Origin of the sequence: Hymenobacter sp. IS2118 (genome assembly GCF_000715495.1) — a bacterium.
Lineage (GTDB): Bacteria > Bacteroidota > Bacteroidia > Cytophagales > Hymenobacteraceae > Hymenobacter.
In genome coordinates this window covers 1-56,220 of sequence record NZ_JNLX01000128.1, presented here as the reverse complement: position 1 = coordinate 56,220, position 56,220 = coordinate 1, and the positions used below count along the sequence as shown (strand labels likewise).

55 protein-coding genes and 1 pseudogene (1 of these 56 only partly in view) are annotated in these 56,220 nt (G+C 59.9%); 30 read left to right on the top strand and 26 right to left on the bottom strand.

Annotated features, from left to right (window positions below; all coding sequences use genetic code 11):
- Both GM79_RS11320 and GM79_RS11315 read left to right on the top strand, forming a co-directional pair.
- On the top strand, positions 1-186 hold the 3' portion of the coding sequence (locus GM79_RS11320; protein WP_035563800.1) for a sensor histidine kinase. 870 nt of this gene lie to the left of the window's left edge; only the last 186 of its 1,056 coding nucleotides appear in the window; its start codon lies off the left edge, out of view; it ends in the stop codon at positions 184-186.
- A gap of 77 nt (positions 187-263) precedes the next feature.
- Positions 264-977 (top strand): RluA family pseudouridine synthase, encoded by a 714-nt coding sequence (locus GM79_RS11315; RefSeq protein WP_035563797.1) that lies wholly within the window; start codon positions 264-266, stop codon positions 975-977.
- A gap of 7 nt (positions 978-984) precedes the next feature.
- Here the strand turns inward: GM79_RS11315 and GM79_RS11310 are convergent, their stop codons facing one another.
- On the bottom strand, positions 985-2,448 hold the full coding sequence (locus GM79_RS11310) for a hypothetical protein (protein ID WP_035563794.1): 1,464 nt from the start codon (positions 2,446-2,448) through the stop codon (positions 985-987).
- 214 nt (positions 2,449-2,662) lie between these two features.
- Between GM79_RS11310 and rplM the strand changes: the two genes are divergently transcribed.
- The 4 genes from rplM to tsf all read left to right on the top strand — a co-directional run bounded on the left by rplM (position 2,663) and on the right by tsf (position 5,361).
- Positions 2,663-3,115: a 50S ribosomal protein L13 gene (gene rplM / locus GM79_RS11305; protein WP_035563792.1), complete on the top strand. Its 453-nt coding sequence runs from the start codon at positions 2,663-2,665 to the stop codon at positions 3,113-3,115.
- Positions 3,116-3,215: 100 nt separating this feature from the next.
- Entirely contained in the window at positions 3,216-3,602 is a 387-nt protein-coding gene (gene rpsI, locus GM79_RS11300) for a 30S ribosomal protein S9 (RefSeq protein WP_035563789.1), read from the top strand.
- A gap of 18 nt (positions 3,603-3,620) precedes the next feature.
- Entirely contained in the window at positions 3,621-4,388 is a 768-nt protein-coding gene (gene rpsB, locus GM79_RS11295; RefSeq protein ID WP_035563786.1) for a 30S ribosomal protein S2, read from the top strand.
- 136 nt (positions 4,389-4,524) lie between these two features.
- Positions 4,525-5,361 carry a translation elongation factor Ts gene (gene tsf / locus GM79_RS11290; protein WP_035563784.1) on the top strand — a complete coding sequence of 279 codons (837 nt, stop codon included), beginning with the start codon at positions 4,525-4,527 and terminating at the stop codon, positions 5,359-5,361.
- A gap of 55 nt (positions 5,362-5,416) precedes the next feature.
- Here tsf and GM79_RS24920 read toward each other — a convergent pair whose 3' ends face one another.
- From GM79_RS24920 to GM79_RS11270, 4 genes are all read right to left on the bottom strand, one after another.
- On the bottom strand, positions 5,417-5,890 hold the full coding sequence (locus tag GM79_RS24920; protein ID WP_152559958.1) for a hypothetical protein: 474 nt from the start codon (positions 5,888-5,890) through the stop codon (positions 5,417-5,419).
- 108 nt (positions 5,891-5,998) lie between these two features.
- Complete coding sequence (locus GM79_RS11280; RefSeq protein ID WP_051718794.1) at positions 5,999-7,039, bottom strand: DUF3089 domain-containing protein; 1,041 nt, start codon at positions 7,037-7,039, stop codon at positions 5,999-6,001.
- 285 nt (positions 7,040-7,324) lie between these two features.
- Positions 7,325-8,341: a hypothetical protein gene (locus tag GM79_RS11275; RefSeq protein ID WP_035563876.1), complete on the bottom strand. Its 1,017-nt coding sequence runs from the start codon at positions 8,339-8,341 to the stop codon at positions 7,325-7,327.
- 120 nt (positions 8,342-8,461) lie between these two features.
- Positions 8,462-8,863, bottom strand: a complete 402-nt coding sequence (locus tag GM79_RS11270; RefSeq protein WP_035563778.1) for a hypothetical protein — start codon at positions 8,861-8,863, stop codon at positions 8,462-8,464.
- A 166-nt stretch (positions 8,864-9,029) separates the two neighbouring features.
- On the opposite strand from GM79_RS11270, the gene GM79_RS11265 reads away from it, so the two are divergent.
- The gene (locus tag GM79_RS11265; protein ID WP_035563776.1) at positions 9,030-9,452 is read left to right on the top strand and encodes a hypothetical protein; all 423 of its coding nucleotides are present in this window, start codon (positions 9,030-9,032) and stop codon (positions 9,450-9,452) included.
- Positions 9,453-9,518: 66 nt separating this feature from the next.
- Here GM79_RS11265 and GM79_RS11260 read toward each other — a convergent pair whose 3' ends face one another.
- Positions 9,519-11,084: a hypothetical protein gene (locus GM79_RS11260; protein ID WP_035563774.1), complete on the bottom strand. Its 1,566-nt coding sequence runs from the start codon at positions 11,082-11,084 to the stop codon at positions 9,519-9,521.
- A 221-nt stretch (positions 11,085-11,305) separates the two neighbouring features.
- Between GM79_RS11260 and GM79_RS11255 the strand changes: the two genes are divergently transcribed.
- From GM79_RS11255 to GM79_RS11240, 4 genes are all read left to right on the top strand, one after another.
- On the top strand, positions 11,306-11,572 hold the full coding sequence (locus GM79_RS11255) for a hypothetical protein (RefSeq protein ID WP_035563771.1): 267 nt from the start codon (positions 11,306-11,308) through the stop codon (positions 11,570-11,572).
- A 236-nt stretch (positions 11,573-11,808) separates the two neighbouring features.
- Complete coding sequence (locus GM79_RS11250) at positions 11,809-12,567, top strand: hypothetical protein (protein ID WP_035563767.1); 759 nt, start codon at positions 11,809-11,811, stop codon at positions 12,565-12,567.
- 226 nt (positions 12,568-12,793) lie between these two features.
- Positions 12,794-13,012, top strand: coding sequence for a CsbD family protein (locus GM79_RS11245; protein ID WP_051718793.1), 219 nt, complete (start codon positions 12,794-12,796; stop codon positions 13,010-13,012).
- Positions 13,013-13,185: 173 nt separating this feature from the next.
- Positions 13,186-14,016: a DUF1206 domain-containing protein gene (locus GM79_RS11240; protein ID WP_051718792.1), complete on the top strand. Its 831-nt coding sequence runs from the start codon at positions 13,186-13,188 to the stop codon at positions 14,014-14,016.
- A 53-nt stretch (positions 14,017-14,069) separates the two neighbouring features.
- Here the strand turns inward: GM79_RS11240 and GM79_RS26525 are convergent, their stop codons facing one another.
- The 3 genes from GM79_RS26525 to GM79_RS11230 are packed head-to-tail and all read right to left on the bottom strand — an operon-like array spanning position 14,070 to position 15,967.
- Complete coding sequence (locus GM79_RS26525) at positions 14,070-14,336, bottom strand: Uma2 family endonuclease (protein ID WP_410471182.1); 267 nt, start codon at positions 14,334-14,336, stop codon at positions 14,070-14,072.
- A complete protein-coding gene (locus tag GM79_RS25785; RefSeq protein WP_051718791.1) occupies positions 14,252-14,698 on the bottom strand; it encodes a Uma2 family endonuclease in 447 nt (148 codons plus the stop codon). Before GM79_RS25785 ends, GM79_RS26525 begins: the two co-directional genes overlap by 85 nt.
- 36 nt (positions 14,699-14,734) lie before the next feature.
- Complete coding sequence (locus GM79_RS11230; RefSeq protein ID WP_035563764.1) at positions 14,735-15,967, bottom strand: NAD(P)-dependent oxidoreductase; 1,233 nt, start codon at positions 15,965-15,967, stop codon at positions 14,735-14,737.
- Between the two features lie 155 nt (positions 15,968-16,122).
- Between GM79_RS11230 and gcvP the strand changes: the two genes are divergently transcribed.
- The gene (gcvP, locus tag GM79_RS11225) at positions 16,123-19,041 is read left to right on the top strand and encodes an aminomethyl-transferring glycine dehydrogenase (RefSeq protein ID WP_035563762.1); all 2,919 of its coding nucleotides are present in this window, start codon (positions 16,123-16,125) and stop codon (positions 19,039-19,041) included.
- 131 nt (positions 19,042-19,172) lie between these two features.
- On the opposite strand, the gene GM79_RS11220 is transcribed toward gcvP, so the two are convergent.
- Positions 19,173-19,502, bottom strand: coding sequence for a hypothetical protein (locus GM79_RS11220; RefSeq protein ID WP_152559957.1), 330 nt, complete (start codon positions 19,500-19,502; stop codon positions 19,173-19,175).
- 238 nt (positions 19,503-19,740) lie between these two features.
- Here GM79_RS11220 and GM79_RS11215 point away from each other — a divergent pair, with 238 nt between their 5' ends.
- Complete coding sequence (locus GM79_RS11215) at positions 19,741-20,331, top strand: DUF4136 domain-containing protein (RefSeq protein WP_035563756.1); 591 nt, start codon at positions 19,741-19,743, stop codon at positions 20,329-20,331.
- A gap of 83 nt (positions 20,332-20,414) precedes the next feature.
- On the opposite strand, the gene lipA is transcribed toward GM79_RS11215, so the two are convergent.
- The 4 genes from lipA to GM79_RS11195 form a co-directional block, all read right to left on the bottom strand.
- Entirely contained in the window at positions 20,415-21,308 is an 894-nt protein-coding gene (lipA, locus tag GM79_RS11210) for a lipoyl synthase (protein WP_035563753.1), read from the bottom strand.
- Between the two features lie 164 nt (positions 21,309-21,472).
- Positions 21,473-22,621, bottom strand: a complete 1,149-nt coding sequence (locus GM79_RS11205) for a hypothetical protein (RefSeq protein WP_152559956.1) — start codon at positions 22,619-22,621, stop codon at positions 21,473-21,475.
- A gap of 279 nt (positions 22,622-22,900) precedes the next feature.
- Positions 22,901-24,052, bottom strand: coding sequence for a hypothetical protein (locus tag GM79_RS11200; protein ID WP_035563745.1), 1,152 nt, complete (start codon positions 24,050-24,052; stop codon positions 22,901-22,903).
- Between the two features lie 61 nt (positions 24,053-24,113).
- Entirely contained in the window at positions 24,114-24,932 is an 819-nt protein-coding gene (locus tag GM79_RS11195) for a hypothetical protein (RefSeq protein WP_152559955.1), read from the bottom strand.
- A 106-nt stretch (positions 24,933-25,038) separates the two neighbouring features.
- Between GM79_RS11195 and GM79_RS11190 the strand changes: the two genes are divergently transcribed.
- On the top strand, positions 25,039-25,446 hold the full coding sequence (locus GM79_RS11190; protein ID WP_035563743.1) for an OsmC family protein: 408 nt from the start codon (positions 25,039-25,041) through the stop codon (positions 25,444-25,446).
- 57 nt (positions 25,447-25,503) lie between these two features.
- Here the strand turns inward: GM79_RS11190 and ytxJ are convergent, their stop codons facing one another.
- The 3 genes from ytxJ to GM79_RS11175 form a co-directional block, all read right to left on the bottom strand.
- Positions 25,504-25,851, bottom strand: coding sequence for a bacillithiol system redox-active protein YtxJ (gene ytxJ, locus GM79_RS11185; protein ID WP_035563739.1), 348 nt, complete (start codon positions 25,849-25,851; stop codon positions 25,504-25,506).
- A gap of 144 nt (positions 25,852-25,995) precedes the next feature.
- The gene (locus GM79_RS11180) at positions 25,996-26,358 is read right to left on the bottom strand and encodes a hypothetical protein (RefSeq protein WP_035563735.1); all 363 of its coding nucleotides are present in this window, start codon (positions 26,356-26,358) and stop codon (positions 25,996-25,998) included.
- Between the two features lie 7 nt (positions 26,359-26,365).
- Complete coding sequence (locus tag GM79_RS11175) at positions 26,366-26,920, bottom strand: hypothetical protein (RefSeq protein WP_152559954.1); 555 nt, start codon at positions 26,918-26,920, stop codon at positions 26,366-26,368.
- Between the two features lie 839 nt (positions 26,921-27,759).
- On the opposite strand from GM79_RS11175, the gene GM79_RS25445 reads away from it, so the two are divergent.
- Together GM79_RS25445 and GM79_RS11170 are read left to right on the top strand one after the other, a co-directional pair.
- On the top strand, positions 27,760-27,909 hold the full coding sequence (locus GM79_RS25445) for a hypothetical protein (protein WP_161787163.1): 150 nt from the start codon (positions 27,760-27,762) through the stop codon (positions 27,907-27,909).
- Between the two features lie 46 nt (positions 27,910-27,955).
- Positions 27,956-29,482: a TSUP family transporter gene (locus GM79_RS11170; RefSeq protein ID WP_081867697.1), complete on the top strand. Its 1,527-nt coding sequence runs from the start codon at positions 27,956-27,958 to the stop codon at positions 29,480-29,482.
- A gap of 164 nt (positions 29,483-29,646) precedes the next feature.
- Here the strand turns inward: GM79_RS11170 and GM79_RS11165 are convergent, their stop codons facing one another.
- A complete protein-coding gene (locus tag GM79_RS11165) occupies positions 29,647-31,647 on the bottom strand; it encodes a thiamine pyrophosphate-dependent enzyme (RefSeq protein WP_035563728.1) in 2,001 nt (666 codons plus the stop codon).
- A 59-nt stretch (positions 31,648-31,706) separates the two neighbouring features.
- A complete protein-coding gene (locus GM79_RS11160) occupies positions 31,707-32,303 on the bottom strand; it encodes a DUF6252 family protein (RefSeq protein WP_035563725.1) in 597 nt (198 codons plus the stop codon).
- Between the two features lie 196 nt (positions 32,304-32,499).
- On the opposite strand from GM79_RS11160, the gene GM79_RS11155 reads away from it, so the two are divergent.
- Together GM79_RS11155 and GM79_RS11150 are read left to right on the top strand one after the other, a co-directional pair.
- A complete protein-coding gene (locus GM79_RS11155) occupies positions 32,500-35,145 on the top strand; it encodes a TonB-dependent receptor plug domain-containing protein (RefSeq protein ID WP_161787162.1) in 2,646 nt (881 codons plus the stop codon).
- A gap of 194 nt (positions 35,146-35,339) precedes the next feature.
- Positions 35,340-36,575: a M16 family metallopeptidase gene (locus tag GM79_RS11150; protein ID WP_035563719.1), complete on the top strand. Its 1,236-nt coding sequence runs from the start codon at positions 35,340-35,342 to the stop codon at positions 36,573-36,575.
- Positions 36,576-36,725: 150 nt separating this feature from the next.
- Here the strand turns inward: GM79_RS11150 and GM79_RS11145 are convergent, their stop codons facing one another.
- The 3 genes from GM79_RS11145 to GM79_RS11135 form a co-directional block, all read right to left on the bottom strand.
- A complete protein-coding gene (locus tag GM79_RS11145; RefSeq protein ID WP_152559953.1) occupies positions 36,726-37,145 on the bottom strand; it encodes a hypothetical protein in 420 nt (139 codons plus the stop codon).
- Positions 37,146-37,322: 177 nt separating this feature from the next.
- Positions 37,323-37,670 (bottom strand): hypothetical protein, encoded by a 348-nt coding sequence (locus GM79_RS24915; protein WP_152559952.1) that lies wholly within the window; start codon positions 37,668-37,670, stop codon positions 37,323-37,325.
- 374 nt (positions 37,671-38,044) lie between these two features.
- The gene (locus GM79_RS11135; RefSeq protein WP_035563710.1) at positions 38,045-38,668 is read right to left on the bottom strand and encodes a hypothetical protein; all 624 of its coding nucleotides are present in this window, start codon (positions 38,666-38,668) and stop codon (positions 38,045-38,047) included.
- 127 nt (positions 38,669-38,795) lie between these two features.
- On the opposite strand from GM79_RS11135, the gene pheS reads away from it, so the two are divergent.
- The 11 genes from pheS (at position 38,796) to GM79_RS11080 (ending at position 51,234) form a co-directional block, all read left to right on the top strand.
- Complete coding sequence (pheS, locus tag GM79_RS11130) at positions 38,796-39,899, top strand: phenylalanine--tRNA ligase subunit alpha (RefSeq protein ID WP_081867708.1); 1,104 nt, start codon at positions 38,796-38,798, stop codon at positions 39,897-39,899.
- Between the two features lie 45 nt (positions 39,900-39,944).
- On the top strand, positions 39,945-40,568 hold the full coding sequence (locus GM79_RS11125) for a Uma2 family endonuclease (RefSeq protein ID WP_051718789.1): 624 nt from the start codon (positions 39,945-39,947) through the stop codon (positions 40,566-40,568).
- Positions 40,569-40,652: 84 nt separating this feature from the next.
- Entirely contained in the window at positions 40,653-41,966 is a 1,314-nt protein-coding gene (gene rimO, locus GM79_RS11120; protein WP_035563705.1) for a 30S ribosomal protein S12 methylthiotransferase RimO, read from the top strand.
- A gap of 658 nt (positions 41,967-42,624) precedes the next feature.
- Complete coding sequence (locus GM79_RS23005; RefSeq protein ID WP_051718788.1) at positions 42,625-43,206, top strand: helix-turn-helix domain-containing protein; 582 nt, start codon at positions 42,625-42,627, stop codon at positions 43,204-43,206.
- A gap of 28 nt (positions 43,207-43,234) precedes the next feature.
- Positions 43,235-45,859 carry an ice-binding family protein gene (locus GM79_RS23000; protein ID WP_081867695.1) on the top strand — a complete coding sequence of 875 codons (2,625 nt, stop codon included), beginning with the start codon at positions 43,235-43,237 and terminating at the stop codon, positions 45,857-45,859.
- A gap of 55 nt (positions 45,860-45,914) precedes the next feature.
- Complete coding sequence (locus tag GM79_RS11105; RefSeq protein ID WP_035563703.1) at positions 45,915-46,136, top strand: PID-CTERM protein-sorting domain-containing protein; 222 nt, start codon at positions 45,915-45,917, stop codon at positions 46,134-46,136.
- Between the two features lie 323 nt (positions 46,137-46,459).
- Positions 46,460-48,055, top strand: coding sequence for a bacillithiol biosynthesis cysteine-adding enzyme BshC (gene bshC, locus GM79_RS11100; RefSeq protein ID WP_035563701.1), 1,596 nt, complete (start codon positions 46,460-46,462; stop codon positions 48,053-48,055).
- A gap of 110 nt (positions 48,056-48,165) precedes the next feature.
- Positions 48,166-49,101 (top strand): carboxypeptidase-like regulatory domain-containing protein, encoded by a 936-nt coding sequence (locus GM79_RS11095; protein ID WP_035563698.1) that lies wholly within the window; start codon positions 48,166-48,168, stop codon positions 49,099-49,101.
- Between the two features lie 27 nt (positions 49,102-49,128).
- Positions 49,129-49,725 carry a 5-formyltetrahydrofolate cyclo-ligase gene (locus GM79_RS11090; RefSeq protein WP_051718786.1) on the top strand — a complete coding sequence of 199 codons (597 nt, stop codon included), beginning with the start codon at positions 49,129-49,131 and terminating at the stop codon, positions 49,723-49,725.
- 199 nt (positions 49,726-49,924) lie between these two features.
- Positions 49,925-50,398, top strand: coding sequence for an ExbD/TolR family protein (locus GM79_RS11085; RefSeq protein ID WP_235184043.1), 474 nt, complete (start codon positions 49,925-49,927; stop codon positions 50,396-50,398).
- On the top strand, positions 50,395-51,234 hold the full coding sequence (locus tag GM79_RS11080; RefSeq protein WP_081867694.1) for an energy transducer TonB: 840 nt from the start codon (positions 50,395-50,397) through the stop codon (positions 51,232-51,234). The genes GM79_RS11085 and GM79_RS11080 overlap by 4 nt, the downstream gene beginning before the upstream one ends.
- A 43-nt stretch (positions 51,235-51,277) precedes the next feature.
- On the opposite strand, the gene GM79_RS11075 is transcribed toward GM79_RS11080, so the two are convergent.
- Both GM79_RS11075 and GM79_RS11070 read right to left on the bottom strand, forming a co-directional pair.
- Positions 51,278-51,847 carry a GDYXXLXY domain-containing protein gene (locus GM79_RS11075; protein WP_051718785.1) on the bottom strand — a complete coding sequence of 190 codons (570 nt, stop codon included), beginning with the start codon at positions 51,845-51,847 and terminating at the stop codon, positions 51,278-51,280.
- Positions 51,840-53,126, bottom strand: a complete 1,287-nt coding sequence (locus tag GM79_RS11070) for a DUF2157 domain-containing protein (RefSeq protein ID WP_051718784.1) — start codon at positions 53,124-53,126, stop codon at positions 51,840-51,842. The genes GM79_RS11075 and GM79_RS11070 overlap by 8 nt, the downstream gene beginning before the upstream one ends.
- A 246-nt stretch (positions 53,127-53,372) precedes the next feature.
- Between GM79_RS11070 and GM79_RS11065 the strand changes: the two genes are divergently transcribed.
- Entirely contained in the window at positions 53,373-54,689 is a 1,317-nt protein-coding gene (locus GM79_RS11065; RefSeq protein WP_035563689.1) for an erythromycin esterase family protein, read from the top strand.
- Between the two features lie 336 nt (positions 54,690-55,025).
- Here the strand turns inward: GM79_RS11065 and GM79_RS11060 are convergent.
- Positions 55,026-55,508: pseudogene (locus GM79_RS11060) on the bottom strand (MnmC family methyltransferase); the annotation flags it as partial.
- 16 nt (positions 55,509-55,524) lie between these two features.
- Positions 55,525-56,220, bottom strand: a 696-nt coding sequence (locus tag GM79_RS11055) for an IS5 family transposase (RefSeq protein WP_035561153.1), incomplete at its 5' end; no start/stop codon positions are given.

The window sequence follows — 56,220 nt, the reverse complement described above, 5'->3', positions numbered from 1 at the left end:
CGCATTTTCGAGCGCTTCTATCGCATCGATAAAAGCCGCTCCCGCGACTCCGGCGGCTCCGGTCTGGGGCTCGCCATCAGCAAGCACATCGTGGAGGCGCACAAGTCCAACATTCGTGTGAAAAGCACCATCGGCGAGGGCACCACGCTCGAATTCAAGCTGGGCAAGCCCAAAGGGGCAGGCTAGCACCGGAGGAATCAGCCCGATTAAAGCACCGGCCCAGCCGCGCCCCAATCCCTTACCGGCTACCTTTGGGGCTTCCTATGAAGCTTCCCGATTTCTCCGACCTCATTATTTTTGAAAACGACGATTACCTCGTCGTCAACAAGCCGCCATTTCTGGCCACGCTCGACGAGCGGGTGGGCGGTGCGCCCAACATGCTGCGCCTGGCCCGCCAGAGCTACGATGACATTCAGGCCGCGCACCGCCTCGACCGTGAAACCAGCGGGGCCCTGGCTTTTGCCAAAACGCCGGAGGCGTATCGCCACCTCGCCATGCAATTCGAGAATCGGGAGGTGAAAAAGCAGTATCACGCCGTGGTGTGGGGCACGCCGCAGTTTAAGGATGAAGTGGTGGAACGCAGCATCGAAAACACGACGCGTGGCAAGGCCCGGCTTGCCTACAAGGGCAAGGCGGCCGAAACCCACTTCACTACGCTCGAAAACTTCACCCGCCACTCGCTCATCCTTTGCGAGCCCGTGACCGGCCGCATGCACCAGATTCGCCTGCACCTCATGTATTTGCAGGCGCCCATTGTGGGCGATACGCTGTACGGCGGCGAGGATTTTTTCCTGTCGACGCTCAAAAAGAAGTTCAACCTGAAGCAGGGCGAGGAAGAGCAGCCGTTCATTAAGCGCTTTGCTCTGCACGCCATGCAGCTCCAGTTTTCAGGCTTAAATGGCGAGGAAATTTCCGTGGAAGCCCCTTACCCCAAAGACTTCCGGGTGTTGGTGGAAGCCCTGCGCCAAAACCAATAAATAGCCCCTATCGCACCCGCTCAAACACAATAATGCGGGTGCTGTCGCCCTCGGGGCGTGAGCGATTGCGCGGCCGGGCCTCAGTCCAGCGCTCCCGAAAACGGGCATCGGACTGAAGCTGGGACAACGGTACGTTGGCTTCGGCACGGGCGTACCAATTGTCCCACACCACCAGCGTGCCCACGGGCAGCATCGCCACTTGGCTAACGTTACGAATGTTCAGGACCGGACGGGCCTGGGGGTCGAAAAAGTCGTGCTGCGTGGCCAAGGCCACGTAAGGAAACTCGTAGGCGAGCGGCCGGGTGCCGAGGCCGTAGGTTTTGCGTAGCCACGCGGCGGCGTTTTCCGCCACTTCCTGGTCGGGCAGACGGGTAAAATCGCGCTGCCACCGGAAACCCTGTCGCGTGCCCAGAAATGGAAAGAGCACCACGGCCGCCACCACCGCCCGCCGAACGCGGCGCTGCGTGGCGGGCAGTCGGGCACCCGCGGTTAGCCACGCCAGGCCGTTGAGGGCCACCACGGCAAAAAGCGGCGTGGTCACGGTGAGCACGCGCGTCAAACCAAACGAGTTGAACAGCCCAAGGGCCCAAAAAACAGTGTGCGCGGCAATAAAAACAGTGATGCTGCCGTAGATGAGCAGCAGCTCCGCGCTGAACAGAGGGCGCTGGCGGCGCTCCGGCCGCAGGCAGTCGCGCAGCATACGCACGCCCCCGGTCAGGGCCAGCGGCAGCAGCACCCAACCCAACAAGCCCGGCAGGCTGAAAACAAAATGGGGCCAATTGCCGTGGCCGTACCAAGATATAGTGGCGTAGGGATTGCGGCTGAACACCCAGCCCGCCTCGCCCAGCGCCAACGCGCCTACCGCGCTAAACAACACGTAGCCCAGCACCAACAGCGGCAGGTAACGCCACTGTTGTCGCCACGCTAAGTACACCACCCACAGCCCAATCAGAATAAAGCCCTCGGACCGCACAAAGGGCAGCCAGGAAATAAGCGCGGCCGACCAGCCCGGCCGGTTCGTCAGGGCCAGCGCTACCGCGCCCACCAGCACCAGCCCGAAGAGCGGCTCGGTGAGCCCGGAAAACTGAATGAGGAAATAGTCGGGCGCCGCGTAGGCAAATAGTATCACTAGCTCGGGAGCGGGCAGGCGAAGGGCCCGCGCCACCACGTAAGCCGACCATGCCGACAGTGCCACCACCCCGCATTGGAACAGCTTCATGCCCATAAACCCGGCCTGCGCTGGTCCCGATGCCAGGATTGTAAATAGCGGTTTAGCCCAGGAATCCAGGTAATTCAGCGGGTGCTGGGGGGCATAGCGGGCAAACAGATAGTGTTTGATGCTGTCGCCGGAATCATAGGTGCTCGTGGTGACGAAGGCAACTACGACGGATAAGAGCAGCAAACCGGCCAGTAGCCACCGGGCGCGGCGGTCGGTGATAGCAGAATCTGAACGGGCTTCAAGCAAGGTCATAAGTGCAGCAATAGGGCTTAAAAGTACGCTTTTGTGCGCTTGAGCACTGATTGGCCCACTTCCACTGGCTTAAGGAACAGGACGCCCCCCGGAAAAACTACTCCGCCACGCTTGGCTATTTGCCGATAAATCAGTACCTTTGTGTCCGTTTTTCCCGGAGCCGTAGCGGCTTCGAACTCTTATTCAATAGTTTAGCATACCTTTTTTTCGACTCATGGACCACCTGAGCTTCAAGACGACCCACGTCAATAAGGCCAACGCCCAGAAGAGCTGGGTTATCGTAGACGCCAGCGTAGCCCCGCTGGGCCGCGTTTGCTCGCAGATTGCCAACATTCTGCGTGGCAAGCACAAGCCTTCGTTTACGCCCAACTCGGACTGCGGTGACAACGTCATCGTGCTCAACGCCGACAACCTGCGCGTAACGGGCAAGAAAATGACCGAAAAGGTCTACATCACTCACTCGGGCTACCCCGGCGGCCAGAAGCGGCGCACCGTGCGCGAGCAGATGGACCGCGACTCGCGTCGCGTCATCGAGCACGCTGTGAAAGGCATGCTGCAAGGCAACAAGCTGGGTGCCGCTCAGTACCGCAACATGTACGTGTACTCGGGCATGGAGCACCCACACGAGGCGCAGCAGCCCGTGGCTATCGAACTCAAAAACCTGTAGGTCCACGTGCGGTAAGCTTTAGCTTGCCGTGTCGGGTACCTGCTTTTTACAACGGCTTGCTATCCGGCAAGCTAAAGCTTACCTCACAATTTTTCCACTAATGGCAATTACCAACACCTCTGGTAGAAGAAAAACCTCGGTGGCCCGCATTTACATGCAGGCCGGGCAAGGGAATATCACTATCAATGACCGGGACATGAAGGCGTATTTCAGCAACGAGTTGCTGGAGAACGTGGTCAACCAGCCCCTGGCAATTCTTGAGCAAGTCGGCCAGTACGACATCAAGGTGAACGTGAAAGGCGGCGGCATTTCGGCTCAGGCCGAGGCTATCCGTCTGGCAATCACCAAGGCGCTCGTGAGCGACAACGAAGAAACCCGTCCTGCTTTGAAGAAGGAAGGCTTCCTCACCCGCGACCCGCGCATGGTGGAACGCAAGAAATTCGGCAAGCGCAAGGCTCGTCGCTCGTTCCAGTTCTCGAAACGCTAAAACCAGGAGGATACTATCATGGCTCAGACGACTTATAAGGACCTGCTCGACGCAGGTGCCCACTTTGGTCACCTCACCCGCAAGTGGGACCCCAAAATGGCGCCGTACATCTTCATGGAGAAGAACGGCATCCACATCATCGACCTCAACAAAACGTTGGTTTCGCTTGATTATGCTGCCACTGCTATTCGCAACATCGCGAAGAGCGGCCGCAAAATCATGTTCGTGGCCACCAAAAAGCAGGCGCAGGAAATCGTAACCACCGAAGCCGAGCGTTTGAAGATGCCTTTCGTGACCGACCGGTGGTTGGGCGGCATGCTCACCAACTTCGCCACGGTTCGCAAGAGCCTGAAGAAGATGTCCACCATCGACAAGATGGTGAAAGAGAACACGGCTTACGCCGCGCTCGCCAAGCGTGAGAAGCTGATGATGACGCGTGAGCGCGCCAAGCTGGACCGGGTACTCGGTGGTATCGCCGACCTCGGCCGCCTGCCGGCTGCTTTGTTCGTTATCGACGTGAAGCGCGAGCATATCGCCGTGAAAGAAGCCCACAAACTAGGGATTCCCGTGTTTGCTATCTGCGACACGAACTCGAACCCCGAATTGGTACAGTTCCCGATTCCTGCCAACGACGATGCCTCGAAGTCCATTCAGCTCATCGTGAGCGTGATTGGCAAGGCCATCGAAGACGGCCTGTCGGAGCGCAAAGTTGACAAAGAAGACGCCGACCGCAAAGAAGCCGACGAGGCTGCTATTGCTGAAAAAACGGCTGCTGACGAAGAATAAGCCCTTCTTAGCTCTTTGAAAGAAGGGAACCTTCGCGCAGCCTAGGCTCCGAAGGTTCCCTTTTTATTTTGCTCCCCTTCTTGGTAAGGAGGGGGATTTGACCATTCAATTTCAACATTACAAAACCCTACATCCAATGGCCGCTATTACCGCCGCAGACGTAAACAAGCTCCGCACCATGACCGGTGCCGGCATGATGGATTGCAAAAAAGCCCTGGTGGAAGCCGATGGCGACTTCGAAGCTGCCCGCGACATTCTTCGCAAGCACGGCCAGAAAATCGCTGATAAGCGCGCCGAAAACGAAACCTCGGAAGGCCTCGTGCTGGTGAGCGTGAGCGAAGACGGCACCAAAGGCAAATTGGTAGCCTTAGCTTGCGAAACCGAATCAGTAGCTAAAGTGGCTAACTTCCGCGAGCTGGCTCAGCAAATTCTGGACACGGCCGTGCGCATCGACGCTGGCACGAAGGAGGACGTTATGGCTGCCAACGCCGCCGATGGCACCAGCATTCAGGAGCACGTGACCGACCTGATGGGCAAAATCGGTGAGAAGCTGGAGGTAATTTACGCCACGCTGACCGCTGAGAAAGTGGCTTCTTACATCCACTCCGACAACAAGAAGGCCGTACTCGTGGGCCTGAAGAACGTAGGCGACGCCGACGCTGCTGCCGTGGGCCGCGACGTAGCCATGCAAATCGTAGCCATGAAGCCCATTGCCGTGGACAAAGACGGTGTGGACGCTTCGGTTGCTGAGCGCGAAATTGAAGTAGGCAAAGAGCAGGCGCGTGCCGAAGGCAAGCCCGAGGCGATGCTGGAGAAAATTGCCATGGGCAAGCTCAACAAATTCTACAAGGACAACACCTTGCTGAACCAGGAGTTCGTGAAGGACACCTCGATGACCATCGCCCAGCTGCTCGACAGCAAGTCGAAAGGCATGACGGTTTCGGACTTCAAGCGGGTGGCTATCGGCGCTTAATTGCGGCTGACTGCTAAAGTTAAAGCCCTGCTGGCATTATGCCGGCGGGGCTTTTTTATTCAACTTCAGGGAATGTGAACCCTGCAACGGCATTCCTGAATTTTAGAAGTAGATATCGACTATCAATAGTTTCTACCCACAATTGTAGTGAGCTTTCATCCGACTCTATCGCGAGTACCATATCAATAATTCCCAATACACTCTCTAATGGACGCTCTTTTCCATCGCCATCTAGATTTAGATGTATGGCTGTAGCACTGGCCCAGTTTTCTACAGTGAGTGAGCAGAGCCCATCTAAATACTTTTTGCTCTCCATGCTGTAGCAACCATCAAAATCAATGGCAATGCTTTTCCCAGCCTGGTAATGGAAGCCAATGGCTACTCCATCGTCAACGGAAAATTGTTTAAGGTCTTTCATTGCTTTGATGCTTTCTGCCACACCCACGCCCGCGCCTGGGCGTTCCCATACAGGTTCAGGTAGAATAAAATGTAAGCTACAGGATGAAAAATCTTGTAGCGTATTTTCCAAAAAAACAAAATTTTGCTACACGGTTGTAGCGAAATTTTGTTTTTTTTGGAAAATACGCTACAGACCAAACGTAATCGCAACGCCCGAAAGACGAGTAGTGAAGCCGTTTCATCGGCGGGTGCGCTGCCACGCCCGCACCCGTGCTTGGGCGTTCTCGCGCAGATTCATGTAGAACAGCCCGTAGTCGGCGATGTGGAAGGAATGGCGCAGGATGAACTCGCCGGGGAGCAGGAAACGCGGGTAGCCGCCGGGCTTGGGCGGGGTGACCCAAAGCAGACCGTCGTGGATTTGGGCATCGGTTACGTGCGGGTCGATGCGCTTGAAGCGCTGGCTGACGCCGCCGCGGTTGAGGCGGGCGGGGGCCAACCGCGTGTCGGTGGTCCAGGTGAGGGGATTGGTGACGGCGTAGGACTGGAAGAGTGGGAATTCGTTGCCGGTAGCCACCGAGTTGTAGGTGACGAAGCAGCCGGTTTCGAGCGAATCCTGGCAGACGCGGATGGTTTGGTACTCGCGGGGGCGCACTTTGAAGCCGATGAGGTAGGCGGCTACAAGCTGGCGGCGCAGCTTGGGGTCATTATCGAAGAACTCGTGTAGCAGGCGGGTGGCGTGGTCGGTGCCCTGGCTGTGGCCAGCAATGATGATGGGACGGCCCTGGTTATGGTGCGCGAGGTAGTATTGGAAGGCGGCGCGCACATCGGTATATGCGAGATTCAGGGCCTGGGTCCCGCTGGTGTTGGCAGTAGAATCGAAGAAGGAATAGAGCGTGGCCTGCCGGTAGCGCGGCGCATAGATGCGGGCGGCGGCATTAAACACGCTGGCCTGCTTGCGGATGGTGCTGCGGTCGGTGAAGCGGTTGACGCGGCGGTTGCTGAGACTGGCATTCCAGGCTTTGCGCCAGTAGTAGGTGGTGGGATGGACGAAGAATACGTCGGCGGCGGCGGTAGCTTGCTGGTCGCGCAGGGCAGTTTTGCGGGGCACCTCATCCGCGGCATCCGGGCGGGTGGGCAGGGCGGCCCAGTTGCTACTATCGGCGTAACTAGGCGCGGGGCTGGGGGTATAGTGGCTGAAATCGTGCGGGGGCTTGAGGAGCTTAAGGCAGCTGCTGAGTAGCGGCGAAGCGGCCAGCGCGGCCCAACCGATTAATGTCATCCACCGGCCCCAGCCAGGCACAGCGCTCTTGCTGCGGAGTGGGAGAGACTGACGATTTTCAAAAGAATCCTTCATGTGATTACTGTAGAAATTACGCACTCAGGCGCTGGCGCGCGTCTCTGACGCGTTGCCCGCTGGTTTCGCGTCTCCAACGCGCGGGGCCAACGAGACGAGACGGTGCGACTGACGGCGTTTGGGAACGCCAAGCCAGCAAGCCACGCGTCGGAGACGCGCGCCAGCGGCTGAGGGCGTAAGTCCTGTACTAAATATGCTCACGCACGAGCCTCAGGCTTCCTTTTCAACCGATGGCCAGTGAGGGAGATGCTTGGGCTCGCCGGCCTCGTCGTACAACAGGCTCAGGGGCTCGGCGGGTTTGGCTACTACATCGGCCAGCGTGATGTGCCAGCGCTGCCACATTTCGGCCAGGGTTTGGGTGTAAGCGGAGTTTTCCCAGGGGTTGAAAATGGCACCCGTCACATCGTCGATGAGAGCGTCGAACACAATGGTGGTATCGCCGGGGCGGGGGTGGCGCGGGTAGATGTCGGGCACGACGTGCAGCAGGTGAGCGGCGTAGTACACGCGGGCCTTGAACTCGGCAACCTGCACCGGATGCAGTGGCCGCCGGGCGTCGGCGTACACTTTGCCCATGGCCTGGCCAATCAGGCCAATATCGACCAGACAGGCCACCAGCACGGTTTTATCGAGTTTGATACTAAAAACGAGGGTGTTCAGGTCGTCGTCGTATTCGAACGGCGTAACGTCCTCAGTCGAATCAGTTTCCAACACAAACACGGAACCAGGCACGAAATCGGCGTATTCGGTGGGCACGCGCAGGCCTTGCAGCAGCTGAAAAAACGCCTGGAACCGCCGCACCAAGGCCGCGTTTTCAGCCAACGGATACTTGGGTTTTATCAGGGGCTCAAATTCGTTCAGCAGCTCCGTGATGAAGATGCCGTAGAACATTTTCCCCATCCACAGGTACAGGGCATCATCGCCGAGGGCGCGCAGAGCCGCCGGGCCCTGGGCAGCGGCGGCCTCCACCCTACGCTCCAGCTCGGCAATGCGCTGGCGCACGGCGGCGCTGGCCGGCAGCCGCAAGTCGCGAAACTGCACCGTGCGCTGGTCGAGGAGCTGCATGGGGCGCTCGGCCAACTGGTAGCGGGCCTGGAGCCAGTCCGCAAAAACGGGAACGGTGTCGTCGGGCCCAACGGGCTGGCCACTGAGAAAACAGGTTTCAGGACCGAACCGCATGCCATCGAACGGGTCGTAGGGAAGGAGGTCGGCGGGGGTGAGCTGGGACATAAAAAAGAGCGCGAACTTCGTGGCCCGCACCGCCGCCCCCGTGGCACAAGCCAGACGGGTGGGGTGGTGCGGGCCACAAAGTTCGCGCTACGGCGGTTAGTGAACCCAGTCCGGCCGTATCTATCGCGAAAGCGACGACCCGGCCCGGATGAGCAGCTTGCTCAGGTTGGTGAGCGGCGCGCTGTATTCGCCGCCAGCATCCTCGGCAACTTTGGCGGTTTCGGCCCCCAGAGTAGCCAGTACTTCGGCAATGTCGTGCGCGGGGCTCTTGGCATCGCTCAGCAATTCGTCGAGCTGCTGAAGGCCCTGCTTGATTTTGGCCAGGCCCGCCCGGTCTGTAGAGGCTAACACCGCGGTCCAGCGCTCAAGCTCAACGCGGCCCTGAGGGCCGGCATTGGTGGGCGTGCTGGCCGAAAGAAACGTGAGGGTGTCGTCGAGCAGAGCGGTGTTCTGCTGGTCGGTCACGGCCATGGGCACTTCGTGCGTGACGGGCGGTTGCGGTGTAGCGGAGGTCGAATCCATGGAAAAGGGGGTAATAAGTTACAAGATAACTATACTAACGTGACGAATAAAAGTTGACCCGGCCGCTACCAGACCCCGGTGCCATTGCCCATCAACGGACGCCTGGGTTACCTTGCGGCCCCGCTTTTCATTAAACGGCATCCTGCCACCTCATCCAATTTCCCACATGAAATCGACTCTGAAAACCTTATTTGTCGCACTCGCCGTGGCCCTGGCTGCCACCGCCTGCACCGAAACCGAGCAGCGCGCCGCCGACAACACTGCCGAGAACACCGAAGCTGCCGCCAATGCCGCCGCCGACCGCGCCGAAGCCGACCTTGAACGGGCCGAAGAGAAGATGGAAGCCGCCGGCGAAAAATTCGAATCGAAAATGAACGCAGCCGGCGAAAAAATGGAAGCCGCCGGCCAGAAGCTCGAATCGAAAATGGACGCGGCGGGCGAAAAGCTCGAATCGAAAATGGACCAGGCCGGCAACAAGATGAATGCCGCCGGCCAAAAGCTCGAATCAAAGATGGAAGCCATGGGCCGGGCCGCCGAACGCTCCGCCAACCAAACCAAAGAGAACATCAAAGACGCCAACCGCGAGTAGCAGCCAGCCGGAACACTTCCTAAAAAGCCCGTTCGCACGCTGCGAACGGGCTTTTTCGGGCTGATACTAGAGTTCGGCCACTTCCAATAGCACCTCGTAGTAGGGCCGGCCGAGCAGGCGGGCGCGCAGCCAGGAATAGAAGCTCATGGCCTGCAAATCTTCGCGCTCCGAGGGTAGGAAGGCGGGGAATTCCGCTACCCGCTCGGCAAAGGCCGGCCGCTGGACCAAGGCGGGGTCGTTGATGAGGTCGCGCACCAGGCCCAGGTATTTGAGCACGAAATGGTAGGGGCCGCCGGCCAGCGCGGCGTCCAGCGTAGCGGGCGCCTCCAGTTCCGCAAGCCCACCGGGGAACTGTTCCAGCAACCGGCGCTCGATGGCCTTAATGCGCCCAAGGGCAATGTCTTCGTGCCCCAGCTCCAGTTGAATGAGCATCTCGCCCAGGTTTTTTTTCAGCAGCCATTCCAGACCCAGCTGTTCTTCGAGCCAGTGGTCGGTGCGGCCCAACCGGAGCATGGTGTAGTTGGCCTTGCTGAAGTTGCCCTCGGCAAAATAGTGGAATACCAGCTGCAGGCGGGCCGTCAGCTCTTCCATCATGGGCAGGGCCGGCGTGGTTGTGAGCGCCTGCTCCAACAGGGCAATGCTCTCGGAGTTGCGCTGGAGAAAGGCCAGATTAGCCGCCAGCAGAAACGTAAACCGCGGCCCAAACTCCGCAAATTTGCGGTTGTCGGGCCCTTGCAGCAGTGCCCGCCCCGCTTCCAGATAAGCGACCGACCGGGCAAAGTGGCGCGACCGGTACAAGGCGTGGGCCAGCATGTAGAGCAGCCGCAGCTGGTAGCTGCGCTGCGCGGGCGCAAAGCCGTGGCGCCGCTCCATAAGACGGTAGCAGCGCTCGATGAACACGGCAAAGGAGGCAAAATCGCGCCGCACGAGCATGGCACTGCGGGCAATGGACATGAGCCGGCAAAGCAGCGAGGGCGACCGGGCAAAGGCCTCCTGCAAGTCGTACTCCCCCAAAATATCGTGCATGAGGGTGTCGAGCGGTTCGCCGGCGCGGCCGCGCTTGCGGGCCTCGCCCAGACGCTGGCGCAGCAGGCTGTCGGCAATGTTGGCGCGCTCTTCTTCGTCGGCCGCTTTTTTATTGCTGTGGCGCCGGGCAATTATTTCGGGCAGCGGCTCGGCGTGCGGCGAGTTGGCGTACTGAATCTGCAGGTTGTACACGGCATTGAGCGGTTCGTACTGCTCGTTGTCGTGGGCCAGCTTTTCGGCTTTGCGCAGCGTGCTCCAGGCCAGGCGCGGAATGCCGGCTTCGAAGAGGTACTGGGCCAGCGTGAGCTGCCCGCGCACCGAAGCAGCGGCCGTGGTATCGAGCTGCCGCTGGCGAAGCAGCAGGAAATCGGTGAGGTGGCGCAGCAGGCGCTTGCGTAGCGCGTAGTAGGCCACCGGGTTGGGCGCTTCGGGGTAGAGCCGGGCAATTAGTTGGGGGCTGCTGAGCTCCTTGGCCTGCACCAGCAGCTCGTAGAGGCGCGAGTCTTGCCGGCCGGCCGCCTTGCGCCGCTGCCGCTGAATGAATACGCCGAAGTCGCGGCGTTCGTCGGGGCCAAGCGTTAGTAGCGTGGTGCGCAGGTCGTCCATGGCAGCAAATTACGCCGCGCGGGCCGGCAGTTTCTCTAAAAGCGCGGGCGGCGCTATGTGGCACGCGCTCAGCACTTATGCGGCAGTAGCCATGCTGCGCCAGCTGCACCGGCTGCCGCCATCACCTGTAACCCAAGGCTTACACACAGAGTAAAAGCCAATTAACTTTTGTCGTTATCTTCATTAACGGTAACTATTTGTCAACTTTTCTTTCCAAAACCATGAAATTCTCCCCCAAAACTCTTTTTTTCGTTGCGGCCTTCGGCGCTTTTGCCACTACTTCCTGCTCGGAGCAGAAAGCTGAAAATGCTGTCGACAACGCCGGCAATGCCATGGAAAACGCGGCCGAGAACACCGGCAACGCCATGGAAAATGCCGTGGATAACGCCAAAGAGGACATCGCCCGCGAGCCCGGCGACACCGCCGTAGTGCTCGGACAGCCTGCCAATGGCGTAGTAGAGGAAACTCCCGCCACTCCTCAGAACTAAGAGTTAACTCTCCTTTTCTAAAGACCCGCTACCATCGTAGCGGGTCTTTTCGTTTTTTATCGGGCACCGAATCATTTTTCTGATAAGTCATTTTTATACGATATAATCGCCTGTTAGCCAGTGTTTTTTAAATCAAATGTTGGCTAATTCGAAGTCGGGGATTCTCAAAACTGAATTAGCACCTGATTCGGTATTTATGCACATTTGCGCATGGTTCCACTTTAACGCCTTCCATCATGCGCGCCTTCTTACTCTTTGCATTACTGGCCTTATTGAGCGGTACCGCTCACGCCCAAGACTTACTCACAAAACGCAACGGCGAAGAACTCGCCGTGAAAGTGGTAGAAATCACTCCTTCGGAGGTAAAATACCGCCGTACCGACAACCCCGACGGTCCGCTCATCACCGTGTGGCGCACCGATGTTTTCATGATTCGCTACGCCAACGGGGCCAAAGAACTATTCGACAAAGCGGGTGCTGCTGCCACGCCCGCGGCAGTACGGGGAGGATTTCCGGCTGAGGTGCCGATTATCAGCAACGCCTCTCCGAACGATGCCATTCTGAACGAGCCCATCCGCCTCGATGGGCCACGCCTGGGCGTTACGGTGCTCTCGAATGGTGTGGTGAACAAAGCGCGGGAAAAAGGCACCGACCTCAACCCTTTCCTCACCCAGTTCGGCTGGCAGTTTGAGACGCGCTTGTTCCGGCTTCCCAATGGCCTGAGCGGGCTAGTGGAGTTTGTGCCGCTGGTGGGCGGGGTGGAGCAGGGCAAGTTTATTCCCAGCGTGAGTGGGCTGCTGGGCATACGCGGCGCCAAGGGATTCGAGTTTGGCGTAGGGCCCAACCTGACGCCACTCGGCGCCAACATTGTGCTCGCCGTAGGCACTTCCATCCAATCCAACGGGGTAAATTTTCCCATCAACCTAGCCGTGGTGCCCGGCAACGACGGCATGCGGGTGAGCTTGCTGGTTGGCTTCAATGCCCGGCACCAATAATTCGGGCGCACTCAATTCCTGGGAAGCCATGTAACCGCTTTGCTATTTGCGCGGGCAGTGGTGCGGACCATTCGGCGACCAAACCGCATTCCGGCGTCTGCAACGTAGCCCGGCTGACGCCCTGCAGCAGTACCAGAGCGGCGCCCCCCCACCTTTGCCGGTCCGCCCTCAACCATTTCGCAAGCACGCCGTACAAAGCCTACCTTTCCACATTTCCCTTCACAACATGGACCTTAACAACAACGGCATCGACGACCAATCCGAGCTGAAAGCTCGCGGCAACTGGAATCAGGTTAAAGGCGAAGCCAAGCAGAAGTGGGGCAACCTCACCGACGACGACCTCGACTACGAGGATGGCAAACAGGACGAGTGGTACGGCCGCCTTCAGGAGAAAACCGGCCACGCCGTGGAAGACATCAAAACCTGGTTCAACCGCACGTTTTAACTTACCGCATTGCCAATGAGGTGCAGCGCCTTCCAATCCACACGCTGCTGTCTCATTGTAGAAAGACCCTTTCTGTTCTCAGAAAGGGTCTTTTTAGTTTAACCAACCTCATCCCAACCTTTACCAAAGGCTAACACGTACTGAAATACCAACCGCACTTTTCACCCTTCCGCATGACTGCTTCCGATACCTTACTCTCCGCCGTTCCCCGCTCCCCTTCGTCCGGTATCAAAACGCTGGCCCGGTTGGGCTTTGCCGCCATCGGGCTGGTGTATGTATTGATGGGCGTGCTGGCCCTAATGGCCGTGACGGGCCTGGGCCGCGGCGAGCGCGCCAGCCGTGAAGAAGCCGTACAGCGACTCCAGGACCTGCCCGCCGGCAGCGTGCTGCTGGGTTTCATCGCCCTGGGCTTGCTGGGCTACATCGTGTGGCGCTTCACCCAAGCCATTATCGACACGGAGGATAAGGGCACGGACGCCAAGGGCTGGGGCACCCGCCTTTGGTACGCGGCCAGCGGCCTGCTTTATAGCGGATTGGCCCTATATGCCGCCCGCCTGGCCCTCAACGGCCGCGCCGAAAAGGGCGGCAACACGTCGAAAGACCTTGCCGCTACGGTGCTGGGTTGGCCGGGCGGCGACTGGCTGGTAATGCTGGCGGGCGTAGTGGTCATTGGTATTGCCATCTTTCAGGTTTACCGGGCTTACTCCGGCAAATTTCAGAAGGATGTGAATGCCAGTGGCCTTTCGGCAAGCCAGCAGCAGCTCGTGTACCGGGCCGGCCAAGTCGGGTTCACGGCGCGGGGCGTGGTACTGGCTGTGCTGGGCTACCTGCTGGTGCGGGCGGGCCAGCAGTCGCGGGCATCTGCCGTGGGCGGCACCGACGAAGCGTTCGACTTTCTGGCCACAATGGGGCCAGCCGTGCTGGGCATCGTAGCTGCCGGCCTGGTTGCCTACGGGCTGTTTATGCTGGTACAAGCCAAGTACCCGGTACTACGCGGGCTATAAGCCGGCTCCGCAGTTTGGGCGCAGCATACAGAGCTGCCTTTCGATGCCCTCGCTCAAGCGCTACCCATACGCGGTGCCTTAGTGCTCCGGTTCGTCGTCAAACACGTCGGCCCACTCCACGGCCAGGCCGGGCAGCGTGGCCACGGGTATGGGACCCGGCGCGGCGTACTCGGCGGCCAGTTGGTACTGGCCGCATCGGGTACGTAGATCACCACCGACCGAATGCCGGGGTATCCTATCCAGTATTCGCGCACGCCGTTTTCCTCGTAGAGGTCGAACTTGGTTTTGGTGTCGTGGCCCGCGTTGCCGGGCGAGAGGATTTTTTAATCCAATCGGGCGCACCCACGCAGCCGCGGGCATCAATTTTAGCCAGGTCGCACACCACGCAGATGTCGGGCTGCACCACAGTTTTTATCTGAAAATCGCCGTTGCCGTCACTTCGCGTCAGACGCACATCGAACGTAGCGGCGTACACCCGGCAGGGTTTACCCTTCAGAAAGCGACCTATCTCAATAACCAAATTGGTGGAGTACTGCTGGTGCCGGAAGGTCGGGGCCGACATCGGACGCAGCACCTTGCTCTTTATTAACTCCACGCATTCGGCAAACTCCCAGGTGAGGTAATCGGCGTAGGTATAGCTACCGTTGGGGTCGAGCTGCGCAAGTTGGGTGATGGGTTGCATATAAGCGGCACGCAGCGTTGCTTAAAAATACGGCCCTTAACCCACCGGGGCCGGGTGCACCTCGGCCACGTAGTCGGCCAGGTACTGGTAGCGGGAGGTGAGCGCGCCGTTTTTGGCAATGGTGGCGCGAGCAATCACGCCGTTGTCGTCGTGGCCAACCAAATGGGGCAGCACGTTGTCAATTAACTGCCGGCCAAAGTCGCGACTGGCGTTGCGGGGCAGCTCGCAGGGCAGGTTGTCCACGGCCATCACCGTGATGTTTTCGGGCCGCGCGTAGGCCGATTCCAGCTCCCCGGTCTGGGGGTTGTAATCGAAGGCCGGGTCGGCAATGGTGCTGGAGCGCTTGGTAGTGGGCACCGAGCCGTCCACGTCGCAGGTCACATCGGCAATAGTATTGATGCGGAACTCCGGGCGCAGTGTGTCGGCTTCCTCAAAGAGGTGGGGCGCGGCCGGGTGCCAGTAGGCGCAGGCAATGAGCAGGTCCGTCACCGGCAGAAACAGGCCGAAGGTGGACTCGTATTCCTGCGGGTTGGCGTGGAAATCGGCCGTGTCCCACACCCGGCCGTCGCGCCGGCGGTTGTAGTCGGAGCTGCGCAGTTGGGTGTATACCGGCTCCCGGAAGGTGAGGTAGAGGTAGTCGTACACGCTCACCCGGCGGATGCCCATGCGGTCGAGCACCTCCAGCGCCCCCTGCGCTACGCGCCCCGAGCCCGTGACGGCCATTTTGATGGGCGGCAGCTTTTTCACCTTGAAAAACTCCTCCTGCATGTCGTCCATGTCCAGGCACTCGTGGGCCGGCCTGAGGCTGAACAAGCCGTGCTTGCGGCCGTAGGTGAGCAGGCCGTTGTAGGCGCCCACAATGCCGGCGTAGCGCCCGAAGGCCACAATGCGTTCGCCCTGGGCATTGGTCAGCAGCTCGTAGTCAATCAGGGTGATGTTCTTCTTCAGCACCTCGCGCAGCAGGCCGCGGTTGGCAGGCTGCTTTTTCACGGTGTGCGAGAAAAACAGGTACGTTTTGTTGGGAATGAGCTGACTGAGGGGCACTTCCTTCACGCCCATAAGCACATCACAATCGGAAATATCGTCGCGCACTTCCAGGCCCAGGTCGCGGTATTCCTGGTCGCTGTAGCTGCGTACGGGGCTGCTTTGCACGACGATGCGCAGGTCGTCAAAATTCGACTGCGCTTCCGCGCATTTCTTGGGCGTGAGGGGCACGCGCTTGTCGGGCGGGGTTTTGCCTTCGCGGATGAGGCCAATGGTAAAAGACATGGGTGGGATTGGGTGGAGAGGTGAGCCGATGTTCGCCAAAATTACGGTTTTGTGCGCAGTCCACCGGACCTTTTGGGCCTTACCTTTGTTTAGGAATCTGAACCTGAGAATCACCACGTCAACACCGTTTCCCACCTCCCCATTTCTCGCCTTTTATGACGCTGAAACCCCAGCCTGCCGACGTTTTTGAAGACCGCCACAACGCGCCCGGCGCCGACGAGCAGGCCGCCATGCTTCGCGCCATCGGCGTGAGCAGCATCGAGCAGCTCATCGACGAAACCGTGCCGCCCGCCATTCGCCTCAAGCGTCCGCTGGACCTGCCCACGGCCCTGAGCGAGCGGGCTTTTTTGGCGAAGTTCAAGCAGATTGCCAGCCAGAACCAGGTGTTCAAAACCTACATCGGCCTGGGCTACCACGACACTACGCTGCCCCCGGTTATTCAGCGCAACATTCTGGAAAACCCCGGCTGGTACACCGCCTACACGCCCTACCAGGCCGAAATTGCCCAGGGCCGCCTCGAAGCCCTCATCAATTACCAAACGATGGTGATTGACCTCACCGGCATGGAAATCGCCAACGCCAGCCTGCTGGACGAGGGCACCGCCGCCGCTGAGGCCATGCACATGCTGCACAGCCAGACCAAGAAGAAAGGTGCCAACCAGTACTTCGTTTCCGAGCAGGTACTGCCCCAGACCATCGACCTGCTCCGCACCCGCGCCACGCCCGTGGGCATTGAGCTGGTGGTGGGCGACCACCGCGAAATCGACTTGAGCGGCGACGGCTTCTTCGGGGCGATGGTGCAGTACCCCGCCGCCGATGGCGAAATTTTCGACTACAAGGAATTCATCGGTCAGGCCCGCGCCAACAACGTGTTTGTGGTGATGGGCGCCGACCTGCTCTCCCTCACGCTGCTGACGCCTCCCGGCGAGCTGGGTGCCGACGTGTGCGTGGGCAACTCGCAGCGCTTTGGCGTGCCCATGGGCTACGGTGGCCCACACGCCGGCTTCTTCGCCACCAAAGACCAGTTCAAGCGCGTGATTCCCGGCCGCCTAATCGGCCAGAGCATTGACGCGGCCGGCAATAAGGCCTTCCGCATGGCCCTGCAAACCCGCGAGCAGCACATCCGCCGCGAAAAAGCCACCTCCAACATCTGCACCGCGCAGGTACTGCTGAGCGTGCTGGCCGGCATGTACACCGTATACCACGGCCCGAAGCGCATCCTGCAGTTTGCCGTGAACACCCACAGCCTGGCCCAAACCCTGGAAGCCGGCCTGAAAAAGCTGGGAGTGGAGCAAACCAACGAGCACTACTTCGATACCCTGAACCTGCGCCTCGAAAGCACCGAGCTGCAGCAGTCGTTGCGCCAGGAAGCCGAAGCCGCGTGCATCAACTTCCGCTATTTTGATGAAGTTCGGGTGGGCATTTCGCTGAATCAGAACACTGAGCTGAACGACGTAGCCGATATTCTGGCCGTTTTTGCCAAAGTATTGGGCAAGGAGTCGGACGCTTCGCTGCGCCTGCCCGAGGAGCTGGAGCTGACCTGGCCCCAACCCCTGGTGCGCACCAGCGACTACCTCACGCACCCCGTCTTCAACACGCACCACGCCGAGCACGAGCTGTTGCGCTACATGAAGCAGCTGGAGAACAAGGACCTCAGCCTCGCGCACAGCATGATTCCGCTGGGCTCGTGCACCATGAAGCTGAACGCCACCGCCGAGATGATTCCGGTGACGTGGCCCGAAATCGGCCAGCTCCACCCCTTCGCGCCGTTGGACCAAACCAAAGGCTACCAGCAGATTTTTGCCGACCTGCAAGCCTGGCTCTGCGAGGTGACCGGCTTTGCCGCCGTTAGCCTGCAGCCCAACTCGGGCGCCCAGGGCGAGTACGCCGGCCTGCTGGCCATTCGCGGCTACCACGAAGCCCGCGGCGACCACCACCGCAACGTGGCCCTAATCCCGGCCTCGGCCCACGGCACCAACCCCGCTTCGGCCGTGATGGCCGGCATGCAGGTGGTGGTGGTGAAGAGCACTGAAGACGGCAACATCGACGTGGCCGACCTCACGGCGCAGGCCACCAAATACGCCGACAAGCTCTCGTGCCTCATGGTGACCTACCCGAGCACGCACGGCGTGTACGAGGAAACCATTGTGGACATCTGCGACACCATTCACGCCCACGGCGGCCGCGTGTACATGGACGGCGCCAACATGAACGCCCAAGTCGGCCTCACCTCGCCCGCCATCATCGGCGCCGATGTGTGCCACCTCAACCTGCACAAAACCTTCTGCATCCCGCACGGCGGCGGTGGCCCTGGCGTGGGTCCCATTGGCGTGGTGGCCGATTTGGCTCCCTTCCTGCCCGGCCACGCCGTGGTAACGGTAGAAGGCCGCACCGATGGCGCGGTTTCGGCGGCGCCCTGGGGCTCGGCCAGCATCCTGCCCATTTCGTACGCCTACATCTCGATGATGGGCGGCGAAGGCCTACAGCGCGCCACCGAGTTGGCTATTCTCAACGCCAACTACATCAAGGCCCGCCTGGAGGAGCACTACCCCGTGCTGTATTCGGGCAGCCACGGCCGTTGCGCCCACGAGATGATTCTCGATTGCCGCCACTTCAAAAAGGCCGGCATTGAAGTAGAAGACATTGCCAAGCGTTTGATGGACTACGGTTTCCACGCCCCCACGGTGTCGTTTCCGGTAGCGGGCACGCTGATGGTGGAGCCCACCGAAAGCGAAAGCAAGCACGAGCTGGACCGGTTCTGCGACGCCATGATTTCGATTCGCAAGGAAATTGCAGAAGTGGAGTCGGGCCAGGCCGATGCCAAGGACAACGTGCTGAAGCACGCGCCCCACACCGCCGCCACCGTGCTGGTGCACGACTGGACCCGCCCCTACTCCCGCGAAAAAGCCGTGTACCCCATGGAGTACGTGCGCGCCGCCAAGTTCTGGCCCACCGTGAGCCGCATCGACTCGGCTTACGGCGACCGCAACCTGATTTGCAGTTGCACGCCCATCGAGCAGTACGTCGACCAGGAAGAAACCCTGGTGCAGGCCGACAAAGGCCCGTCGTACTAGCAGGCTGCTGAACCTGTAAATTGAAGAAACCGTTTAAAAAAACAAAGCCTCGCGTATTACGGCGAGGCTTTGTTTTTTTAAACGGTTTCTTCAGTATCAGCGAAAGTGGCGCGGCCCAGAAACCGCCGCTGCTACTTCACTTTGCGGTTGCCGCGCTCGTTGCCGCGCTCGCCAAAGCAGCGGCGGTCCATGTAACCAACTTTGGTTTCCCCACCCGTATCGAGGCGCACGCGCACAAAGTAGGCATTGATGGTATCAGTTACCTGCACCTCGTTGCCGGAGGTGGTTTGAGCCAGAACGGTAGAGGTTTTCTTCATGCCATCGTACACGGGGCAATCCACAATGGTGTTGTGAGCCACGGGGGTACGGTTGGTCCCGGCTTTGCTCATCTCGTCGCGGGCAGATGTGCAGGCAGCCAGTAGGCCCGTAACAGCCAGTAATAACAAGACGGTACTTTTCATTGACAAGGCGTGAGCATAAGTGTAAATTCGGGGGTAAGGTAGGACAAAATCTGTTTATACCAAACTAAAACCACGCATATTGCTTGCAATAAGGGCTTATCGGGCGCCGAATTATGTGGAACGCCAGGGTTCGTTTCGCCGTTATAATGACATCTCCCGAAAGCGGTTATCCCTCTCAATTTTTTCAGCCCTTTGGGACTTCCCATTAACCCGTGCATTTCTAAATTCTATGATTCGAATGACCCGTTTTCTGGCTCGCCCTGCTGCTTTGGCAGTCCTGAGCCTGGCGCTGCTGCTGGGCACTACCGGTTGCGCTACATCGTCGCGCGTGGGCGTGACAAATGACTTCGACCACTCCGTTAATTTTTCAGCCTTTAAAACATGGGCGTGGTACCCGCAGCAACCCACCGACACCGAAGGAGGACCGGCCAAAGGCTACGAGTCCTTTTTGGACAAGCGCATGCGCGCCGCAGTTTCGGCCGAAATGACCCGCAAAGGCCTTACAGAGGTCGCAACAACTCCCGATATTTACGTGGCTTACAGTGCCCGCGTGGAGCAGAAACAGCAAGTTTCGCCTTACTACAACGGCTTGGGGTATCCCTACGGCTACGGCTATGGGTATTACGGCCGCGGCATGCAGCCCATTACGCAGTACAAAGCCGGCACCGTGGTGATTGATATCATCGACGCCCGACGCAAGGAGCTGGCGTGGCGGGGCACGGGCCAGGCGCAGGTAGACCAAAACTCCATCAACGAAGCCGAAACCCTGCGCATCGTCAACGGCATCCTCGGCACCTATCCTCCTCAGGGAAATAACGTGCGGCGCTAGCCTGATGGGATTCCTGGCCAAGAAAAAGCCCCTCTTCGCAGTGTGAAGAGGGGCTCTTTCTTGTTTGGCGATTCCTGCTTTGCTTAAATCGGCACGTTCACATGACGCTCGGCGTGGTACGAGCTGCGCACGAGCGGGCCGCTTTCCACGTATTTCAGACCGCGCCGGAGGCCTTCTTCTTTGTAGTGCGCAAACTGGTCGGGCGTAATAAATTCGGCTACGTCGAGATGACGCTTCGTAGGCTGCAGGTACTGACCGAGCGTGAGAATATCCAGGCCATTGGCCACCAAGTCATCCATGGCCTGGTACAACTCGTCGGCTTTTTCTCCTAACCCGAGCATGATGCCCGATTTGGTGCGGTGGCCGGCTAGTTTGGTCCGGCGTATTTGCTCCAGGCTGCGGTCGTAGCGGGCCTGTGGGCGCACCAAGCGGTACAGGCTGCCCACCGTCTCCACGTTGTGCGAAATCACTTCCTGCCCTCCCGAAATCATTACGTCAAGGGCATCCCAGTTGGCTTTCACATCCGGAATAAGGGTTTCGATGGTGGTGCCGGGGCTGAGTTGCTTGGTGAGGACCACCGTTTCGCGCCACACGCTGGCACCCCGGTCCTTCAACTCATCCCGGTTCACGCTGGTAATCACGGCATGCTTCACCTTCATCAGGTGGATGGCTTCGGCCACGCGGCGGGGCTCGTCGAGGTCGTACTCGGTAGGGCGGCCGGTAGCTACCGCGCAAAAAGAGCAGGAACGTGTGCAGATATTGCCCAGAATCATGAACGTGGCTGTGCCCGCGCCCCAGCACTCGCCCATGTTCGGGCAGTTGCCGCTCTCGCAGATGGTATGCAGCTTGTGCTCGTCCACAAGACGCCGCACGGCCGCGTATTCTTCCCCCACGGGCAGCTTCACCCGCAGCCAATCGGGCTTGCGAAGACGGGCAGGCGCAGCCGTTTCAGGCTGGATAACAGGCAAATCAATCATTTTCGGTTAATAGATGAGCATTGCGAATTCGAATCCAAAATTCAAAAGCAAAAAAGCGGTCTAATCGTTTGAAAGAATCGGATACAGCTTTTTACATCATTTCGGCAAAGTAGCTTCCCTCACTATTCAACTCCGGCAGGGGCTCGCTGATTCCGGGGCCATCATCAGGTATTCTTAACCTGCGGCAAGTCGTAGTAAACCTTTATACTCTGAGAGCTTGAGTAATAATATAAGGTCGAGTTGTTTTTGGCGTGCTCAAGTATAGCTACTACCGCCGCCGGCGATAAATGGGCTTCGTAGTATTCAATTACATTTTGGTGCATCCGGACAATTTCAGCCTCGCTCATACCCAATGCGGTTTCTATGGCCTGACTCAAACCCTGCCGACCTGAAAAAGCGAGGCAATTGACCTTATCTATTAGCGGCGGAGATAAGTATTCCGCATGCTCCAGAATAGGAATGCACCCGATTGACATCGATTCAATAAGGTTGTGGCACATGGGGTGCGTGAAGCCGGGGCAAGCCAGAAAAAAACTGGCGCGCGCCAACTGAGCAAACCAATCCGTCTTGGCTATAATGTGGTCCTGCGATTCGGAATTCCTCCAGAAATTCGACGAATAAATGTGAATCGGTTTGCCAGCGGGCATCAAATCGGGCTGGATATTCACCTTATTCCCAAATTCAGCCATCACTGCCTGAATCATCTGGTTTCTGCTTAATTTCTTATGCAGAATATTGAGGAAAGAATCTTTGTATCCTTCGCTGGAGGTGTTGCCGGAAAAAAAGACTGCAATCGGCTTTTTAGCTGCTCTCAGTGACTGCACCTTTTGCTCCGAAAGGTTCTGATATTGCACTGGGTGCATCGAGAAGGGCAAAATATTATCCTTTCTGAAATTACCCGTTACCGAAAAAATGTTATCGCTCAGCTGTATTGTTTTCGCAGCGGGCGTGCTAGCGGTATTCGGGTTATCCGTCACCACAAAAGACACTTTGCCCAAGTCGGGAGCTTTTACAAAAAAGTAAACGCTTTTCAGGTCTAAAATAAGGTCAAAGAATTGCTCTGTGGGCTGAATAAAGCGGTAATCAATCTTGATGTAGCATTTGTAGCCAGCGGCACACAAGTGGTGGATGATGGGGTAGTAAAATCGGTAGTCCAGCTTCTTCAAAATCAGGACAACTACTTTTTCGCCATCATACGCAACCTCTGGATGAAGTTTTATCCTGTCGGTGTGAGCTAGCAGAAATCCCGCGAGCCCTTTCAAAATCGATATCCGCTGCGCAATAGATTTAAATAATGAAGGCTTTGGTTTCATATAAAGGCAATGCGCTAAAAGGCTACGGGTAATTCGAGAGAGGGCCGTCTCCGTAGGCCGCCTGCGTTGGATGAAGCAACTTTTGGCTCCGCGTTGCATAGCACCAACCGAAGCAGACAACGTGCATCAGCAAGCGCAAAAGGGGTCGGGAAAGCTCTTCTTAACCACCCGTCAAATACAAATATAAGGCTTCGCGCAATAGCTGATTTCGTAGTCGGCCGCACAAGCATACGGTCAAAACGGGTCAGATTGACGCGTGAACAGCTTTTTCTATCCTTCTTAAAGCGCTGGTTGCTGCTGTTGCTGCTTTCGTTGTTTATGCAGCCGGGCATATTCCTTCAGGCTTTGACCGCTCGAGTAATAGTAGAGGGTCGAATTATCCGGAGCCTGCTCAAACATGCTGACCACTGCTGCGCCCGAGAGGTGCTCCTCATAATAATCAACAACATTGGAACGCATCAACTCAATTTCGGCTACGGTCATTGCCAACACTTCCTCAATCGCCTGTTTCAAGCCCGATTTACCAGCAAAGGCGATACAATTTTTCTTGTTCTCCAAGGGCGGAAACAAATATTCGGGATGCTCAAGAATCGGAATGGTACCAATTGCCATGGCTTCAGTTAAGCTGTGGCACATGGGCTGAGCAAAGCCAGGACAAGCCAGAAAAAAATTGGTTTGGGCGAGCTGAGGCATCCAGTTTGCAATCGATGAATCGTAGGATTCAGCTTCGTTCTTGGGCCAGTCGTCCGGCTTATAAAGCTGAATGGGCCTATCCAGGTATTCCGGAAGAGGCTGGGTACCAACCTGATTTCCAAAATCCTCCACAACTGCTTCGATAATCTGATTTCTACTTAGCTTTTTGTGGAATATGCTAAGGTTTTCATCCCGGTATAGCGCGCGGGAAGTGTTGCCCAGAAAGAAAACCTTGAGTGACCTTTTGGTTTCTCTCAGTTTTTGAATTTTTGCACCCGACAAGTGAGGGTACTGAATTGGATGCACTGAGAACGGGATAATATTCTGCGTTTTGAAGTTTCCATCCATTGAAAAAATGGCATCGCTCAGCACGATTGTTTTCACGCCGGGAATTCTATCCGTTCTGTTGCCTTCTTCTACTACCAGGAAATCTGCTTTTTCAGCCCCTTCCAGCTTCAGCGCAAAGTACAAATTCTCAACATTCAATATTAGTTGAAAGTGAGGGTCTGTTGGCTGTAGAAACCGGCGGTCAACCTTAAGGTAGCACGTGTAGCCAGCGCCGCTCAAATGACGCAATATGGGATAGTAATAGCGGTAGTCACGGGTTACAAACGAAAATACGGCCACCTTTTCTCCGGCGTGCTTCACTTGCGGCCGACGCTTTATTCTGGCCGCGTACGTTACAAAAAATCCTAAGAGGTTTTTTAATATTACCAGACGCCGCGTAATGGATTCCATTAAAATAAACTCCTTTTGTTAACCTAAAATAACTGCACTGCCCGCAAAGATAGGCCGTCTGCTAGGAGCGTTGTCCAAAAAACAAGGTCAGGTACACCGACGGGAAGAGCTGCCGGTTGAGGCCGTCGACCTCCCGCGGGTTGTTGCTGGGGCTGAGAATGAGCAGGCGCTTGGTGTATCCTTCTACCAGAAAGCCGACTTCCATACCGGTAACGGCATCGCGGTAGCGGCCGTACTCGAAGCTAAGGCCGCCGCGCAAGTGAAAGCCGGGCACTACCTGGGTCTCGCCAATGCCGCTGAACAGCGGGCCCCGGTCCAAAATGGCGCCCACGTCGGCGTGCTTCACCGGGTCGTACTGCTCGTTCACAATTTCATCGGTAGCCAGATTAATGACGCGGGTTTGCACGGCCGTTCGGTCGAAACTAATGTAGTAGGGCATGAGCAGGCCCAGCGAAGGGCCGGCACTCAGCAGACCGTTTACCTGCACGCCGGCATCGGCGGCCTTGCGAAACAGAATGCGCTGCAGGCCCACCGATGGCCGCAGTACGAAAGCGTGATTGGTCTTGCGGTCGATGTAGCTGCCACCTACTTGGGTATTGATACGCTCTTCTTTGGTGTTCTTAAGCATGACGCCCTCCAGACTCCAAAAGCGCATCCACTGGTCGTCGAGCACGCGCGTGGAGCGCACCGAAACGCCGCCAATTAGCCCACCCTGGGTGTTGAAGTTGACCCCGTAGATAAATTCTTTGCTGTACGACTGCTCGTCGGAGGGCGCGGCGGGCACGGACGCGGAGCGCAACGGAGCCTGTGCCTGAGCAGCAACAGCCACGAACAGGCCTGCCGCCAACAAGCCCCAAAAACGGCAAGGAAAATGAAGCATAGTCAACCAAAATTAAGCCCGACAAATCGCCACAGGCGCGGCGCACCACTTAATACGTAAATTAGCTATCGAAGAAACCACTTTGTAAAGGTAACTCCCTGTCTTGATGAACACCGCCACCGCCCGCTATGCCGGCCAACTCCGCACCGAAGCCACCCACGTCGCCTCGGGCAATATTATTCAAACCGATGCGCCCACCGATAACCACGGCCGCGGTGAAGCTTTTTCGCCAACCGATTTGGTAGCCACCGCTCTCGGCTCGTGCATGATGACGGTGATGGGCATCGTGGCCGAACGCCATAAGCTGAGCCTGGTTGACAGCACTTTCTCGGTAGTAAAGCACATGAGTAGCGATGCGCCGCGCCGCATCGCGCAAATCGACGTGACGTTTAGCCTGCCCGCAGCACTATCCGGCTCCGACCGCACCCTGCTCGAACGCACCGCCCTTACTTGCCCGGTCACCCTGAGCCTGCACCCGGAGATACGCCAAAACGTGGTGTTTTTGTACGTTTAAGGAGGCCATAGATGGTGGAAGGCCCAGCCAGCTTTGGCTGAGGCCTTCCGCCGTTTGCTACTTCGCTACCTTGGCGGACACGTCGCTCAGGCGAATTCCCATGTGCGAGGCATCATACTGGCACGCACCGTCTTTGATGAGCAGCAATTGGGGTGACTCGTGCCGAATGCCGAACTGGTCCGCTATCTGAGCCGAAATTGGACGGAAACGCAACAGGTCCAGGTAGTAGATGGGCACGTTGGACAGACCACTATCGGCCCATTGGCGCTCGATTTTGCTCTTGGCGGCTGCGCTGATGGAACAGGTAGTGCTGTGTTTGAAAATGAGAACGGGCTGCTCATGAGAAGCTTGCGCCAGTTCATTTAGCTGTTCAGATTGCGTGAGGGGAAGCCAGGGAGTTGACATATTGTGTAATTAGAAATGAGGGTTTCGAAGGCAACAGTAGTACACCGAAGCCCCGAATGAGGCAAAAGGACGGTTGCCGCCTGCCAGGAAATTGTGGTACGTGTACTACAACAGTTCAACGGCACTTGATTCCCCGGGGCTCCCTCATTTTTTTTTGGGGGCCGTTGGCAAAACCGGTTTGGGCTGTTTTTTGAGCCGAATACCAAAAAAGGGGGGCGACTTCACGGGCGGGGTCGCGATGCCGTCGTAGTCCACCTCATCGCCGGTGTATACTTCCTCATCGCGCCGAATAGCTTGGGCCTGGGCCGGGTTGCTTTGGCCGCGCTTCAGCTTGGCGGGGTTCACGGCGAGGTGGCTGTCTTTGTAAGGCGAAGCGGTACGCTTGGCATCGCGCAGGGCCTGGCGGTTGGCCGCTTTCACTTTTGCGGAGTTTTCGTGCACAATTTGAGCACTCGCCGGCTGAATCCCCAGCAGCAACACGCCCAGAGCCAGCAGCAACAGGCCCAAACCCGCCCTACGGCTTGCCTGCCGGAGCGGGCTCGGGGTCGGGAGCCGCGTCGGGCTCAGCATCAGGCTCAGCGGGAGCTGCCACCCGGTGGTCGGGGCTGTAGTTGGGTTTGCCATGAGACTTGAATTTGAAAAAGTGAACAATCGACTGCCAGGGTTTGAAAGGCTTCGGGGCGGGCTTGTTGATGCGCCTCCGCATCAGCTTCGGCTTTTTCAGCAGCCCGGCTTTATCGTAGCTTACCGTGGGGCGCTCGGGCAGGGTGCGGACTTCTTCGGCCACGGCCGCTTCGGTTTTGATGGCACCTCCCGTGGGCGTGGAAACATCGGTGGCCGCTTCTTCGTCTTCGGAAGCCGTTTTTTTCTTAAAAAAACTCGTAGGCTCGTTCTTCTTACGGGCCTTGGCCGCCGCTTTTTGCTGAGCGATGAATTCGGCCGACGGCTTGGGCGTGAGGATGCGGTAGGGATGAAAAATACTGTGGTACAGGTTACAGCCATTCAGGCCTACCAGCAGCAGCACCGCCAACGCACCACGAACAACAACGGAGGATAGGCAGTATTTCACCTTGGGGCAGCCAGAGTCATATAAAGATAAAGAGAGGAAAGATACGATGCCAGCGCGCGAAAACCGCGCCAGCGCAGTGGAACGCCCCCGGTGATGAACCGGCAGCAAAGGCAGAATTCAGGCCTGTGGTGTCTCTCCGGCAGAGCATCGATGAGACAGGGAAAATCAGCGTGCTGCCCCTCTGATTTTGCTCCCTTCCGGAAGGTGCGGCCATCCTTTTTAAATTTTGGGAGCTGCTTCTCTGGTTCATCGGATTTTTGCCCGTTGCAATTGCTTCAGCAACCCTTCCTCGGGACGCTATTCCTCTGTACACAGTGGAGAGAGACAGGCTCGACGAAAAGCCAACAACCCCCATTAGTTGGCACGATGCCAAGTGCTGAAATATGAATATGCCGTTAGCATCTATCTCCCTCGCCGCTCCCAATTCGCTACCCTCGCTGTTTCGCGCCCAATGTATTGTGGCATGAGCCGTCCGCTGGTGGCTGCGCCGGGGGCAGCTGTTGTTTGTTGAGCAAGGTTTTTTTCCGGCCGCCGCTTGAAGGCCGCCCATCCACTGATTACCGGCGGGGCGACGGACTCACCGCACGTCGTGTAGCGGCATCTGGTGGTCACTCTGGCCTTTCCTTATCAGGACTTACGCACTCAGTTGCTGGCGCGCGTCTCTGACGCGTGGCTTGCTGGCTTGGCGTTTCCAAACGCCGCCGTTCGCACCGTCTGGTCTCGTTGGCCGCGCGCGTCAGAGACGCGAAACCAGTGGGCAACGCGTCGGAGACGCGCGCCAGCAACTGAGTGCGTAAGTCCTACTTATTTTATCTGCCGAGAAAAACACCTTTTCCATCATGGTATTACCTCTTGAAAGCCAGGTCGCTGCCCTGTGTCATCACCTGCCCGAACGCTCGACACTGGAAATCCTGAGCCTGCTGGCCGAGCACTTCGCCGGCAGCGTGTCGTTTTCTGCACGCGAGATGCTTCGGCTCCGCTCCGCATGACGCGCTGCCAGCAACAAACGCCAGCCCATTTGTATCTTTCTGGGCTATGAACTCCGACCTCACGACCCCAACGGCCCCGGAGGCAACCGATACCGTGCCGGGGTCGGGTCCACCGGCCAACACCCTTTTTCCCATCTTCCTGAAGCTGGAGAACCTGCGCGTGCTGCTGATTGGCGGCGGCAATGTGGGCCTGGAAAAGCTGGGCGCCATTCTGCGCAACAGCCCCGAAACGGCCGTTACCGTGGTGGCCCCGTGGCTTTTGCCCGAGCTGCGCGAGCTGGCCGTCCGCCACCCCAAAGTGCAGCTGCACCAGCGCCCTTATCAGGAATCCGACCTCAACAACGCCGACATTCTGTTTCTGGCCACCAACGACCCCGAGCTGCACCGCCACATTGGGGTAGCGGCAGCGGCCCGCCGCCTGCTGACCAACGTGGCCGATACGCCCGCGCTCTGCGATTTCCATCTCTCTGCGGTTTTGCAAAAGGGCGATTTGAAAATTGCCATCTCTACCAACGGCAAGTCGCCCACCGTGGGCAAGCGCCTGCGCGAAGCGCTGGCCGAGGTGCTGCCCGCCGAGCTGGCTTCCGTGCTGGGCCAGATGAACATCATTCGCAGCCGCCTGCAAGGGAATTTTGCCGAAAAAGTAAAGTCGCTGAATGCGGTTACTGCCGAGTTAGCTTACGGCCCGGCCTACGAAACGCCTGCTACCGCTTACTGGCGGCGCGTGGCTACTGGCGTGCTCATCACATTCGCGGGCTTCATTCTACTCAATATCTTCTCCTACTACTTCACCTGGCAGCAGGCCTGGGACCTGGCGCGCTCGTCGGACACGTTCTACAAGTTCGTGGCCGTGGGCTTTCTGGCCCAGTTGGTCGATGGCGTGCTGGGCATGGGCTACGGCGTGGTGTCGGCCATCAGCCTCACCTCGCTGGGGCTGGGGCCGGTGGCCGTGAGTGCCAGCATTCACACGGCTGAGGTGTTTGCCAGCGGGGCATCGGGCTACCACCACTACCGGTTTGGCAACGTGAACAAGCGCCTGTTTCGGGTGCTGCTGCTGCCGGGTATCGCAGGCTCCGTGAGTGGGGCGCTGCTGCTGGCGCATTTCGGCGACACCTACGCCAGCTACATCAAGCCTATCCTAGCTGTTTACCTACTGCTTTTGGGTTTGCGTATCATCGCCAAGGCGTTTCAGAAGGTGGTTGGCCGGCGCAAAAAAGTAAAGAACGCCGGTTGGCTGGCCGGCGCGGGGGGCTTCCTCGATTCGTTTGGCGGAGGCGGCTGGGGGCCGTTGGTAACCAGCACTTTGATTGCCAAGGGCCGCACGCCGCAGTACGTCATTGGCACGGTGAGCTTGGTGGAGTTCTTCGTGACGTTTGCCAGTGCCTTCACGTTTTTCACCCTGCTGGGCATCTCGCACTGGCAGATTGTGCTGGGCCTTATTGTGGGCGGGGTAGCCGCCGCGCCCATTGCCGCCCGGCTGGCCGGCCGCCTGCCCATCCGCTGGATGTTCGTGGGCGTGGGCCTCATGGTCATCGGCTGGAGCTTGTGGGCGCTGCGCAAGCTGCTGTGGTAATGCTTGGCAGGAATAAACACGCTCTGAAAACCTTATTCGGTTTGTCCTGCTGAGCTTGGCGAAGCATCTCTACCGCACAGGTAATCAAAGTCACTATTGTGGTAGAGATGTTTCGCCAAGCTCAGCAGAACGGCCTGTATTGTTCAGTTTATCAGGAAAAGGCCTTAGTAGTTGCGCAACGCTTCTACTTGCTCGCGCAGGCGCTGCTGCGGCAGAAACGCTGCTTCCAGGGGCGGCGCAAACGGAATGGCGGTATCCAGCGACGCCACGCGGCGCACGGGCGCATCCAAGTGCTCGAAGCAGTTTTCGCCAATCCAGGCCGCGATTTCGCCGCCGATGCCGCCGGTCAGCGTGTCCTCGTGCAGCACGATTACGCGGCCGTTTTTTTCTACGGTTTGGCGCACGGCTTCCTCGTCCCAGGGCAACAGGGTGCGCAGGTCCAGGATGTCGGCCGATACCTTCAGGTCTTCGCACACTTGCAGGGCCCAACGCACGCCCATGCCGTAGGTAATAATGCTCAGCTCGTTGCCCTCCGCAGCCAGGGCGGCCTTGCCGATGGGCGTGGTGTAGTAGGCTTCGGGCACAGGGCCGCTGAGGCTGCGGTAAAGCATTTTGTGCTCGAAGAACATCACCGGGTTGGGGTCCTCGAAGGCGGCGCAGAGCAGGCCCTTGGCGTCGTGCGGGTTGCTGGGGTACACCACTTTCAGGCCGGGCACGTGGGTAAACCACGCCTCGTTGCTCTGGCTATGAAACGGGCCGGCCGCGCTGCCAGCGCCGGTGGGCATGCGCACCACCACGTCGGCGTTCTGGCCCCAGCGGTAATGGCTTTTGGCGAGGTTGTTCACAATCTGGTTGAAACCGCAGGTCACGAAATCCGCGAACTGCATTTCCACCATGCTTTTCTTGCCCTTGATGCTCAGCCCCAGGCCCGCGCCCACAATGGCCGACTCGCACAACGGCGTGTTGCGCACCCGCGCCTTGCCAAACTGGGCCACGAAGCCATCTGTTATTTTAAACACGCCGCCGTAGTCAGCAATGTCCTGGCCCATGAGCACGAGGTCGGGGTAGCGCTCCATGCTCTGGCGCAGGCCCTGCTGAATGGCATCAATGAAGCGGATTTCGGGCGCGGCACCGCCTTTTGGCGCGTCCGTCACGGGCGCGTCGAAGGGTTGGTACATGTCCGCTATTTCTTCGGCGATATCTGCCACGGGCATGGGCACAGCATCAGCCTCCTGCAAGCCGGCCTCGATGGCGGCCTTGATTTTCTCGCGGATGCCGTGCTTGGCGGTTTCGGTAAGAATGCCTTCGGCAATGAGCCACCGCTCGTAGTTTTCCACCGGGTCCTTCTGGGCCCATTCTTCCATCAGCGCCTGCGGCACGTACTTGGTGCCGCTGGCTTCCTCGTGGCCGCGCATCCGGAAGGTGAGGGCTTCGACCAGCACGGGGCGCGGGTTTTGGCGCAGGTCTTCGGCCAGCTTTTTCACCGTGGTGTACACTTCCAGCACGTTGTTGCCGTCTACCTGCACGGCTTCCATGCCGTAGGCCGGGCCTTTATCCACGAAGGACTTGAAGCGAAACTGCTCGTTGCTGGGGGTACTGAGGCCGTAGCCGTTGTTTTCAATAACGAAAATGACCGGCAGCTGCCACACGGCGGCCACGTTCAGGGCCTCGTGGAAGTCGCCTTCGCTGGCCCCGCCGTCGCCGCTGTAGGTGAGGGTTACTTTGGGGTTTTTGTCGAGCACATCGGCCAGGGCAATGCCGCCGGCCACGGCCAGCTGCGGCCCCAGGTGCGAAATCATGCCCACGATGTGGTGCTCGTTGCTGCCGAAATGGAAGCTGCGGTCGCGGCCCTTGGTGAAGCCCGTGCGCTTGCCCTGCCACTGCGCAAACAGGCGCCCCAGCGGCACCTCGCGGGCCGTGAACACGCCCAGGTTGCGGTGCAGCGGCAAAATGTACTCATCCGGCTCCAGGGCCAGGGTACTGCCCACCGAAATGGCCTCCTGCCCGATGCCCGAAAACCACTTGCTCACCTTGCCCTGGCGCAGCAGAATCAGCATTTTCTCCTCAATCAGCCGGGGCCGCAGCAGGTGCTGGTAGAGATGCAGCAAGGTTTCATTGGAGTGGTCGAGGCGGTCGAAACGCAGCGAAGGGGCAACTGGAGTCATGGGTGGGATGAAGACAGGCGGGAATGCGGCAAAGGTAGTCGGGCTCCGCTTGCCCGTTCCTAGCGGCTCAGCTGAATATCGAACCGGCCCTCGGTTATTTCCAGCGCGGCCGGCAAATCCGCCGCCCGCCGGATGCCGAAGGGCGCCGTGGCCCGCAGCACAAAATGGCCCGCCACAAAGGCCCGCGCCCCGGTCGTGTCCAGCCGCGTGATGGTGAGCGTGCCCGTGTGCTGCCCGTCGGTGGCGTAGTCCTGCGCATCGCGAGTGGTTTGGAGGGTGGCGTAGCGGCCGGCCTCGGCAGTGCCCAGCGCGTACACGCCCGGCCCGGTTACGTGGGCCAGGCGGAGGTGGAAATTAGTAACCGGCCCGGTAGCCTGCAGGCGCCGAAAGGCGTCGAGCCGCAGCGTGCCATTCTGATAATGCCCGGTGGGCGTCACCACTTTGCCGTTGAGGGCGCTGGCGTTGTTGGCCTCCCATACCTGCCCGTTTACCCGGCAGCCGAAGGTGTTGGCGCCCAATTCGGTGGCGGCCGGTAGCTGCACGGGCGCCACTTTCGGATACAGGTTGTCGAGCGAGTCTTCGCAGCTCATCAGCAGCGGCAACAGGAGGAAAGCGGCCGGTTTAAGCCGGATGGCAGCGCGTAAAACGTTGTGCATGGTGGGGGTAGATGGCGGGCCGGAAACAGCTTGGGGCGAAAGTACATAGGCGCTTCCGAATACCGGCCCCCTGCGCTTTTGCCGAGCGCCGCCAGGCCCATCAACGGGACCGGAACGCGACTACTTCAGATGAATGGCTTGTGTAATAATGCCCAACCAGGCATCTACCTTCGTGTCTGACTTTTCTTCCGTTTTTATGCCCCGAATTCTACCAATTGGCTTCCTTTTTTTGGTGGGCGCGACTGCCAGTGCCCAGCAATCCGACACGCTGGTTGCCGTGGTGCCTGATAGTGCGCGTACCAGCTTGCCGCGTGCGGGAAGCATTCCCGCTTTCATCACCATTCAGCCCGCCCTGAGCCAGGTAGCCGGCGTGCAGGTTACGCCCTATTCCGGCGCGCCGGGCGCCTGGGCCACAGTGCGTATCCGGGGCGTTGTCAATGTTACCGGCAATAGCCAGCCGCTCTATGTGGTGGATGGCGTGCCCGTGTACAACACCGACGTTACCCCCGAAGAGTGGAGCGGCACTGAAGCCTTTTTCAATCCATACATCCAGCCCAGTGCCGTTATTCCGGAAAGCCCCAATGCCAACCCGCTGCTGGACCTGCCGGTAGCCGATGTGGAGCGGGTAGAAGTGCTCAAAGGGGCGGCAGCCACGGCCCGCTACGGGGCGCAAGGCGCCAATGGGGTTGTGGTCATCAGCACCAGAAGTGGCACCGACGCGGGTGTCTCGGCCCGGCCGCTGCGGGTGCGCTACACCGCCTGGGGCGGGCTGCAGCAGGTGCGGCAGCGCTACGAGCTGCTTGGCGCGCGCCAATACGCCAGCCTGGCCAATGCCGCGGCCATAACGAGAGGTTTCCAGGTGCCCTATTCGGCTACTGACCTGAACAGCATTAGTGAACAAGACTGGCAAAAACGAGTGTTGCGGGCAGCGGGCATGCAGAGCCACAACCTGAGCCTGGACGGGCAAGCCCGCAAGACCTACTACTACGTGGCCGCCGACTACCTGCGCCAAGCCGGCGTGGTAGACCAATCGAGCCTGAGCCGCTACCACCTGCGCCTCAACCTAAGGCAGCAGCTCACATCCAAACTCAGCCTGGGCCTGAACGCCAGCGCCAGCCAAATCGACCAGCGTTACGCCGGCAGCCAGCTCCACAGCGCCCGCTTGCTGCAACGTGCCCTATTCGCGAGTCCGGCGGTGCTGCCGAATGCGGCGGCCGGCCCGTTTGATATTAATCCCTTGCGGGAGTTGCAAGAATACCGTACCGCCCCGCGGACACAGCGCCTGCTCGCGCAGCTAAACGCTACCTATCGGTTCAACGAGGAGTGGCAACTTACCCTGCGCGGCAGCCGCGAACAAGCCGACGCGCGCGCCCTGGGCTACTCGCCGGTGGATATGGGGCAAAACACTACGCCTACGGTAGCAGAAACGTCCACCGGAACTACCACCGCCACCAACTGGGTAGCCAATGCCGCCTTGCGCTATCAGCACACTTTTGGCAGCCAGCACGCCGTGGTAGCCTCGCTTGACTACCTCCGGCAACAGTTCAAGCGCAGGCTACGGCGCGAGGGCTACACTCCTGATGGCAACGGCGGCTTTTCCAGTCGCAGCTACTACGAGCAGTCGCTGAAAACCCCAAACGGAGTGCAGAGCCCCTCGGCCAACCTGGGCTACACCTACGCCGGGCGCTACGAGCTGCAAACTTCGCTGCGGGCCGACTTTGTGCTAAACACCGACGATTATTCAAAAACCGAGTACGTTTGGTCACCAGGCGGGCAGCTCAGCTGGCACCTCCACAAAGAAGCTTTTCTGGCCGATGCCTCGGCGTTGAGCGACCTCACGCTGTGGGCCGGCACGGGTCGGACCAGGGCCTTCCTTTTCGACAAAAGCCGCACCACCCACCACGATGCGGGCCTGCGACTGGGCCTGCTCGGGGGGCAGCTTACGCTGGAGGCCGGCGTTTACCAGCGGCGCACCCAGCACGCGCAGGCCGTAATACCGGTGCAGATTTTTACGGGCAATGGAACCACAACCTTCAACTTACGTCCCGATGTGACGCTTCAAAACCGGGGCTTCGAGCTAACGGTGGGCAGTACCTGGCAGCGCGGGCCTTTGCAAGGCACCACCCGCCTGACGGCCGCCACCAACCGCAACCGGGTGGCGTCCCTGAACCGTTCGCAGTCCTTCATCAGCGGTGCCAACGTAAGGCTGCAAACCGGGCAGCCGGTGAGCAGTTTTTATGTTTTTGAGCAAGACGGCCTCTATCCGGCGGGTTCGGTAGAGGAAGGCCTGGTTCGCTTCCGCGACCGGAACAACGACGGGGTGGTGGACTACGGCGACGGCTACGCCGGTGGCAGCGGGCTGCCGCGCCACTCCCTCGGCCTCACGCAGCAGCTGCACCTCCACCGCTGGCAACTCGATGCCCAACTTGATGGCTTGTTCGGTTATCAAATTCTGAACACTACGCTGGTAACGCTCGATATGCCCACTGGCTTCTTCAATAGCTCGCCCAGAGCCCTCAACTACTGGACGCCAACGAACCCCAACACGTTGGTGCCCCGGCCCGGCGGCCCCTTCAATACCGGGCAGATTAATGACCGCGCCCTGGAAAACGGCAACCATTTGCGTCTTTCGCAGCTTTCGTTGAGCTACGAGGTACTGCGGACAGAAACCCGCCAGGCCAGCGTGTGGGTGGGCGGCCAAAACCTGTTTGTGACGGGCAAATACCGTGGCTTCGACCCCAACGTGAGCAGCGGCGGCGCTTCTCCCCTGAATGCCGGCCAGGACGCCAGCGTGTACCCCGTGGCCAGGGTGTGGCAAGTGGGCGTGCGGGGCGCCTTCTAAGTTGCTGCGATAAAGCTGGCTCTGCCCATGCGACTGCCAGACCTGCAAGGTTGACTTAGTAACAGAACCATCGCGGAAAAGCGCAGTTTGCGTACGGGACGACAACAAGCCTGCCGGCCCGTTTCTGCGTACACCTTTTTGGGGCCTGCGCTGTTAAGTTTGCTCCGCCAGCCTGTATTCACTTAGCTTTTATAATGATTCATTTCACCGAATTCACCCTCAACAACGGCCTGCGCTGCATTGTCCACGAAGATTTTTCGACGCCGATGGCAGTGCTCAACATCATGTACGACGTGGGCTCGCGCGATGAGGACGCCGAGCACACCGGCTTCGCGCACTTGTTTGAGCACCTCATGTTTTCCGGCTCGGTGAATATTCCGAGCTACGACGAGCCGCTGCAGCGCGTGGGCGGCGAAAACAACGCCTTCACCAGCTCCGACGTCACCAACTACTACCTCTCGCTGCCGGCCGCCAATCTCGAAACCGGCTTTTGGCTCGAAAGCGACCGGATGCTGAACCTGGCCTTCTCCGAAAAGGGCCTGGACGTGCAGCGCAAAGTGGTAGTTGAAGAGTTCAAGCAGAGCTACCTCAACCAGCCCTACGGCGACGTTTGGCTCAAGCTCAAGCCCCTCGTCTACCAAACTCACCCTTACCAGTGGAATACCATTGGCAAGGAAATTTCGCACATCGAAAATGCGGTAATGGACGATGTGCGGGGCTTTTTCCAAAAGCACTACGCGCCCCAAAACGCTATTTTGGTGGTGGCTGGGGCAGTGAGCGAAGCCGACGTGCGACGCCTGGCCGAGAAGTGGTTCGGGCCCATTCCCGGCGGCCCGGCCTACCAGCGCCAACTACCCGCCGAGCCCGCCCAGGAGGCCCCACGCCACCTGCGCACCTCGGCCCCCGTGCCCCTGAGCGCCCTCTACAAAGCATACCACATGCCCGCCCGTGCCGACGACGGCTACCACGCCGTGGATTTGCTGAGCGACGTGCTGGGTCGCGGTAAGTCGGCCCGCCTGCACCAGCGCCTGGTAAAAGAGTTGGCCCTGTTCAACAACATTTCCGCCTCACTCACCGGCTCCCTCGACCCCGGCCTGCTCGTCATCAGTGGCAAGCTGAATGCGGGCGTGACGCTGGAGGCGGCCGATGCAGCCGTGGAAGAGCTGGTGGCCGAGTTCGTGGCACAGGACGTGGACGCGCAGGAGCTCGAAAAAGTAAAAAACCAAGCCGAAAGCAGCCTGGTTTTCGGAGAAATCGACCTCCTGAACCGTGCCCTAAACCTGGCCTACAGCAAGCTGCAAGGCGACGCCAATCTGGTGAACGACGAAAGCCGCCGGATTCAGGCCGTGACTGTGGCCGATGTGCGCACCGCGGCACAGTCGGTGCTGCGGCCAGAAAATTGCAGCACGCTGTATTATGAGGCCGTGTAATTTAGTAGCCGAAAGTTTTTGGCTGACATTCTCCGGGGGCATCAACAATGAGTTGTAGCCCCCGCATTGCCTGCACTGCTTGAAGCAAGTTTCCGACCATCAGATTTACAAAAGCAAAAAAATGGCCCGGACTAAGTCCGGGCCATTTTTTTAGTTGCCTAAGGTGTTTTGGGCTGCTGCTGTCTTGCGGGGCGGCCGCACGCTGTAGGGCACTGGCACCTTGCTGGTGCGGATGTGGACCGGCATGCCTGGAGCAGCATATACGTTGGCATTGTCGAGCTCGCCGCGCGAGGTTGAGGCAGCGGCGGGGGCGTCGTAGCCCCAGCCATCGTTGGTGGCGTTGGCCGAGGCAACTGCGGTTTGCGCGTCGTCCAGGGGGGGCCAGCCGTCGTTCACGACGGGAGCGGCCGGCAGCGTTTTCAGGGTCACTTTGCGCTCCTTTTTAGCAGCGCGGGCATTGATGCGGGCCGTGGCTTTTGCCGATTTGGCCGTAATTGCGGGAGCGGTTTGGGCGCTGGCTTCAGCTACCAAAAACAAAGACAGAGCGAGCGTAAACAAGGACCGGAACATAGCTGAGAAAAGAATAAGTGAGTGGATAGCTGGCAGAAAATCGATAACCATGCCAGCTTTTTCTCCTAAAACCATCCGCCCTGGCTTTTCTGCTAACTATGAAGCCCGGCAAATTCGCTCTCTAACGGACCAGCCAGGCTTCGAAACCAGCGAAAACACTTCCGTTAAACGCTGCAACTAAGGCTTTTTGGGCGACAAGGTGGAATTACCTCTGCGCCTGGATTTTCTCTGCTCCAATTCTGCGGCCTTGCCGTCGTAGGGACCCACAGGACCATTTTTTATAATCACGGGCATACCAGGCGCCGCGTATACGTTTTGTATTTTCAGGCCTGCGCTATCACGCACGCCATCGGAGGTGATGTACGTTTCCGATGTATTGGAAGCCGGCACAGCACTGGTTTTCGAGGCCGACCTGGTGGCGGCGTTGTTAGGAGCGGCGGGGGGTGCGTTGGCGGGAGTAGTCTGGGCCGAAACGTCGGCAGCCGCGACCAATAGTACCAAGGAAGAAATCAGGATACGAAACATAGTGAGGAGATTAATGATAAAAGTCAAGACAATCAACTGGTTGACAATACTATGGCACCAAGCCCTTCGGCTAGGTGCACCGTTTTTTATAGACGTATACGTAGGCATGCTGCCGGGGTAAGCATTCCAGTTCATTACGCAGTCCGGTGGCACAAGGTATCCGGCCGATTTCCCCCGGCAAAAAAGCCCGCCTACTCCCTATCCAGGGACTTAGCGGGCTTTTGCGTTGCAGAATAGTCCAGGCGCAAAAGAAATGCGCGGCGGAGCCACCGGTTGCCGAAACCTAAATACTTTTTAAAACCACGCAAAACGGCCCGACCAATCCATTTTACTGGTTGACCGGGCCGTTTCCTATTCAGCGTTATCCCTTCGACTTACCAGCCCGAGGGCTCAGCTGGAGCCTTCTTCTTTGGTTTGCTCGGCGCGGCTTTGGCGGGCGCGGGGCGGGGTTGCGGGGCAGGCGCGGCGGCTTGGGCTGCCGGGCTAGCGGCGGGTGCCTCCATTCCGGCACCGGCGCCGGTGGCCTGGCTTTGCAGCATGGCGGCGTCAGTCACTGGCTTGGGAGCGGCAGCGGGAACCTGCTTGGCTTTGTTCATGCGGTTGAGGCGGCGCTCGCGGGTGGCGGCGGCATCGTTAGCCATCACGGTCCGGCCGCTTTGCAGTATCATGGGCGAGCCCGGCGCCACGGACATACCTTGACCGGTGGGTGCGCCACCGCCACCACCGCCGGGCTTGAAGCCGCTATCAGACGGAGCCGGGGCGGCATTCAGCGGGCTGGCATCGGGCTGAGCGGCCATCGCAGGGGTCTCATTTACGGGCATTTTTTCGCTGCCGGGGGCGCGATTCTGGCCGGCGGCCTGGCCGCTGGAAGCAGCAGGTTTCTTTTTGGCGGTTTTCTTGGGAGCTCCCCACGAATCAGAACTATCCCAGCCGCCCTGGGCCGAGGCAGTGGCGACGACGGCCACCGTAAAAAACAAAGAGAATAAGGTACGTTTCATAATAATTGGACGGTTAAACAGAAGGAAGTAAGAATTTGACAGGAAGCGGAAGCTGTGCGGATAAGTTCCGGGAGCCGGCGCGAATCCTTCGGTCAGGGCGCGCCTATTGCCCTAACTTTGTGGCATGATGCAGGAATCCATTGCCAGCCTTACGGCCGAAATCGCGACCGCCGATTTGAGTAGCACCGCCCACCTCGATGCGTTTCGCATTAGCTACCTCGGGCGCAAAGGTCGCTTGGCCGATTTGTTTGACCAACTAAAAACTGTTCCGGCCGAAGAAAAACGCGCCGTGGGCCAGCAGCTCAACGCCTTGAAGCAGCTGGCCCAGGCCCGCTTCGACGGCGCCCAGCAAGCCGCCGAAGCGGCCGCCGACAACGCCCCCGCCAACCCCAATTTCGACTACACCCTGCCGCCCGTGCCCCACGCGCTGGGCACCCGCCACCCCCTGAGCCTGGTGCGCGAGGAGATGCTGCGCATCTTCGGCCGCATCGGCTTCGCCGTGGCCGAAGGCCCCGAAATCGAGGACGACTGGCACAACTTCACGGCCCTCAACTTCCCCGAAAACCACCCGGCGCGGGACATGCAGGACACCTTTTTCCTGCGGAACAGTGAACTGGTGAGTGGTGAACTGGTGAGTAGTGAGGTGGTGAGTGGTGAAGAACAAAAAACTCACCAATCCACCAATTCACCATCTCACCTATTAAGGACCCACACCAGCACCGTGCAGGTGCGCGTGATGGAAACCGAGCCGCTGCCCATCCGCCGGGTGATGCCGGGCCGGGTGTTTCGCAACGAGGCCATTTCGGCGCGGGCGCACATGATGTTTCATCAGGTGGAAGGCATTTTTATTGACGAGGGCGTGAGCTTCGCCGACCTGAAGCAGACGGTGTACTACTTCGTGCAGGAGCTGTTCGGGGCCGATATTAACATCCGCTTCCGGCCCAGCTTCTTCCCTTTCACCGAGCCCAGCGCCGAGATTGACATCACCTGCCTGATTTGCAAGGGTGCGGGCTGCAACATCTGCAAATATTCGGGCTGGGTCGAGATTGGCGGCTGCGGCATGGTGGACCCCGCCGTGCTCGAAAATGCTAAGATTGATGCCGACAAATATTCCGGCTACGCCTGGGGCATGGGCATCGAGCGCATTGCCATGCTCAAGTACCAGATTAAGGATTTGCGCCTGTTTACGGAAAACGACCTGCGCTTTTTGCGCCAGTTTGAGGCGCTGTAAAACGCCTTCGGCGAATTATTTACCACTACGCTTGTTGTTGACGCTATGACTGTATTGCACCCCGTTCCGCCGTTTGCGCCGGAAGCCGCTCCGGTTTCGCGCCAAACGCTGGCCGACTACTTTCAGCACCTCAGCGAAGACGCGTTTTACGCCTTCTGTCAGCAAAACCGCGAGCAAAAATTTGAGCGCCGCGCCGATGGCACCATTGAGTTTGTAACCATGACCGGAGGAACTACGGGCCGCCTGAATACGAAGCTAATTATACGCCTGGGCCTTTGGGCCGAGGAAGGTAACACCGGACCCGTTTTCGATTCCTCTACTGGTTTCCGGCTGCCCAATGGCGCGGTGCGTTCGCCCGATGTGGCGTGGGTGCGCACCGGAACCTGGCAAGCCCTGACGACCGAGCAGCAGCAGAAATTCCCGCCGCTCTGCCCCGATTTCGTGGTGGAGCTGGTGAGCCCATCCGATGTGCTGACCGATGTAGTCATCAAGATGGAAGAGTACCTCAGCAACGGCTGCCGCCTGGGCTGGCTCATCGACCCAAAGACGGAAACCGCCCGCATTTTCCGCGCCGATGGTTCGGTGAGCGTGGTGAAAACTTTTGATAAAGCCCTGAGCGGTGAAGACGTGCTGCCCGGTTTCGCGTTTGCGCTGGCCAGTCTCCGCTAAGGACTTCAATAACTAAAACATATTCCGGCCGCGCTGATAACAGAAATCAGCGGAATCACGGTTAATCAGTGTAAATCAGCGATTGTGAAAGTTAGAAATCAAACCACCAATAAGGTAAACGTCATCACCCTGGGTTGCTCCAAGAACATTGTGGACAGCGAAGTGCTGATGGGCCAGCTCGTGGCCAACGACTTTGACGTAACCCACGAGGCCGAGAAGTCCGACGCCAACATTGTGATTATCAATACCTGCGGCTTTATCGACAACGCCAAGCAGGAAAGCATCGACACCATTCTGCGCTACGCGGATGAGAAGCAGGCCGGCCGCCTCGACAAGCTGTACGTGACGGGCTGCCTCTCGCAGCGCTACAAGGACGAGCTGGAAGTGGAAATCCCGCAGGTGGACGCCTATTTCGGCACCCTGGAGCTGCCGCAGATGCTGAAGGTGCTCAACGCCGACTACAAGCACGAGCTGATTGGCGAGCGGCTGATTACCACCCCCAAGCACTACGCCTACTTCAAGATTGCGGAGGGCTGCAACCGGCCCTGCTCGTTCTGCGCCATCCCGCTGATGCGCGGCAAGCATGTGGACCGGCCCATTGAGGACCTGGTGAAGGAGGCCAAGCGCCTGGCCGGCATGGGCACCAAGGAGCTGATTCTCATTGCCCAGGACCTGACCTACTACGGCCTGCAGGCCTACGGCGAGCGCAAGCTGGCCGACCTGCTCCGCAACCTGTCCGACGTGAACGGCATCGACTGGATTCGCCTGCAATACGCCTACCCCTCGCAGTTCCCGCTGGATGCGCTGGACGTGATGGCCGAGCGTGCCAACATCTGCAAATACCTGGACATGCCCTTGCAGCACGGCTCCGACAACATGCTGAAAAGCATGCGCCGGGGCATCACCAAGCGCCGCACCATCGAGCTGGTAGACACTATCCGGCAGCGCGTGCCGGGCATTGCCCTGCGGACTACGCTCATCGCCGGCCACCCCGGCGAAACGGAGCAGGACTTCCGGGAAATGTATGACTTTGTGGAGCAGACGCGCTTCGAGCGCCTGGGCATCTTCACCTACTCGCACGAGGAAAACACGCACTCGCACACCCTCGTCGATGACGTGCCGGCCGAGCTGAAGCAGGAGCGCGCCGACGCCATCATGGAATTGCAGCAGGGTATTTCGATGGAGCTGAACGAAGCCCGCGTGGGCCAGACCTACAAGGTACTGTTCGACCGCAAGGAGAGCGGGCACTTCGTGGGCCGCACCGAGTTTGACTCGCCCGAAGTAGACAACGAAGTGCTGGTGCCGGTGGAGCGCGACACCTTCGTGCGCCTGGGCGACTTCGCCAATGTGAAAATCACCGCGGCCACGGACTTTGACTTGTACGGCCGCTTGGTGTAAAGGCGAATCGGTAAGCGTCCTTTTCGATAGTTGTGTAACCGTAAACGTGGCTTCGGCGCGGCCGTACCACACTCCCCGACTAGGCACGGTTCCTCTCTGGATAAATGGGAAGCAACGTAAAACGGCTGCCTTCGTGCTTATGCGCGATTACGTGGCACCGCGTTTTACCGCGCCAAAGGGGCGTTTCGCTACCACCGTGCAGCGCCTTTTTACCCGGCTTCTTGATTTTGAGTAAAAGCCCGCAGCTCTGCTAACCCGGAACTATCATATTTTGCTGCGCGCATTCCACGCGGGGAAGGGGCTGACTTCACATTGAAGGATGCTGCTGCGGAACCTAAACTGCGGGGATTTGATGAAATAGGAGCGACATAGAAGCGACCAAAAATTCTATTTTTAAGACATTTACCTGTTGATAACCGATTGTGTGCGTTGATGAGCTATCAGAGCCCGGTGCGGAAAGTCCCATAATGGGAACGCCCAAACTCTTGAGTATAGGTGCCGTTTAGCCATTAAGATTCAGATTGTGCAGTAACTATATTAGGATTAATTAAAATTATTCTAATCGAACAGAATAATCAATTCTTTCCTGAATTGATTAGGAGCAGATGTGCAATGGTTGAGTTTATGTGCTATAACACTGGCAAGCAATTGCCGTCTCATGACAAGTTCAGCAAAAGGCCCTACCCACCCGTTTCGGTCCGAAGCAGCAGGAGCCAGAAACAGAAGTGACGCGAACACCGCGCCGCACTTAGCAAGCAAAGTTCCACACAACCGCCTGACGGCCGGGCACCACCAACGAGCGCACCACAAGGCGCATTTGATTGACAACATCAAACAGGCCATCGCCGAGTTGGTGCTCGCCACGGGGGACGATGTCCGGACGAAAAATTCCGCTTACCTCAGCCGCCGGCTGAGCCACGACTACACCTACCTCGCCAACCTGTTTTCGGGCGAAACGGGCAGCACCATTGAGCAGTACATTATCGAGTTCAAGATTGACCGGGTGAAAGAGTTGCTTTTGTCAAGCGAGCTCACGCTTACCCAGATATCCTACCAGCTCCGGTATAGCAGCGTTGCCCACCTGTCGAACCAGTTCAAGAAGGTAACGGGGCTGACACCTTCCGCTTTTAGGGGACTCCATCGCCAGCACGGAATAATGGCTGAAAGTGTGAATGTTGTAACGGTATTTTGTAATAGTGTAAATATTCCGGAAGTACGGCGGGTGAGATTTGCAATGTGAACTAATTCACCCGCAACGCTCACTCTTTATGAAACAACATTTCCTATTTATGCTAGCCTCAGCGGCTATCATGGCCTTTCCGCAGGCCAGTTCGGCGCAAGCCCCACCTCCCCTGGGCGTAGCGGCCAGCTTTGCGCTCTTCACGGCCGTTGGGGCCGTAAATAACTCCGGCCCCACCATCATCAACGGCGACATTGGTACGAACGCAGGCGCCTTCAACGGATTTCCTCCAGGCGTGATAAACGGCAACATCCATGTGGCCGACACTTATGCGACGCAAGCTGCTACCGCCGTGCAAACGGCCTACGGCTACTACTCCACCAATATCCCGTGCGTGACGCCGCTGGCCGGGTACGGCGGCACCCCGGCCGTGGCGCTGCAGCCCGGCTCCTATTGCGTGGGCGGAGCCACCACCCTGGCCGGCACCCTGATTCTGGACGCGGGCGGTGACCCAGACGCCAAATTCTACCTGTCCGTATCCGGTGCCCTCACGACGGGCGCCAACTCGGTGGTGCTGCTGCAAGACGGTGCCGACGCCAACAATGTGTACTGGCAGATTGGCGGACTGGTCACACTGGGCCAAAATTCTACAATGGTGGGCACGCTGCTAGTCGACGGGGCCATTAACATGATTCAGGGCGCCAAGCTGATTGGCCGCGGCCTGTCGCGCGGCGGCGCCATCACCATCGATACCAACGTCGCCAGCCTGCCCGAGGCGCCCGAGGTGCCGGTTATCACCGCTACTTCGTGGCTGGGCACTGCCCTGGGCGGCGTCGATACCGACTGGTTTAATCCCTCGAACTGGGATGAAGGCGTGCCCACGAGCACGGTCAATGCCATCGTGGGTACGGGCCGTTCGCCCTACCCGGTGATTGCCAGCGGCAGCGCCGACGCCAATGGCCTGACCATCGGCACCGGCGCCAGCCTGACCATGAACGGCGGCACCCTGGACGTGAAAGCCGGCCTGAGCAACAGCGGCACCATCAGCGCCACAGGCGGCACCACCACCCTGAGCGGCACCACCACGCAGCTCATCGGCGGCAGCGGCAGCACCCAGTTCTGGGGCCTGACGGTGGCAAACGCCGCCGGCGCGCTCCAGAGCAGCGCCATCAGCGTCCACGGCGTGCTGAACCCGGCCACCGGCAACCTGACCACCAACGGCCAGACGCTGACGCTGCTTTCGGATGCCACCGCTACGGCGCTGGTCACCAGCACCGGCACGGGCTCGGTGAACGGGGCGGCCACCGTGCAGCGCTACATCGCCGGCAGCAATGCCGGGCTGGGCTACCGCCACTACAGCGCCCCGGTGACGGGCAGCACCGTGGCCGACCTGACTACGATGGGCTTTACGCCCGAAATCAGCCAGGGCAGCATTTACAATACCTCGCCTACTCCTACCGCGACCACGCCGTTTCCCACCGTGTTTGGCTACGACCAAAGCCGCCTGGCTACCACGACCAACAATACGCCGGTGTTCGATAAAGGCTTTTTCGTGCCCGCCAGCCTGGCCACGCCGTTGGCCGTTGGCCGGGGCTACACCGTTAATATCAGCGGTTCCGCCCTGGTCGATTTCGTGGGCTCGCTCACCACCGGCGACCAAACCTTGAGCCTGAGCCGCAATGCCGCCGGCTCGCCCAATGCCGCTGGGGCCGGGTGGCAGCTGGTGGGCAACCCCTACCCTGCGCCGCTCGACTACAGCCTGGTGGCCCCCAGCGACCGCACCGGGCTGGATGCCGCTATCTACGTGTATGCCAGCTCCGGGACTTATGAAGGAGCCTACCGGGTTTATGTCAACGGCGTGGGCAATCCTGTGCTGCCCGTGGCCCAGGGCTTCTTTACCCGCGTGAGCACTGGCCAGACCACCGGCTCGCTCACCTTTCGGAACAGCCAGCGCCTGACCACGCTCAACAACACCTCTTTCCAGCGCACGACTGCGAATACCCGCCCTTTGGTGGAGCTGGCCCTGCGGACCAGCAACGGCACGGCCGACGTGCTCTACGCCTACGCCGAAACCAATGCCACCACCGGCTTCGATGCCCAGTACGATGCCCAAAAGCTTTCTAACCCATCAGGCCTGAACCTGGCCAGCCTGGCCACTACCGGCGAAGCGCTGGCCATCGACGGCCGCCCAGCCTTCACCGCGGCCACTGTGCTGTCGCTGACTGTGGGCGTACCCGCCGCCGGCACCTACTCGCTGGCTGCCAACGCCCTCAACAACCTGCCCGCCACGCTCGATGCCCTGCTCACCGACGCCGCCACCGGCCAAACGGTGAACCTGCGCCTGCAGCCGGCCTACACCTTCAGCGTAACCAATGCACAGGCAACGGCCTTGCTGACGGGACGCTTTACGCTGCGCTTTGCCGCCCGCACGGCCCTCGCCTCCGCACGGGCCCTCACCGCCGCCGAAGTGACGCTCTACCCCAACCCGGCGCATGATGCCTTCACGGTACTGGTACCGGCCGTGGCCGGGGCCACGCGGCTGCACGCCGATTTGCTCAATAGCCTGGGCCAGGTGGTGCGCCGCCAGGATGCGGCCATGGCAGTCTCCGGAGCCCGTTTGGCCGTGGAGGCTACTGGTCTGGCGGCCGGCGTCTACACCCTGCGCTTGCAGGTAGGCACGGCCACGCTGGCCAAGCGCGTTGTCATTCAATAAATTATTCGGGCCGGCTTCGGGCCGGCCCGCTAATGTTTTTAACGCATTCCTGCTCATGAAAACTATTTTCTCGTTCGCCGCCCGCTCGCTGGCCTTGTGTGCGCTCACCAGCCTCTCGGCGCTGGCTCAGCCCGACTCAGGAGGCCCCAGGCCGGGTAATCCTCCCCCCACCACAGTCCCCATCGATGGGGGTGCGTCGCTGCTGCTGGCCAGCGGTGTCGCTTATGGCCTCAAACAATTGCGGGCCCGTCGCCTGGCGCGGCGCGCCATAAAGTAAGCGTTTGGTCCCCGCTCTCGGCCACGACGGCGGCTCTCGGCGGGCGCAAGGGTTGTGAGGTAACACCTCCACTGACCAGGAGTCAACCAAGTGAACGCGGCCGCCACGTTGCGGGCTTGCCTCGGTGTTGGCTGATTGGCTAGGCGCTGCTGGCGCCGGTCAGGGGCCGTTTTATTCATTGTCGCATGCCGCGCCGCGTGGCTGCCCAGCAGCGCGGTTTTGAGCTGGCGCGCGGGTCTGCCGGCCAACATTTGGGAGCGCGACGGGTTTTGTGCGGACTTTTGCGGTGCACCCCGCCTTTGCCGGCCCGCTCCCTTTGCCTTATGCCCACCACCTGTAGTACCCTTTCTTACGCCGAAACCGGCGCCTTTTCCGGCTTATTGACCGATTACCTGGCTCAGCAGCCGGCATTGGCGCCTTTCTATCATCGCTGGCCCGCGCTGGCGAACTTCGCCGCCCAAATCGCGGAGAAACAAGCCGGCTACTCGCCCGCGGCGCGGCAGCGGCTGGTAGCGGCCCTGCACGACCAATATGGCCCGGCCCCCGCCCCCGCCATCGAAGCGAATCTGGCGCTGCTGGCCCAGGAAACCACGTTCACCGTGACCACCGGGCACCAGCTGAATTTGCTCACGGGGCCGCTGTACTTCATTTATAAGATTGCCACGGCCATCAAGCTCAGCCGCCAGCTGAAGGAAACGTACCCGCAGTACGATTTCGTGCCGGTGTACTGGATGGCGACGGAGGACCACGACTTTGCCGAAATCAACCACTTCTCGCTCTTCGGCAAAACCTATTCCTGGGACGCGGCCGGCACCGGCGGGCCGGTGGGCCGGCTGCCGCTCGACGGCTTTGCCGAGCAGCTGCTGAGCCAGCTGCCGCCGGAGGTGCCCGCGGCTTTCCACGAAGCATATTCGACTTCCCAGACCCTGGCCGAAGCCACCCGCAAACTCACCGACGCGCTGTTTGGGGAGTTTGGCTTGGTGACGCTGGACGCCGACCGGCCCGCCCTGAAACAAGCGCTGGTGCCGCTACTGGAGCAGGAAATCACGGCGCAGGTTTCCAACGCCGCCGTGCAGGCCACCAACGCCCGCCTGACGGCCGCGGGCTACAAGCCGCAGGTGTATTCGCGGCCCCTCAACCTATTTTTCATCACCGACGACGGCAAGCGCGAGCGGCTGGAGCCCGACACTACCGGCGCCGACTGCGTGGAGGTGACGGTGCGCAACACGGCTAAGTGCCACAGTCAGGCCGAGCTGCTGGACCTGGCCCGGCAGCACCCCGAACAGTTCAGCCCCAACGTGGTGCTGCGACCGGTGTACCAGGAGCTGCTGCTGCCCAACTTGGCCTACATCGGCGGGGCCGCCGAGGTGGCGTACTGGTTTCAGTTGAAGGACGTGTTTGCGGCTTTTGGTGTGCCCATGCCCATCGTGCTGCCCCGCAACTCGGCCCAGTACATCAGCCGGGCCAATGCCGGCAAACTCAAGAAGCTGGGTTTGACCACGGCCGAGATTTTCCGGCCCCTGGCAGACCTGAAAAAGCAGGTGGGCGCGGCCCTAGGCCAGGAAGAGGTTAGCCTGAAGGAGCAGCAGGAAGCGCTGGCCGCCGCTTTCCAGCAGGTGCAGGACGTGGCCCAGCGCCTCGACCCCACGCTGGTGAAAATGGTAGCCGCCGAAGCCCAGAAAGCCGCCGCCAGCCTCGCCGGCCTCGAAAAGCGCCTGAGCAAAGCCGCCGAAACCAAGCACGAAACTGCCTACACGCAACTCGCAGTCCTCAAGGACAAGCTTTTCCCCGGCGGCGGCTTGCAGGAGCGCAGCGAGAACGTGCTCAGCATTATGATTAACAACCCTGATTTTATTCAGGATTTATTGACCGCATTTGAGCCGCTGGCACTGGAGTTTACGGTGTTGGAGGAGCAGTAGGGCGCGCGGCGAAGACACCGATTCAGCAAGAACTGACAGGACAAGCAACCGTTGCGCAAGCGGCGGCATCTGCAGATAAGCTTATTGCTTGCTCTATTCCTCTTTTCTGCATGAAACGCCTCACTCTTCTCGTCTTTCTTATTGTGCTGCTTAAAGCCATGGCCGCCATGGCTCAGCCCATCAGCGGCACCATCACCAACGCAGATTCGCACGCGCCGCTGCCTTTCGTAAACATCGGAGTAGTGGGCAGAGACCTGGGCACGGTGAGCTCAGAACAAGGCACTTATCAATTGCTTTTCCGGGAGGCGCTGGCCGACGACACCGTGCGGGTATCGAGCGTGGGCTACCAAACGCGGCGGCTCACGCTACGGGCGCTATTGGCCCAGCCCAACCTAGCCCTGGCTCCGGTAAGCGTGGGCCTGCAGGAAGTGCAGGTGCAGGGCAAAAGCCTGTTTCGGCGCAACGTCACGCTGGGTACAACAGGCAATAGCGAAAGTGTTATTCTCAAACTTCAAACCGAAGACTTGGGCGCGGAAATGGGCACCGTCATCAGCCTCAAGCACAAGCCCACGCGCTTACGGACGGCCAATTTTAACGTGGCCTCCAACACAATAGGGCCGCTGACCCTGCGTGTGAACCTCTACCGCCTCGACGCCAAGGGCTTGCCGACCGAAACCAAGCTGCTGAGCCACGACCTCATTATCACGTCGGAAATAATGAAGGGCACCCTTTCGGTGGACTTGACCAAAGAGCAGCTGGTGGTGGACGAAGACTTTTTTCTGGCCGTGGAATGGATAAAAAGCAGCCATGAGCCCGCCGTAGCGCTGGCCGCCGGACCAACGCAAATAACAACCCGCGTCTACCGCACCCCTGCCGAAGCAACCGCTAAACCGGGTAGCTTGGTCTTTTCGTTGAGCCTGGGCTACATGAAAAACGACATGTACGTGCGCAAAACCAGCCAAGCCACTTGGGAACGGGTTTCCATTGGCGTCATGCTGCTGGGCATGCAGCCAGGCATCAGTTTCTTTGTGACGGCCCAGGACTAACCGCGTCGGGGCCGGCCGCCCCTGCCCATGAGCCCAGACCTGACCAAAGCCACCCTGCGCCACGCCGCCCTGGCCCGCCGCGCCGCCCTGCCGGCCGCCGAGGTGGCGCAACGCAGCGCGCAGCTTTGTGAGCAACTCTTCCAGCATTTCCCGGTGGCGCGCTGGCGCTGGCTGCATGTATTTCTGCCGCTGCACAAGCAGCACGAACCGGATACGTGGGGCATCATCCGCCGCATCTGGGCCGAGAGGCTGCCGGTGCGCTTGGCCGTGCCCGTGGTGCAGCCCGACGGTATTTCGCTGAAACACTACGCGCTGACCCCCGACACGCCCCTGGCCGAAAACCGCTGGGGCATTTCCGAGCCCGTGCCCACGGCCGCAACCGAAGTGCGGCCCGCCCAACTCGATGCCGTGCTGCTGCCCCTGCTGGCTGTGGACCAGGCCGGCCAGCGCGTGGGCTATGGCGGTGGGTTCTACGACCGGTTTTTGGCCCAATGTGGCCCCGACACGCAGTTTATCGGCCTGAGCCTGCTCGGTGAAGCGCCGGTGGCCCGCATCAGCGACGTGCTGCCCACCGACGTGCCCCTGCACGCCTGCCTGATGCCGGGCGGCGTGTGGCGGTTCTAGGCCAACCACAGGAAACGCGGCACAATGGCATATTCGTATGCTGATGAAAATTTATTTTTTCATGACAAATACCTCACAATAAGGAAATAACGCACTGCGTTAGCCGGGTATCTTTCACATAAAGCGGACAGAACCCATGGCAGAAATCCAGCAGCAGGCGGCCGGCTCACCGAGGAGCGGCAAGCGACGAGCAAAGAAGATGTCGACCCGAATCGACATGACCCCGATGGTGGACCTGGCGTTTCTGCTGCTCACCTTCTTCATGCTCACCACCACCTTTGCCAAGCCCTACACCCTGGAGCTGACCATGCCGGTGAAGAGCAACGACACCAGCGAAGTGGCCCTGTCGAAGGCGATAACCATCGTGCTGGGCAAAAACCACCAGGTGCATTACTTCTTTGGCCTGAACGCGCCGCAGGATAAAACCGTGGCCCCGGCCGTGCTGCAAACCACCAGCTTCGCCGCCAACGGCATCCGGCAGGCGCTGCTGGACCGACGGCGGCAACAGCCCGACCTGGTGGTCCTCATCAAGCCCGGCGCCGATTCCCGGTACCAGGACATGGTGGACATTCTCGATGAGATGAGCATCACCAACCAGAAAAAATACGCCCTCGTCAAGATTACCCAGGACGACATCAACCTCCTCACCACCGCTAAAACCGCTGCCTTATGATGACCAATTCCCAGCTGGCCACGGCTAGCCTCGACGACATCGTATTCGATGGTCGCAACCGCCACTACGGGGCCTACCAGCTCCGCGCCGCCTACCAGCGCCACGTGTCGCGGGCGCTGGTAATTGCCACGGCCGTTTTGGCGCTGCTGCTGGCCTTTCCGCTGGTGGCGCAGCTGCTGAAGGACAAAACGCCAGCGGTGACGACCACAATCTTCGGCGGCCACGAGCTCATGCCTCCACCTCTCATGCCTGATGTGGTAACTCCGCCCGAGCCGGCTGCCGCCAAGCCACCGGTGCAGCCGCCGCGGCCCTCCACGGTGAAGGACATCGTGCCGGTGGTGGTGAAGGAGAAGGATGCACCCGCTGAAAGTGAGGTACCCGACCGCGACAAGCTGCTGACCAATGCTTCGGGCCTGATGACCAGCAAGGGCGATTCCAGCGCCTCGCCCGATGCTACTCCTCCCGACCTGGGACCCCTTACCGGCGCCGGCCCGGCGGGCGGAACGGTGAAAGAGAGAACCTACGTATCGGTGGAGCAGATGCCCGAACTGCCCGGCGGCGGCGGCACGGCCGCCATTGTGATGGCCATTCAGCGGGCCGTGAAGTACCCTTCGCTGGCACTGCGCAACGGTGTGGAAGGCAAGGTATTCGTGAGCTTTGTGGTAAATCAGAAAGGCGAAGTAGTTGACGTGGCCATGGTGAAAGGGCTGGGTTATGGCCTCGATGAGGAAACCATGCGCGCCATTAAAGCCCTGCCCCGGTTCATTCCCGGCAAGCAGAACGGCCGCGAGGTGAGCGTGTCCTTCACGGTGCCCGTCACCTACAAGATTCAATAGCCCGACCCACTGCCGGGCGTTGTCCACAACCCCCAAATCCGGCTCAGCGCCTGGGTTTGGGGGTTTTTACTGGGTCATCTACCCTGGCAATGCGGGCCTGGCCCCACGGGGCAATGCTCACCCGCACTCGTAGCGGGTGCAGGCGGCCGGCTTTTTCCAGGCGCAGGCCGCTGCCTTCGGGCACGTAGTAGCGTTCCAGGTTGAAGCGCAGGGCGAAAGAATTGCGGTACACGTTGGTGACCCAGCCGCGCAGCACGGCCTGGTTGGGGCCGGCCGCTGGGGCGCTGGGGTAAATGCCCACGGTGGTGCTCACGCTGTCGGGGCCGGGAGCCAGCAGTACAAACACGCCCTGGCGGCGGCGCGGCGGCGCGGCATCTTTCCACTGACTCAGGGGCGCCTCGCCAATGTTGTAGCGCAGGCGCACGAAGTCGCCGTAGAGCAAGTCGCGCGGGTCCACAGGGCTTGTCGTCAGAATGATGTGCTGGCCTAAAGCAGCCGTGGCGTAGCCCGCCCCGGCCACGCCCAGCACGTAGAGGACCTGCGCGGCCACCAGCAGGCGCAGCAGGGGCCGGCGGCGGGCGGGGTCGGCAAACCAGGTGAGCAGGTCAGTCATTGGGCAGCCGGGTTTTGGGAGTAGAAGAGGGTTCAGTCGGGGCAGGAGGCCCGGTTGCGGGCACCGCTATTGGCGGCGCGGCGGCCAGCACCTGGACGTTGCGGCGGCGCAGGTACCAACTCAGGCCCAGCAGCAGCACGCCGCCCAGCAGGAAAAACAGCGACTTATCCAGAAAAGCCCAGGTCAGCTTGAAGTAGGCCACCATGGTAGCGGTGACAAAGAGAATGGCGCCGATGGTGAGCTGGTTGGGGTCTTCCTGCCGGTGGGCGCGGGCCAGCACCGAGCCCGCATGGGCATACAGCACCACCAGCGTGGCCACGGCCAGCGGCAGCCCGCCGGGCAGGTAAAACCCCGGCAACAGCAGCAGCCAGTCGGGCAGGGTATCGAACCGCCCCCGCGCCCGCTTGCCAGCCACCGACAGCGCCAGCACCGCCCCCAACGCGCCCAGATAAGGCAGCAGCGGCGGCCGCAGCACGTTGGCGTAGGCATCGGTTTCGCCAAAAGTGGCCAGCCCGAACATGAACAAGTAGGCGGCCACCAACGGCGGGCCCTGCAAAGCCCGGCCGCCGGCCCGGTTGGGCTGCCAGTCGCCGGCCGCGTACAGGAGCATGGCGGGCACGAAGAACCAGGTGATTTTGGCGTGGAGCACCACAACCAGCAGCCCCGCCTGCCACAGCAGGCCCGCGGCCAGCACGGTGCTGCCCACGGCATCGGGACGGCGCCACCAGTAGTAACCCATGCCGCCGGCCACCATGGCCGCCGTGGCGTAGCTGAAACTGCCCAGCGCCTGCACGCAGTACGTTTGCACCGCGGCCCCAATCACCACCGTAAGCAGCACCAGCAGGCGCGAGCCGTACACGTAGCTCAGGGCCACGCCAGCCACCACCCAGGCCAAGAGGCCGCTCACGTCGTAGCCCACCAGCTGGTAAAGCTGGCTGGTGAGGATGATGCTGGCCCCGAACAATATCAGCCCCAGACCGATGAGGGCGTGGCCCAAATCGGGGTTGCCGCGCCGCAGAAAGTAGGCGCCGGCGCCGTAGCTACCCACCAGACTGCCCAGCAGCAGGGCCAGCCGCAGCACATCGGGCAGGCCCTGCCAGTTGGCGGCCACCACGCTCAGCCCGCTCAGGCCCACCAGCACGCTGCCGAGCACGGGCAGCAGCCCCAGGGCGGGCGCTTGCTGGGGGTAGCGGGCCAGCAGCCGCAGCCGCTGTGCCTCGCTGATGAGGCCATCGGTAACCCAGCCGGGGCTTTCGGTGTCGAGGAATTTGCGGGACATGGCCGAAATTTAGGACGAAGTTTGGCGCCGAAGCGGGCGGGCGGTGGGCGGCCCATTTTTTACCGTGGGCCAAAGGGCTGCGATGGAAACGACCGGCCGGCCGACGCCACTACAAAAACCGGGGCCGAAGCTCATCGAATTTTTGCCCGAACTCGGGCTTTTTTAGGTTGACTGGGCTGATTGAGATGGGTGCGGGGCGACGTGAGGGCTTGTTTTGGTCATTCTTCACGCTTAAGCCTAACGCTTATGAAATCCTTGCTCTCCCTTCGCCGGCTGGCCGCCGCCCTGCTGCTTGCGCTGCCCTTTACCGGCCGGGCCCAAACGCCGGCCACAGCCGAAACAGTATTTGCCGGCGTGCCCCAGGAAACTATTGCGGGCGACGCGCCAGCCTTCAAGCTCTTCGACGCGGAATTCTATAAAAACCAGCTGTTTTTTCTGGGCGAGGCGCACGGCGTGCAACGGCCCCAGGAATTGGATTTCGCCCTCCTCAAACACCTCAACCAGCGCGCTGGCGTGCGCACCTACCTGGCCGAAGTAGACGCTCCCAAAGCTTATTTCCTGAACGAATACCTGCGTACGGGCCAGGACAGCACCCTGCGCCGCGTATTCCGGAGCTGGGTGGCCGAACACGCACAGTGGGGCAATCAGGAGTTCTACCAAAAAATCCAACGCATCCGGACCCTGAACCAGACGCTTCCGCCCGCCCGGCGCATCCGTTTCGTGGGCATCGACGGCTTGCAGGACTTGCCGCTGGCTGCCAATTACCTGCGCACGCTGCTGCCCCGGCGGCCATTGCCCGCACCCCTGCGCAGTCAGCTCGACTCGGTGATGACCCTGCTACGAGGCGCCGTAACTGGCCAACTGGCGGCCCTGAGCACCCGCGCCACGCTGGAACTGACGCGCCAGCCGGTCCGCTACCAGCAGGCGCTCGGGGCCGCGGCCTCTGCCGACCTGGCCCTGCTGCTGCGCAACATCAGCGATGGCCAGCAGCGCAAGAGCCGTGAGGCCGTGCTGTTTACAAACTTCGAAACCGAGTACCGCAACAAGCAGCTCGACCGCGAAAAACTATACGGCATGTGGGGCTTGGCGCACGTGCTGCAAAGCCCGTTGCAGGGCAATTTCTCCATGCTGGCGGCCCGCATCCGCCAAAGCCCCTTGCCGGTACACGACAAAGTAGCATCGGTGCTGGTGGCGCTCAGCGGCTGCCAGATGCTGTATACCTCTGCCAGCCTGCCCGCGCCCTGGCAAACGCCCGGCCAGCCCTACAGCATCACCGACAAATTCAACCACGACGGCCCGCTGGTGGTGCTGGAAGGCTTGGACGAGCTGAAGCAGCGCACCGCGCCCGGCAGCACCACCCTGTTTCGGCTTGATGCGCCGGGGGCGGCCAGCCTGCGCCAGTCCATCCGGCTGCGCTACGCGCCCGGCATGCCCGCCGAGCAGCAGATGCAGTTTCAAGTACAAGTGCCGGCCGCAGCCTACACCCAGTACCTATTGCTGGTGCGCGACTCCGGCCCCGTGCAGCCCTTGCAACCCGCCTCCAGCGCTACCAGTCGCCGCTAGCCGCCGCTAGCCGCCGCTAGCCGCCGCTAGCCGCCGCTAGCCGCTAAATTTATTCTTGATTGATTATCAAAACTTTAATGTAAAAAAGGTCATACTGAGCTTGTCGAAGCATCTCTACCGCACCGTTGAAACCGTCCAACGGTGCGGTAGAGATGCTTCGACAAGCTCAGCATGACATTACTTATACAGAGAACTGACTATCAATTAATAACAAGCCAACCCCAAGATTTGCGCGCCAGAAGTCAAACCAGTGTTTCCCGTCTTCCCAACGATTGAACACGCCAAGGCGCGTTCCTACACCAAAATTTCCTCCTACCCTCCTACCCCCACACCCCCCTACCCTCTTTTCACCGCCCGCGTCATTTCGCGCTTGCCGGGAGGGCCGGGGAGTTTTTCGGTGTGCCAGCCGGCGGCGCGCAGGTTGCGGTGAAACTGGCCCTGGGCGCAGTAGCTCACCAGCACGGCACCGGGCGCGGCGGCGGCGTAGAGCTGGGTAAAAATGGCCTCCGTCCACAATTCGGGCTGTTTTTCGGGGGCAAAGGCATCGAAGTAGATGAGGTTGTAGTAGCTGGCCGGCAACGTAGCGGCTTGGATGGGTTCTGGTATCTTACTCAGCAAAAAAACGTTTTCCAACTCGGTAGCGATATTCCAGGGGGCAGCGTGCAATTGGGCAAACGCGCTGCTGATAGAGGGGTTGGCAGCCCATTGGTACCGAAGGGCGGCCACTACTGCAGGCGGCAGCGGATTGGTTTCGTAGCCATCGTAGCAAATAAGTGCCTCCGATTCCCAAGCGCTTTCCAAGGTTAGCAAGGCGTTGAGACCGGTGCCTAAGAGCCTATCCGAAAAATAGGAGGGAGTGTCGCCAGACGGTGTTTGCGCAAGCCAGGTGGAGGAGGGCTTCGTAGTTGGCGACTTTCTTTTCCCAGCGGATGAGCAGGCGGCGGAAACGGTGGAACCAGGCGTGGGTGCGCTCGACGACCCAGCGACGGGCGCGGTAGCCGGGGGTGCGGCATTTGTCGGCTTCCTCTCCCCGGCTCAGGATGTGCACCCGGTAGCCCCACTGGGCCAGTAGGCGCCGAATGGCCTCGGCGTCGTAGCCCTTGTCGGCGCAGAAACCGGGGGCGAAATCGCCTTCGGCCGGTGGGGGCAGCACGGGCATCGAATCGAGTACGGCCTGTACTTGCGTCACTTCGTGGACGTTGGCTCCGGTCACGGCCACGCCGACGGGCAAGCCCTGAGCCTCGGTCAGCACGTGGCGTTTGACGCCGCCCTTGCCCCGGTCCGTCGGGTTGGGGCCGACGGCCTCGCCGCCAAGCGGGGCCTTGGTCTGGCAGGCATCCAGACACTGCCAGTCCCAATCCAGGCGGCCTTCGGCCTGTAACTGCACCAAGCCGCTGGTCCAAAGCCGCTTAAAAACGCCAGCCTGGGCCCACTGCTGGAACCGGTCATGGACCGTGGAGGTTGCCCCCAAGCACCGCGGCAAGGCCTTCCACTGCATCCCCGTAACCAAAATATAGTAGATGGCAAAAAA

Excerpts from the sequence above, each read along its gene's own strand:
- GM79_RS11315 (WP_035563797.1), top strand. The coding sequence starts at position 264 with ATGAAGCTTCCCGATTTCTCCGACCTCATTATTTTTGAAAACGACGAT.
- GM79_RS11310 (WP_035563794.1), bottom strand. The coding sequence starts at position 2,448 with ATGACCTTGCTTGAAGCCCGTTCAGATTCTGCTATCACCGACCGCCGC.
- rplM (WP_035563792.1), top strand. The coding sequence starts at position 2,663 with ATGGACCACCTGAGCTTCAAGACGACCCACGTCAATAAGGCCAACGCC.
- rpsI (WP_035563789.1), top strand. The coding sequence starts at position 3,216 with ATGGCAATTACCAACACCTCTGGTAGAAGAAAAACCTCGGTGGCCCGC.
- rpsB (WP_035563786.1), top strand. The coding sequence starts at position 3,621 with ATGGCTCAGACGACTTATAAGGACCTGCTCGACGCAGGTGCCCACTTT.
- tsf (WP_035563784.1), top strand. The coding sequence starts at position 4,525 with ATGGCCGCTATTACCGCCGCAGACGTAAACAAGCTCCGCACCATGACC.
- GM79_RS11280 (WP_051718794.1), bottom strand. The coding sequence starts at position 7,039 with ATGACATTAATCGGTTGGGCCGCGCTGGCCGCTTCGCCGCTACTCAGC.
- GM79_RS11275 (WP_035563876.1), bottom strand. The coding sequence starts at position 8,341 with ATGTCCCAGCTCACCCCCGCCGACCTCCTTCCCTACGACCCGTTCGAT.
- GM79_RS11270 (WP_035563778.1), bottom strand. The coding sequence starts at position 8,863 with ATGGATTCGACCTCCGCTACACCGCAACCGCCCGTCACGCACGAAGTG.
- GM79_RS11265 (WP_035563776.1), top strand. The coding sequence starts at position 9,030 with ATGAAATCGACTCTGAAAACCTTATTTGTCGCACTCGCCGTGGCCCTG.
- GM79_RS11260 (WP_035563774.1), bottom strand. The coding sequence starts at position 11,084 with ATGGACGACCTGCGCACCACGCTACTAACGCTTGGCCCCGACGAACGC.
- GM79_RS11255 (WP_035563771.1), top strand. The coding sequence starts at position 11,306 with ATGAAATTCTCCCCCAAAACTCTTTTTTTCGTTGCGGCCTTCGGCGCT.
- GM79_RS11250 (WP_035563767.1), top strand. The coding sequence starts at position 11,809 with ATGCGCGCCTTCTTACTCTTTGCATTACTGGCCTTATTGAGCGGTACC.
- GM79_RS11245 (WP_051718793.1), top strand. The coding sequence starts at position 12,794 with ATGGACCTTAACAACAACGGCATCGACGACCAATCCGAGCTGAAAGCT.
- GM79_RS11240 (WP_051718792.1), top strand. The coding sequence starts at position 13,186 with ATGACTGCTTCCGATACCTTACTCTCCGCCGTTCCCCGCTCCCCTTCG.
- GM79_RS25785 (WP_051718791.1), bottom strand. The coding sequence starts at position 14,698 with ATGCAACCCATCACCCAACTTGCGCAGCTCGACCCCAACGGTAGCTAT.
- GM79_RS11230 (WP_035563764.1), bottom strand. The coding sequence starts at position 15,967 with ATGTCTTTTACCATTGGCCTCATCCGCGAAGGCAAAACCCCGCCCGAC.
- gcvP (WP_035563762.1), top strand. The coding sequence starts at position 16,123 with ATGACGCTGAAACCCCAGCCTGCCGACGTTTTTGAAGACCGCCACAAC.
- GM79_RS11220 (WP_152559957.1), bottom strand. The coding sequence starts at position 19,502 with ATGAAAAGTACCGTCTTGTTATTACTGGCTGTTACGGGCCTACTGGCT.
- GM79_RS11215 (WP_035563756.1), top strand. The coding sequence starts at position 19,741 with ATGACCCGTTTTCTGGCTCGCCCTGCTGCTTTGGCAGTCCTGAGCCTG.
- lipA (WP_035563753.1), bottom strand. The coding sequence starts at position 21,308 with ATGATTGATTTGCCTGTTATCCAGCCTGAAACGGCTGCGCCTGCCCGT.
- GM79_RS11205 (WP_152559956.1), bottom strand. The coding sequence starts at position 22,621 with ATGAAACCAAAGCCTTCATTATTTAAATCTATTGCGCAGCGGATATCG.
- GM79_RS11200 (WP_035563745.1), bottom strand. The coding sequence starts at position 24,052 with ATGGAATCCATTACGCGGCGTCTGGTAATATTAAAAAACCTCTTAGGA.
- GM79_RS11195 (WP_152559955.1), bottom strand. The coding sequence starts at position 24,932 with ATGCTTCATTTTCCTTGCCGTTTTTGGGGCTTGTTGGCGGCAGGCCTG.
- GM79_RS11190 (WP_035563743.1), top strand. The coding sequence starts at position 25,039 with ATGAACACCGCCACCGCCCGCTATGCCGGCCAACTCCGCACCGAAGCC.
- ytxJ (WP_035563739.1), bottom strand. The coding sequence starts at position 25,851 with ATGTCAACTCCCTGGCTTCCCCTCACGCAATCTGAACAGCTAAATGAA.
- GM79_RS25445 (WP_161787163.1), top strand. The coding sequence starts at position 27,760 with ATGGTATTACCTCTTGAAAGCCAGGTCGCTGCCCTGTGTCATCACCTG.
- GM79_RS11170 (WP_081867697.1), top strand. The coding sequence starts at position 27,956 with ATGAACTCCGACCTCACGACCCCAACGGCCCCGGAGGCAACCGATACC.
- GM79_RS11165 (WP_035563728.1), bottom strand. The coding sequence starts at position 31,647 with ATGACTCCAGTTGCCCCTTCGCTGCGTTTCGACCGCCTCGACCACTCC.
- GM79_RS11160 (WP_035563725.1), bottom strand. The coding sequence starts at position 32,303 with ATGCACAACGTTTTACGCGCTGCCATCCGGCTTAAACCGGCCGCTTTC.
- GM79_RS11155 (WP_161787162.1), top strand. The coding sequence starts at position 32,500 with ATGCCCCGAATTCTACCAATTGGCTTCCTTTTTTTGGTGGGCGCGACT.
- GM79_RS11150 (WP_035563719.1), top strand. The coding sequence starts at position 35,340 with ATGATTCATTTCACCGAATTCACCCTCAACAACGGCCTGCGCTGCATT.
- GM79_RS11145 (WP_152559953.1), bottom strand. The coding sequence starts at position 37,145 with ATGTTCCGGTCCTTGTTTACGCTCGCTCTGTCTTTGTTTTTGGTAGCT.
- GM79_RS24915 (WP_152559952.1), bottom strand. The coding sequence starts at position 37,670 with ATGTTTCGTATCCTGATTTCTTCCTTGGTACTATTGGTCGCGGCTGCC.
- GM79_RS11135 (WP_035563710.1), bottom strand. The coding sequence starts at position 38,668 with ATGAAACGTACCTTATTCTCTTTGTTTTTTACGGTGGCCGTCGTCGCC.
- pheS (WP_081867708.1), top strand. The coding sequence starts at position 38,796 with ATGCAGGAATCCATTGCCAGCCTTACGGCCGAAATCGCGACCGCCGAT.
- GM79_RS11125 (WP_051718789.1), top strand. The coding sequence starts at position 39,945 with ATGACTGTATTGCACCCCGTTCCGCCGTTTGCGCCGGAAGCCGCTCCG.
- GM79_RS23005 (WP_051718788.1), top strand. The coding sequence starts at position 42,625 with ATGACAAGTTCAGCAAAAGGCCCTACCCACCCGTTTCGGTCCGAAGCA.
- GM79_RS23000 (WP_081867695.1), top strand. The coding sequence starts at position 43,235 with ATGAAACAACATTTCCTATTTATGCTAGCCTCAGCGGCTATCATGGCC.
- GM79_RS11105 (WP_035563703.1), top strand. The coding sequence starts at position 45,915 with ATGAAAACTATTTTCTCGTTCGCCGCCCGCTCGCTGGCCTTGTGTGCG.
- bshC (WP_035563701.1), top strand. The coding sequence starts at position 46,460 with ATGCCCACCACCTGTAGTACCCTTTCTTACGCCGAAACCGGCGCCTTT.
- GM79_RS11095 (WP_035563698.1), top strand. The coding sequence starts at position 48,166 with ATGAAACGCCTCACTCTTCTCGTCTTTCTTATTGTGCTGCTTAAAGCC.
- GM79_RS11090 (WP_051718786.1), top strand. The coding sequence starts at position 49,129 with ATGAGCCCAGACCTGACCAAAGCCACCCTGCGCCACGCCGCCCTGGCC.
- GM79_RS11085 (WP_235184043.1), top strand. The coding sequence starts at position 49,925 with ATGTCGACCCGAATCGACATGACCCCGATGGTGGACCTGGCGTTTCTG.
- GM79_RS11080 (WP_081867694.1), top strand. The coding sequence starts at position 50,395 with ATGATGACCAATTCCCAGCTGGCCACGGCTAGCCTCGACGACATCGTA.
- GM79_RS11075 (WP_051718785.1), bottom strand. The coding sequence starts at position 51,847 with ATGACTGACCTGCTCACCTGGTTTGCCGACCCCGCCCGCCGCCGGCCC.
- GM79_RS11070 (WP_051718784.1), bottom strand. The coding sequence starts at position 53,126 with ATGTCCCGCAAATTCCTCGACACCGAAAGCCCCGGCTGGGTTACCGAT.
- GM79_RS11065 (WP_035563689.1), top strand. The coding sequence starts at position 53,373 with ATGAAATCCTTGCTCTCCCTTCGCCGGCTGGCCGCCGCCCTGCTGCTT.